We start from the raw sequence: 57,671 nt of genomic DNA, 5'->3' as shown, positions 1-57,671 counted from the left end.
CGGGGCGCGCAGAACATCCTGCTCGTCGGGTCGGACTCACGGGCCGGGGCGGGCAACCGCACGTACGGGCGGGACACCGGGACCGAGCGGTCCGACACCACCATCCTGTTGCATCTGTCGGCCGGGCGCCGCAGCGCCACCGCCGTCTCGATCCCCCGCGACCTGATGGTGGACGTCCCGAGCTGCCGGCGCCCGGACGGCAGCCGCACCGACCCGGTGTTCGCGATGTTCAACCACGCCTTCGAGACGGGCGGTTCGGCCTGCACGATCCGTACCGTCGAGCGGATGACGGACATCCGGATCGACCATCACGCGGTCGTCGACTTCAGCGGGTTCAAGAAGCTGGTCGACGCCGTCGGCGGCGTACGGATCTGCCTGGCCGAGCCGATCGTCGACAAGGAGGCCAAGCTCCGGCTGCCCGCGGGCACCGTGACGCTCGACGGCGAGCAGGCCCTCGGCTACGTCCGCGCCCGCAAGTCCCTCGGCGACGGCAGCGACACCGACCGGATGGAGCGCCAGCAGCGATTCCTCGCGGCGCTGGTGCAGAAGCTGCGCGGCAGTGACGTACTGCTGAATCCCGTGAAGCTGTACCCCGTGCTGGACGCGGCCACCTCGTCGCTCACCACGGACCCGGGGCTGGCAAGTCTGCGCGGTTTGTACGACCTTGTCCGTGGGCTGCGCGACATTCCCACGGAACGCGTGCAGTTCCTGACAGTGCCGCGGGAGTCCTATGCCCGCAATGCCAATCGCGACCAGTTGAGGGAACCCGAAGCCGAGCGGCTCTTCGAGCGGTTGCGCACCGACGCCCCGGTGCGGGTCTCGGGGAAGGCCGTGCTGGATTTCCGCGAAAGCTCCTCGGAGGGGAGCGGGGGTGCGGATTCGCAGTCGGACGGTTACGGGGAGTACGCCGATTCCCTCCTGGCCCCGGTTTCCCCGGCGCCCACGTTCAGCGGGAAGACCGCCGCCGAGGACGGCTGCCGGTAAAGCGGGCACCAAGTCGGCGAACTTTCGTTCCAGGAAATGGGCGGATTGCCCAGTTGTAGGGACGTGGAATTGGTCACCGCCGTCGCTCGGCGCTGAACTGGCCGGATAGTGTGAGCGCTTCGGTGCACCCGACCCCCGGCCACGCAGTCCATTTCCGGGGTCGCGCACTGTGTACGTGGTTTGTACGAGACCGAGCGCCTCAAGGGGGAAGGCGCCGCGTGGCCCCGACGGAGGATTCAGACAACCGTGGACGCGCAAGGCCGTGGGCGGGCGGAGAACATCGACCCCGCAGACCAGTGGGTACTCAATCCGAACACCGGCGAATACGAACTGCGACTGAGTCCTTCCGCACCGCAGTCGACGGTTCCCGGCCCGCGCAGAGCAGGCTCCCGCGGCACCGGCGGATCCCCCCGCGCCCGTACGCCGGTCCCCGGCCGTCAGCAGCAGAACGCCCCGGGCCATGAGATCCCGGGCCCGCGCAGGCGCCGCGGCGCACCCGCCGAACCCCCGTCGGCACGACGTGGCCGCCGACCCGCGAAGAAGGCGAACGGGAAGAAGGCCGTGCTGTGGACCGGCGGCACCATGGCCTTCATCCTCCTCGCGGTGGCGGGCGCCGGATACATCTACATCGAGCACCTCAACGACAACATCACCTCCGTCGCCGACGACGGCGCCAGCACCGGTGGCTTCCAGAAGGACAAGGCCATCAACATCCTGCTGATCGGCACCGACAAGCGCACCGGCGCGGGCAACGAGTCCTACGGCGACGCGGGCAGCCCCGGCCACGCGGACACCACCATCCTGCTGCACGTGTCCAAGGACCGCTCCAACGCGACCGCGCTCAGCATCCCCCGCGACCTGATCGTGGACGTCCCGGACTGCCCGACCACGCAGGCGGACGGCTCCACCAAGGTGATCCCGGGCTCGACGAACGTCCGCTTCAACACCAGCCTCGGCCAGAGCGGACGGACCCCCTCCTGCACCATGCGCACGGTCACCGAGCTGACCGGGATCACGCCGGACAACTTCATGGTCGCCGACTTCAACGCGGTCAAGACGCTGACCACGGCGGTCGGCGGCGTCGAGGTGTGTCTGGCCAAGGACATCAACGACCGGGACTCCAAGCTGAACCTGCCGGCCGGCACGCACACCATCGAGGGCGAGCAGGCGCTGGCGTACGTCCGCACCCGGCACTCCGTGGGCACCGGCGGCGACCTGAGCCGGATCAACCTCCAGCAGCAGTTCCTCAGCGCGCTGATGCGCAAGCTGAAGTCCAACGACACGCTCACCAACCCGTCGAAGATGCTGAAGCTGGCCGAGGCGGGCACCAAGGCGCTGACCGTCGACTCCCAGCTGGACAGCATCGGCAAGCTCAAGGACCTCGGTCTGGAGCTGGGCAAGCTCAACACCAAGAACCTGACGTTCACCACCGTGCCGGTCGTCGACAACCCGGCCGAGACGGTGAAGGCGACCGTCGTGGTCGACCAGACGAAGGCACCCGAGGTCTTCGAGGCCATCAAGAACGACGTCTCCTTCACCGAGGTCAAACAGCAGAAGGCGCAGGAGAAGGCCTCGGTGGCCGCCCGGCTCAAGGGCAGCAAGGCCGACCCCTCCGAGGTGCGGGTGCGGATCCTCAACGGCGGCGCCCCGGCGGGCAGCGCCCAGGAGACCCTCAACTGGCTGCAGAACGACGAGGGCGTGACGAAGTCCGAGAACGCGGGCAACGCGGACGAGGAACTGAGCAAGACCACCCTGGAGTACGCGCCCGAGCAGGCGGACCAGGCACGCAGGCTGGCCGCCATCATGGGCCTGGCCGGGTCCGCGATGAAGCCCGGCGAGAGCGTGGAGAACTCCCAGGGCCTGCCCACGATGACGCTGACGCTGGGCAAGGACTTCAAGGGTGCGGGCGTCTCCCTCACCGCTCCGACGAAGGCGCCGGACGTCGAGAAGTCCACGGCAGACAAGGTCGAGTGCGCCCAATAGTGAATTGGGGGGTAACCCAACGGGTCCGTCGCGCGTCTGACTTGGCGCGGGGCGGACCCGTGTGGGCAGGCGCAGGGGTGGGAGGGCAGGCAAGTGGCGCAGACGGGTGTGCGCAAAGAGGTGCCCGTGGTGGAGGACGAGGGCACGGGGTTCCCCACCACGCGGGACGAGGGATCCACGGACGCGGCGGACGGCCGCGGGCGGCACGGCGGCGGGCGGCACGGCGGCGGCGGGCGGCGCGGGGGGCGCCGCGGCACCGCGCGGAGCCCGCGCAGACGGCGTGCGCTGCGCTGGTCGGCGACGGTGCTGTCGGTGGTCATACTCGGCACCGCCGGCGCGGGCTACCTCTACTACCAGAACCTCAACGACAACCTGGAGACCGGCCGGCGCAGCGGCGGTGACTCCAAGGCCGAGAAGCCTCAGCCGAACGCGGCCGGGCAGACGCCGCTGAACATCCTGCTGATCGGCTCCGACAGCCGGAACACGGCGGAGAACCTGGAACTCGGCGGCTCCAGGAGCAGCGTCGGCAGCAAGCCGCTCGCGGACGTGCAGATGCTGGTCCACCTCTCGGCGGACCGCAAGAGCGCCTCCGTGGTGAGCATCCCGCGTGACACCCGGGTGGACATACCCGCGTGCACGGACCCGGAGACCGGCGAGACCTACCCGGCGACCAACCGGATCATCAACGAGTCCCTCGCCCGGGGCGGCGCCGGCTGCACGCTGACCACCTGGGAGAACCTCACCGGGGTCTACATCGACCACTGGATGACGATCGACTTCGCGGGTGTGGTCAGCATCGCCGACGCGGTCGGCGGCGTCGAGGTCTGTGTGCGGCAGAACGTGTGGGACCGCCCGCTGCCCGGCGTGCCCGGCGGCTCCGGGCTGAAGCTGAAGGCCGGCAAGCAGAAGGTGCAGGGCAAGCAGGCGTTGCAGTGGCTGCGCACCCGGCACGCCTTCTACAGCGACGTGGGCCGGGCCAAGGCCCAGCACATGTACATGAACTCGATGATCCGCACCCTGAAGCAGCAGAACGTCTTCACGGACACCGGCCGGCTGATGAACCTCGCCGAGACGGCCACGAAGGCGCTGAAGGTCTCGGAGGAGATCGGCAGGGTGGAGCAGCTGTACGACCTCGCCATGCAGTTGAAGACGGTGCCGACGAACCGCATCACCATGACGACCCTGCCGACGGTCACCGACCCGCAGAACGCCAACCATCTGGTGCCGGCCGGGGCGGACGCCGAGAAGATCTGGGCGATGATCCGGGACGACGTGGCCTTCGACAAGAACGGCAAGGCGTCGTCGGAGAAGACCGGGAGCACTCAGGAGAGCTTGCAGAAGGAGTCCGGCGACCCCGCAGCCGACGACGCCGAGATCGGGGTCCTGGTGCAGAACGCCACCCGGTCCGACTCCGAGGGCGCGGTCGACGGTCGGGCGGGTGCGCTCGCCGCGGCGCTCGTGGAGAAGGGCTTCACGCGGGCCGCGGCGGACACGACCGGCGGGCTGTCCGTGGAGAAGACGGTCGTCCGCTACCCGAGCGCCGAACTGGAGGGCGACGCCCAGCGGGTCGCCAAGTCCCTCGGGATACCGCTGAGTTCGGTGCAGAAGTCGACCGATGTCAGCGGGGTCACGCTGGTCGTGGGCGCCGACTGGCGCAGCGGGACGACGTACCCGAAGCAGACGGCCCCGGAGGCCGGGGACGTGCCGGAGTCGGCGGGCGCGATCAACGGGTCGGACCGCGGCCAGTGCATGGACGTGTACGCGCCCTACCGCTGGTAGAGCGCGCCGGGGGCGTGCCCGGTGGCACGCCCCCGAGGGACGCTCACGCGGAGGCGGAGTCCCGCACGGCCGGCCGCCGGGACGCGATGACCCGCCTCGCCAGCGACCTGGGGCTGGTCAGGAAGCCGTACCCCCACGACATGTGCATCGTGGCGAGGGCGACGGGGATCTGCAGCCGGGCCTTCAGGGGCAGGCCCTTGCCCGCCGGTACGGAGCCGAGGGCGATCGCCGCCAGGTAGCCGCCGGGGATCACGAACCCCCACGGCGTCAGCGCGGCGCCCACGACCAGACCGGCCGCGATCGCGCACACGGCGGTCGGCGGGGCGAGGTAGCGCAGGTTGATGGAACCGGCGTGGTAGCGGGCGACGACGTGCCGCCAACGGCCGTAGTCCTTGTACTGCTTGGCCAGCGCCCTCACGCTGGGCCGCGGCCGGTACGACACCTTCAGCTCCGGCGAGAACCAGATCAGCCCGCCCGCCTCGCGGATCCGGAAGTTCAGCTCCCAGTCCTGGGCGCGGATGAACTCCTCGTTGTACCCGCCCTGTTGTTCGAGAGCCGCGCGGCGGAAGACGCCGAGGTAGACGGTCTCCGCGGGCCCCGCCTGGCCGCCGGTGTGGAACGCGGCGTTCCCGACGCCGATCTTCGACGTCATCGCGGCGGCGACGGCGTGCTCCCAGTCGTTCTCGCCCTCGGCGTGCATGATGCCGCCGACGTTCTGCGCGCCGGTCTCCTCCAGGAGCCGTACGGCGGTCGCGATGTAGTTCGGGGACAGCATGCCGTGGCCGTCGACGCGGACCACGATCGGGTGCCGGGAGGCCTTGATCGCGGCGTTCAGCGCGGCGGGCGTCCGGCCGGTCGGGTTGGGGACCGTGTGCACCCGGGGGTCCTCGGCGACCAGCTCGGCCGCGATCTCGTCCGTGCGGTCCGTGGACGGGCCGAGGGCGATCACGACCTCCATCTCGCCGGCGTACTCCTGGGCGAGGATCGCGTGGACGGCGCCGCGCAGATGCCGCTCCTCGTTGAGGACGGGCATGATCACGGACACGGCGGGGAGCTGCACGTCGGGATTGGCGTTCATAGGGGGCTCACGTTACCGCGAACGGGGGACAGCGAGACGCCCCGCCCGTGGCGGTGCACCGGGCCACAGATCGTATGGGCCTACGGTGCTCATGATCCCACGTACGACCGCAGCGCCCGCTCCAGCGGAGGTTTTCCCATGCCCGCCTCGCCGCCTCGGTCCCCTGCCCGGCCGCAGCGCCGCCCGCAACCCCGCCCCGCGGTGCGTCCGCCCGTACGGCGGAAGAAGCCGCGTTGGGCCATGCGGGCGATCACCACGCTGTCCGTGGTGATCCTCGCCTCGGCCGGGATCGGGCACGCGGTGGTCAGCAGCCTGGACGCGGGCATCACCCGGGTCGACCCGTTCCGGGACATGAAGAACCGGCCGCGGGCCGGGCACGGCATGAACGTGCTGCTGGTCGGCACCGACGGCCGGGACAAGATCTCCCAGGCCGAGCGGCGCAAGTACCGCCTCGGCGGGGCGCCCTGCCACTGCACCGACACGATCATGATCGTGCACATCTCGGAGGACCGGAAGCGGGCCAGCGTGGTGAGCCTGCCGCGCGACTCCTACGCCGAGCTGCCCGCGCACATCGACCACACCACCGGCAAGCGGCACGCGGCGCATCCGGTCAGGCTGAACGCGGCGTACTCGGAGGGCGGGCCCCAGCTCACCGTGCGCACGGTCGAGCGCATGACGCGCGTGAAGATCGACCACTATCTGGAGATCGACTTCACCAGCTTCATGCGGACGGTGGACGTGCTCGGCGGCGTGAAGATCTGCACCGCGCGCCCGCTGAAGGACTCCCACACCGGCCTGAACCTCCCCGCCGGCACACACCGGCTCTCGGGCGGCCAGGCCCTGCAGTACGTCCGCGCCCGCTACGTCGACGGGGCGTCCGACCTCGGCCGGATGCAGCGCCAGCAGCACTTCCTGGCCGCGCTGATCGACCAGTCGACGTCGTCCGGGGTGCTGCTGAACCCGATGAAGTTCCGGGACGTGATGCGGGCGGTGCTGGGCTCCGTCCGCGCGGACAAGAGCTTCGGCACGGAGGAACTGCTGGACCTCGGCCGGGCGATGCGCAGCTTCTCCCCGTCCTCCTCGGAGTTCGCGACGGTCCCCATCGGCCGGATGGGATACCCCGTGAAGGGCATCGGTTCGACCCTGAAGTGGGACCCCGTGAGGTCCGGCCGCCTCTTCCGGGCCCTGCGCGACGACAAGCCACTGGCCGCGGGCCGCCCCAAGGACACGTCGGTACGCGTGGAGGTGGCACCCCAGCAGATCCGCGTCCAGGTGGAGAACGGCACGAAGACCCCCGGCCTCGGCCGCCGCGCGGACGCCGCCCTGGCGGCCACGGGCTTCAGCACCACCCGCCGGCCGACGAACGCCGCGACCCAGTCCGTCCGCCGGACGATCATCGCCTACGACCCCCGTTGGGACCGCTCCGCGAGGTCCCTCGCGGCGGCCCTGCCCGGCAGCGAGCTGCGACCGGTCAAGGGACAGGGCGCGACGCTCAAGGTGATCGTCGGGACGGACTACCGGCAGGTACGGAAGGTGAAGGCGACGGATGTGCGGGAGGGGGAGTTCGGGGTGGTGCGGGGGGACGAGGTGAAGTGCTCGTAGCGCCACGCCAGTCGACGACCCCGTCCGCGCTCGCAAGCAAGCGTCGGCTCTCGAAGCGCTCCACGCCCGTTGGGGGTCCTTGCACTATGAGCGTCCGATCAGGTCGCGTGGTCTGGTGCCGTGCATCGCAAGGCGCCGGAGCGCCCTGGTAGCGCCGCTACCTGGGCGTTTCGGCAACGCGGCGAGGTGCGGTGCCAGGCCGCGCGACCCGGGCGGGCAGAGTGCAAGGACCCCTTAGTAAGCGTCGGCTCTCGACGCCCTCCGCCCTCATGGGGCTTTGTCAGTCCTCGAACCCCTCCGCCGCCCGCTTCTCCCGCAGCTCCATGATCGCCCGGCGGCGTGCCAGCCGGTGGGTGCGGCGGATCTGGGCCTCCTGGTAGCGGCGCTTGTCGCGCTCCGTCTCCGGTATGACCGGTGGGACCCGGCGGGGCTTGCCGTCGGCGTCGACCGCGGCGAAGACGAGGTAGGCGGAGCCGACCTGGGTGGGCGGGGTGGACTCGTTCCAGCGTTCGGCCAGGACCCGGACGCCGACCTCCATCGAGGTCCGGCCGGTCCAGTTGACCTGGGCCTTGACGTGGACCAGGTCACCGACGCGGACCGGCTCCAGGAACGCCATCTCGTCCATGGACGCGGTGACGGCGGGGCCGCCGCTGTGCCGGCCGGCGACCGCGCCCGCCGCGTCGTCGACCAGCTTCATGATCACGCCGCCGTGCACGGTGCCCAGCAGGTTCGTGTCGCTGTGGGTCATGATGTGGCTGAGAGTGGTCCGGGAGGCGGAGGTGGGCTTACCCGGGATGTCCGGAGTGTCCGGGGTCTCCGGCTCCGGGGCGCTGGCCTGGTCTGTCATGGCCTCCACCTTATGCCGAGGTGAAGGCCGTGGATTTTGTGTCAGCTTCGCAACAGCCGCGCTGTGATTTTCCGCCGAACCTTGTAAGGCACACATCCACGCCCTGCACACTGGGGCGCATGAATGACTGGCCCCAGGGATGGTCCGACGACAACCGCGGCACCCGGTACGGACGCGGCAGCGCAGGCGCGCAGCCCGAAGGCGCCCGCGTGATGCGCCAGGTGCGGCGCGGCCCGACGGCACCGCCCGGCGGCGGCCAGGCGACACCGCCGTACGTCCCGCAGCAGCCGTCGTACGTCGACGGACGGGGATACGACGGTTACGACAGCGGTTATAACACCGGCCAGGTGTACGGCACCCCGGGCGGCCGGGGCCCCGGCGGACCCGGCGGACCCGGCGACGGCTACGGCGGGCCTGCGCCGCGGCCCGCGCCGAACTGGCGGCGCCGTATCAAGGTGACGTCGATCACGGTGGTGACCGTGCTGGTCGTCACGCTCGTCGGCACGTACTTCTGGGCCGACTCCAAGCTCAACCGCGAGGTCGACCTGTCGAAGGTGATCGACCGGCCGGAAGCGGGCGAGGGCACGAACTACCTCATCGTCGGCTCCGACAGCCGTGAGGGCATGACCGACGAGCAGAAGAAGGAACTGCACACCGGGTCCGCCGAGGGCAAGCGCACGGACTCGATGATGATCCTGCACACCGGCAGCAACGGCTCGACCCTGATCTCGCTGCCGCGCGACTCGGACGTGGAGATACCGACGTTCGTCGGCTCCGAGTCCGGCAAGACGTACCAGGGCACGGGCCGGCATGTGAAGCTCAACGCGGCCTACGCCGAGGACGGGCCCGAACTGCTGGTCCGCACCGTCGAGTTCAACACCGGACTGCACATCGACCACTACGTCGAGATCGGTTTCGCCGGTTTCGCGAACATCGTGGACGCGGTCGGCGGTGTCGAGATGGACATCCCGCAGAACATCAAGGACTCCAAGTCCGGCGCGGACCTGAAGAAGGGCAAGCAGGTCCTCAACGGCGAGCAGGCCCTCGCCTTCGTCCGCACCCGGTACGCGCTGGCCGGCTCCGACCTGGACCGCACGAAGAACCAGCAGAAGTTCCTCTCCGCGCTCGCCAACCAGGTGGCCACGCCGAGCACGGTCCTCAACCCGTTCAAGCTGTACCCGACCATGGGCGCCGGCCTGGACTCCCTCGTCGTCGACAAGGACATGGGCCTGTTCGACCTCGCCGACATGTTCTGGGCGATGAAGGGCGTCAGCGGCGGCGACGGCACGTCGATGAACATGCCCCTCGCGGGCAACGCCCCCAACGGCAACCTCCAGTGGGACACGGCCAAGGTGAAGACGCTGGTCGAGCAGCTGAAGAACGACGAGAAGGTCACGGTCTCGGGTGGCTGACCCAAGTTTGAACAGCGCGGGACAGCCGCACCCCCCAAGGGGCGCGGGGAACTGCGCGACCAGCCACGACTACCCGCACCCGGCGCAGCGGACCGACCAACCGGGAGCGGGCCCCGGCGCCGCTGGTCCTGGTCGGCAGCGCCCGCGTCGGGCTGGTCAAGCCGGATCCGCGGATCTACCGCATCGCCGCCGACCTGGCGGGCGTACCGCTCGACCGGTGCCTGTTCGTGGACGGCACCCTGGAGAACGTTCAGGCGGCGGCCGCGCTCGGCATGGCCACCGTCCACTTCCGTGCACCGGCCGACCTGGAACGGGCCCTGGCGCCGCTGCTCTGAACGACGCCGGGGCCCGTCGGCGGGGCTCAGGCCACCGCGCGGCACATCTCGGCGCAGCGGCGACAGGCCTCGGCGCAGCGCATCATCTGCTCGTCGTCCGGCATGGACATACACGCCTCGGCGCACATGTCACACGCCTTGGCGCACATCGCGCACATCTCGGCCGACATCGGCGAGCGGCGCATCATCATGTCCGCGCACATGCGGGTCATCTCGGAACAGTCCATCAGCGCCCGCATGATCTGCATCTGGGCCTGCCCGCCCATCTGCATGCAGGAGCTCATGGTCTCCTCGCACACGGAGTGGCAGGACATGCAGGCCTGGACGCAGTCCTGCATCGCCTTGCTCATCGCGGTCATGGTTCCGGGCTGGGTCATGGCTCCTCCTGGGGTGGGAAAGGGGTCCGTGGTCGGGCCCCGTGCCCTTCCGTCGTACGCCTCTCCGCCACCACGCGCCATCGGGCGGACGTGAACAATTCCTCGCGAATGCCGCATCGGCAAAGCCCGTGAAGCGTCCACTAGGCGACAAAAGCCCCCGGATTCGCTCCGGGGGCTGATGTGCCGATCCGCCGAATGGCCACGGACCCGGGACTACGGCAGGTTCCGCGCCATCACGATGCGCTGGACCTGGTTCGTGCCTTCATAAATCTGCGTGATCTTGGCGTCCCGCATCATCCGCTCCACCGGATAGTCACGCGTATAGCCGTAACCGCCGAGGAGCTGGACCGCGTCCGTCGTCACCTCCATCGCCACGTCCGACGCGAAGCACTTGGCCGCGGCGCCCTGGTAGGTGAGGTCGGTGTCGCCGCGTTCGGAGGCGGCGGCGGCCTGGTAGGTCAGGGCGCGGGCGGCCGAGATCTTCATGGCCATGTCGGCGAGCATGAACTGGATGCCCTGGAAGTCGGCGATCGGCTTGCCGAACTGCTTGCGCTCCTGGACGTAGCCCTTGGCGTAGTCCAGGGCGCCCTGGGCGATGCCGAGGGCCTGGGCGGCGATGGTGATGCGGGTGTGGTCCAGGGTCTTCATCGCCGTGGCGAAGCCGGTGCCCTCCTCGCCGATCACGCGGTCGGCGGGGATACGGACGTTGTCGAGGTAGACCTCGCGGGTCGGGGAGCCCTTGATGCCGAGCTTCTTCTCGGGGGCGCCGAAGGAGACGCCCTCGTCCGACTTCTCGACGACGAAGGCGGAGATGCCCTTCGAGCGCTGGGACGGGTCCGTTACGGCCATCACCGTGTAGTACTCGGAGACGCCCGCGTTGGTGATCCAGCGCTTCACGCCGTTGAGGACGTAGTGGTCGCCGTCGCGGACCGCGCGCGTCTTCATGCCGACCGCGTCGGAGCCCGCCTCGGGCTCGGAGAGGCAGTACGAGAACATCGCGTCGCCCTTGGCGAGCGGTGTCATGTACTTCTTCTTCAGCTCTTCGGAGCCGGAGAGGAGCACCGGCAGCGAGCCCAGCTTGTTCACCGCCGGGATGAGGGAGGACGAGGCGCAGACGCGCGCCACCTCCTCGATGACGATCACCGTGGCCAGCGCGTCCGCGCCCGCTCCGCCGTACGACTCGGGTACGTGCACCGCGTGCAGGTCGTTGGCCACCAGCGCGTCCAGCGCCTCCTGCGGGAAGCGGGCCTCCTCGTCCACCGCGGCGGCATACGGCGCGATCTTCGCCTCGGCCAGCGCGCGAACGGTGTCGCGGAGCAGTTCGTGCTCCTCGGACGGGCGGTACAGGTCGAAGTCAGCCGATCCGGCCAAGGTCTCTCACGCTCCAAGGAAGACGCTGTGATGCTGCTGGCGCTAATTACCGTTAAGTAACCCAAATTTTAGGGGTCCGCCCACGGCACGGGTACGTGAGCTTGACGACAGCGGGAAAGTTGCCCGCCAGGGCCGACGGCTATGCTCGGCCCCGCACTACAGACGCTACCCAGTGGGAGTCCCCATGGCCCTCAAGATCACCGTGATCGGTACCGGTTACCTCGGCGCCACCCACGCCGCGGCCATGGCCGAACTCGGCTTCGAGGTCCTGGGGCTCGACGTCGTCCCGGAGAAGATCGAGATGCTCCGGCGGGGCGAGGTCCCCATGTACGAGCCGGGGCTTGAGGAGCTGCTGCGCAAGCATGTCGCCGGGATCGAGGGGTCCAGCGGGCGGCTGCGGTTCACCACGGACTACGCCGAGGTGGCGGCGTTCGGCGATGTGCACTTCGTCTGTGTGAACACCCCGCAGAGGCACGGCGAGTACGCCTGCGACATGAACTACGTCGACTCCGCCTTCGCCTCCCTCGCCCCGCATCTGACCGGCCCGGCCCTGGTCGTCGGCAAGTCGACGGTGCCCGTCGGCTCCGCCGACCGCCTCGCCGCCTACCTCGCCGAGCACGCGCCCGCCGGCGCGGACGCCGAACTGGCGTGGAACCCGGAGTTCCTGCGCGAGGGCTTCGCCGTGCAGGACACCCTGCACCCCGACCGGATCGTGGTCGGCGTGCGCAGCGACCGGGCCGAGAAGCTGCTGCGCGAGGTGTACGCGACGCCGGTCGCCGAGGGCTCCCCGTTCGTGGTGACCGACTTCCCGACCGCCGAGCTGGTGAAGACCTCGGCGAACTCCTTCCTCGCCACCAAGATCTCCTTCATCAACGCGATGGCGGAGGTGTGCGAGGCCGCGGGCGGCGATGTGGTGAAGCTGGCGGAGGCGATCGGGTACGACGACCGGATCGGCAAGAAGTTCCTGCGGGCCGGGATCGGCTTCGGCGGCGGCTGTCTGCCGAAGGACATCCGGGCGTTCATGGCGCGCGCCGGTGAGCTGGGGGCCGACCAGGCGCTGACCTTCCTGCGCGAGATCGACTCGATCAACATGCGCCGGCGCGGGCAGATGGTGGAGATGGCGCGGGAGGCGCTCGGCGGCGGGTCCTTCCTGGGCAAGCGGGTGGCCGTGCTCGGCGCCGCGTTCAAGCCCGACTCCGACGACGTCCGTGACTCGCCCGCGCTGAACGTCGCCGGGCAGATCCACCTCCAGGGCGGCCAGGTGACGGTGTACGACCCGAAGGGCATGGCCAACGCCCGGCGGATCTTCCCGACGCTGGGGTACGCCGACTCCGCGCGAGCGGCGGCGCGGGGGGCCGACGTCGTACTGCACCTGACGGAGTGGCGGGAGTTCCGCGAGCTGGATCCGGCCGCGCTGGGCGAGGTCGTGCAGTCCCGCGTCCTGCTGGACGGCCGCAACGCCCTCGACCCGGAGCTGTGGCGGCGGGCCGGGTGGACGTATCGCGCGATGGGCCGTCCCACCGCATAACTGTCACGGCACAGCTGTCACGGCGACGCCGGTTCGGCCGAGGCTCAGTCGGCCGAACCGGCGTCTTCCCGCATTCTGCACCACGAGCCCGCCCCTCTGGCGCCGTTCGCCCGGTACCGCCGCGTCTCCCGTCCGGACCGGCCTCACGTTCGAGGACCTGGACGCGGCCGAGGCGGGCGTGCCGGTGCGGGGCGCCCGGGCGTCGGCCGCCGAGGACCGCTCACGCAGTCGGCGTGTGTACGCGGGCCCGGCGGGGCACCCGTTCCGCCTGTGCGCCTGCTGAGCCGGGAGGTATCGCCATGGCACCCGTGGCACGTTTCCGTTCCGTCGTCCTCGACTGCCCCGACCCCCGTGCGCTCGCCCGCTTCTACGCCGAGATCGTGGGCGGCACCCCGGACGACACGGACGTCGACTGGGTCGTCCTGCAGGTCCCCGGCGGCCCGCGCCTGTCCTTCCAGCGCGTGGACGGCTACACGCCGCCGGAGTGGCCGCGCGCCGACCGCAACGCGCAGCAGTTCCACATCGACCTCGACGCCGGGTCCACCTGGGAGCAGGTGGACATGGCGGAGAAGCGGGTGCTGGGGCTGGGTGCGCGGGTGCTGGACGCGGAGGACTACGAGCGCAAGGACTTCCGGGTGTACGCGGACCCGGCGGGCCACCCGTTCTGCCTCTGCCGGATCGAGCACGACTGACACCGAAGACCTCCCTTCCGCCCGCTCAGCCGTCCAGCTCCGCGATCCGTGCCGTGGACGGCTCGCGTCGCTCCTGGGCCGCCCGGGCGGTGGAGTCCGCCGTGCGCAGCACGCGCTGCACGTTTCCCCAGGTCAGCATCGCCAGGTCGGTCTCCGGCCAGCCCCGTCGCAGCAGCTCGGCGACGAGGTGCGGGTAGCAGGAGGCGTCGGTCAGCTCCTGCGGATGGGCGCAGCCGGCGTCGTACGTGCCGGACAGGCCCACGCAGCCGGGCCCGGCGACGGTGCGGACGTGGTCGAGGTGGTCGGCGACGTCCCGGACCGTCGGCCCGGTCTGCTCCGCCGTCAGCGGTACCAGGCACAGCCCCTTCGCCGCGCCCAGCCCGGCCAGCAGGTCGTCGGGGAGGTTGGCGGGGTGGGGGCGCAGGGCGCGGGCGCCGGAGCGGGTGCACAGGACGGGCGCCTTGGAGGCGGCGAGGACGCGTTCCACGGTCGGTTGGGAGGCGCCGGAGAGGTCGGCGAGCACTCCGAGGCGGTTCATCTCGCGCACGACCTCCTCGCCGAACCGGGTCAGCCCGGCCTCGCTGGCCCAGGAGGTGCCGACGAGGGTGAGGATGCGCAGGCCGAGGGTGTGCAGGACCCGCAGCAGGCTCATGGAGTCGTCGAGCGCGGCGGCGGTGGCCGGGCCGAGGAGCACGGCGGTACGGCCGCAGTTGCGGGCGTCGACGACCTGCCCGGCGGTGCGGGCCAGGCGCAGGCCCTCGGGGTGGTTGCCGATCACCGTGCGGACCAGGTCGAGCTGCTCCAGGGTCGCGGCGACGGCCCGGTCGGCGGCCAGCCCCTCGGGCAGGTGCAGCGAGCAGAACAGCGCGCCGACATGGCCCTGCCGCAGCCGCGGGACGTCCGTGTCGACGGCGATCTCCCCCAGCTCCAGGTCGTACCAGGGCAGATGTCGCAGCGCCCACGGCAGCCCGCTGTAGCCGTCGGCGACGGGGTGGGCGGCGAGCAGGGCGCGCGCCCGGTCCAGCAGGTCGGCGTCCGGATCGTCCGGGAGGGCGTACGGACCGGCCGGGAAGGAGGCATCCAGGGACAGGGCGTCGAGCTCGCCGACCTCCGTGGGGCTGTGCAGGTCGTTGTGGAGATCGGCCATGGCGGGCTCCGTACGTGCGCGGGCGATCGCTGTACGGTCACCGTCGCACGGGCCACCGAGGGGCTCCTGGTGAGCGGGGCGTTCGGGGTAGGGCCGGGGCCTGCCCCGCCCTCGCCGGTCACCCGTCGAGGGACTCGATGGTGGCGTTGGACGGTGCGCGCGTGGCCTGAAGGTCGCGGGCCACGTCCTCCGCCGCGCCCAGCACGCGCACCGCGTTCTGCCAGGTCAGCTTGGCGAGGTCGGACCTGGACCAGCCGCGGTCGATCAGTTCCGCGATCAGGTTCGGGTAGCCGGACACGTCGTTCAGGCCCTCGGGGGTGAACGCGGTGCCGTCGTAGTCGCCGCCGATGCCGAGGTGGTCGTTGCCGGCCACCTCGCGCATGTGGTCGAGGTGGTCGGCGACGGTCGCCACCGTCGCGACCGGGCGCGGGTTGCGCTCCTCGAAGGCCCGGTGCACCTTCATCGCCTCGGCGGTGGTGTCGAGGTGGTGGAAGCCGTGCGCGCGCATGTTGTCGTCGGCCTCGGCCGTCCAGTCGACGGCGGCCTGGAGCACGAACTTCGGTACGAACGTCACCATGGCGACGCCCCCGTTGGCGGGCAGGCGTTCCAGGACGTCGTCGGGGATGTTGCGCGGGTGGTCGCAGATCGCGCGGGCGGAGGAGTGCGAGAAGATCACCGGCGCGGAGGTGGTGTCCAGCGCGTCCCGCATCGTCGTCGCCGCCACGTGCGAGAGGTCGACCAGCATGCCCTCGCGGTTCATCTCCCGCACCACCTCACGGCCGAACGCCGACAGGCCGCCGACGTTCGGTTCGTCCGTCGCCGAGTCCGCCCACGCGATGTTGTCGTTGTGGGTGAGGGTCATGTAGCGGACGCCGAGCGCGTACAACGCCCGTAGTGTGGCGAGGGAGTTGGCGATGGAGTGGCCGCCTTCGGCGCCCATGAGGGAGGCGATACGGCCCTCCGCGCGCGCCGCCTCCATGTCGGCGGCCGTCCGGGCGGGCGCCAGGTCGTCGGGGTACCGGGCGAGCAACTGCCGTACGCAGTCGATCTGTTCCAGCGTCGCGGGCACCGCGTCGGGCAGGTCCGAGCGGACGTACACCGACCAGTACTGCGCACCGACCCCGCCCGCGCGCAGCCGCGGCAGGTCGGTGTGCAGGTGGGCGGCCTGGGAAGCGGCGATGTCCCGGGCGTCGAGGTCGTAGCGGACCTGCTCGCGCAGCGCCCAGGGCAGGTCGTTGTGGCCGTCGACCACCGGGAACTCGCGCAGGAGTTCCCGGGCCGCCTCCCGTGAGGTCACCGCGGTCACTTCCCGAAGCCGAAGCCGTTGCCCGCGCCCTCGGCCTTGGCGCGCAGGCGCTTGCCCTTCTCGGTGGCCTGGTCGTTCAGGTCCTGCTGGAAGTCCCGCATCCGGCCGAGGAGTTCCTCGTCGTGGGCGGCGAGGATACGGGCCGCGAGCAGTCCGGCGTTGCGGGCACCCGCGACCGAGACCGTGGCGACCGGCACACCGGCCGGCATCTGCACGATGGACAGCAGCGAGTCCATGCCGTCGAGATACTTCAGCGGCACCGGGACGCCGATCACCGGCAGCGGGGTCACGGACGCGAGCATGCCGGGGAGGTGGGCCGCTCCGCCCGCGCCCGCGATGATCACCTTCAGTCCCCGGTCCGCGGCCTGCTCGCCGTACGTGATCATCTCGCGCGGCATCCGGTGCGCGGAGACGACGTCGACCTCGTAGCCGATCTCGAACTCGTCGAGCGCCTTGGCGGCGGCCTCCATGACGGGCCAGTCGGAGTCCGACCCCATGACGATGCCAACAACGGGGCTCATTCGGTGATCGTGCCTCTCAGGTAGCCGGCAGCGTGACGGGCGCGCTCCAGCACGTCGTCGAGGTCGTCGCCGTAGGTGTTGACGTGGCCGACCTTGCGGCCGGGCTTCACGTCCTTGCCGTACATGTGGATCTTCAGCTGGGGGTCGCGGGCCATGCAGTGCAGGTACGCGGAGTACATGTCGGGGTAGTCGCCGCCGAGGACGTTGACCATGACCGTCCACTTGGCGCGCGGGCGCGGGTCGCCGAGCGGGAGGTCGAGGACGGCCCGGACGTGGTTGGCGAACTGGGAGGTGATCGCGCCGTCCTGGGTCCAGTGGCCCGAGTTGTGCGGGCGCATCGCCAGCTCGTTGACCAGGATGCGGCCGTCGCGGGTCTGGAACAGCTCGACGGCGAGGTGGCCGACGACGCCGAGTTCCTTGGCGATGTTCAGCGCCATCTCCTCGGCCTGGAGGGCGAGGGTCTCGTCCAGGCCGGGGGCGGGCGCGACGACCGTGTCGCAGACGCCGTTCACCTGGCGGGACTCGACCACCGGGTACGCGACCGCCTGGCCGTGCGGGGAGCGGACGACGTTCGCCGCCAGCTCCCGTACGAAGTCGACCTTCTCCTCGGCGAGCACGGGCACTCCGGCGCGGAACGGCTCGGCGGCCTCCTCGACCGACGTCACCACCCACACGCCCTTGCCGTCGTAGCCACCGCGGACGGTCTTGAGGACGACGGGGAAGCCTCCCTCGCCCTCGGCCGCGAACGCGGCGACGTCCTGCGGGTCGCTCACGATGCGGTGGCGCGGGCAGGGCACGCCGATCGCGTCGAGCCTCGCGCGCATCACGCCCTTGTCCTGGGCGTGCACCAGCGCGTCGGGCCCCGGGCGCACGGGGATGCCGTCCGCCTCCAGGGCGCGTAGGTGCTCGGTGGGTACGTGCTCGTGATCGAAGGTGATCACGTCACAGCCGCGTGCGAAGGCGCGCAGCGTGTCCAGGTCGCGATAGTCGCCGATCACGACATCGCTGACCACCTGCGCCGCGGAATCCTGCGGGGTGTCACTGAGAAGCTTGAACCTGATGCCCAACGGGATGCCCGCCTCGTGCGTCATACGCGCGAGCTGACCCCCGCCGACCATGCCGACTACCGGGAACGTCACGCTCCCAGGGTATCGGCCGCGCCAGGTCGGCCGGTTTCCGCCTCTTGTGGCAGCCATGACGGCAGCCGTGACCTCATACACGGGCGATCACAGAAGCGGGGTGGTTAGCATGGCCGGGTTGACGAAACCGACCGACGGGGGCCTCCACCACCATGAAACCGGGTTCCTCGGGTCTACGACGGCTCGTCGATGAGGTCGCCAAGTTCGGTGCCGTGGGGGGAGCCGGGCTGCTGGTCAACCTCGGCGTGTTCAACCTGGTACGGCATGTCACCGATCTCCAGGTCGTGCGGGCCAGCGTCATCGCGACCGTCGTCGCGATCGTCTTCAACTACATGGGCTTCCGGTACTTCACGTACCGCGACCGCGACAAGAGCGGCCGTACGAAGGAGCTGACGCTGTTCCTGCTGTTCAGCGCGGCCGGTCTGGTGATCGAGAACGGTGTGCTGTACGCGGCGACGTACGGCTTCGGCTGGGACAGCCCGCTGCAGAGCAACATCTTCAAGTTCCTCGGCATCGGTGTCGCGACGCTGTTCCGGTTCTGGTCCTACCGGACCTGGGTGTTCAGGGCGCTGCCCGGCCGGGGGGCGGCGGTCGGCGCGGAAGCGTTCCCGGACCCCTCGGAGCCGGTACGGCCGCCGCAGCGGGCCCGGGTGTGACACCGGGGCCGTAGGGCCTGTCAGGTCCGATGTCAGGTCCGTGTCCCTACCGGACCGTCCGTTCCTCCTCCGACGACTTCTTCACCGGCGTACGGGACAGGAACAGCGCGAAGACCGGCGGCTTGGCCTGGAGCATCTCCAGGCGGCCCCCGTCGGCCTCCGCCAGGTCGCGGGCGACGGCCAGGCCGATGCCCGTGGAGTTGCGGCCGCTGATCGCGCGCTCGAAGATGCGCGCGCCGAGGTCGGCCGGGACGCCGGGGCCCTCGTCGGTGACCTCGATGACCGCCTGGTTGCCGGTGACGCGGGTGCGCAGGGCGACCGTGCCGCCGCCGTGCATCAGGGAGTTCTCGATCAGCGCCGCCAGCACCTGCGCGACCGCGCCCGGCGTGCCCACCGCCTTCAGATGCCGTTTGCCGGAGCTGACGATCGCGCGGCCGGCCTGGCGGTAGGCCGGGCGCCACTCGGCGAGCTGCTGCTGGATGACCTCGTCGAGGTCGAAGGTGACCGCGGAGCCGGTGCGCGGGTCGCGGCTGTTGGTCAGCAGACGTTCGACGACGTCCGTGAGGCGTTCCACCTGGGCGAGCGCGATGGTCGCCTCCTCCTTCACGGTCGCCGGGTCGTCGGTGAGGGTGATCTCCTCCAGCCGCATGGACAGCGCGGTGAGCGGGGTGCGCAGCTGGTGGGAGGCGTCGGCGGCGAGGCGGCGCTCGGCGGTGAGCATGCGGGCGATGCGTTCGGCGGAGCCGTCCAGGACGTCGGCGACGCGGTCCAGCTCGGGGACGCCGTACCGCTTGTGGCGGGGCCGGGGGTCGCCGGAGCCGAGGCGTTCGGCGGTCTCCGCGAGGTCGGTGAGCGGTGAGGCGAGACGGTTGGCCTGCCGCAGGGCGAGCAGCACCGCGGCGACGACCGCCATCAGCGCCACCACGCCGATGATCAGCAGCGTGCGGCCGACCTCCCGGGTCACCGCGGAGCGCGGCTCCTGGACGGTGACCGTCTCGCCCTGCTCCCCCCGCCGGGTCGACTCGATGACGTCGCCGGACGGCTTCTGGCCGATCTCGATCGGCGGCCGGCCGGGGATGTGGACCACGGCGTACCGGTCGTCGCCGACCTGGTCGACGAGGATCTCGGGGGTGATCTCCTCGTCGCCGAGGATCCGGCTGTCGACGATGCCGGCCAGCCGTACCGCCTCGGACTTCACCCGCTCCTGGGCGCTGCTGCTGATCGTCCGGGTCTCCACCACGACCAGGGAGACGCCGAAGACGGCGATCACCACGAGCACCACGGCGAGCGTGGACTGGATCAGTCGGCGGCGCATGTCCTCTTACCCGTGTATTACCCGCGTCTCACCCGGCGGCGGCCCGGTGCGACTAGTTCTTCTCGAAGCGGAAGCCCACGCCGCGCACGGTCGCGATGTACCGGGGGTTGGCCGCGTCGTCGCCGAGCTTCTTGCGCAGCCAGGAGATGTGCATGTCGAGGGTCTTGGTGGACGACCACCAGGTGGTGTCCCAGACCTCGCGCATCAACTGGTCGCGGGTGACGACCCGCCCGGCGTCCCGTACCAGGACCCGCAGCAGGTCGAACTCCTTGGCGGTGAGCTGCAGCTCCTCCTCGCCCATCCAGGCGCGGTGCGACTCCACGTCGATCCGCACCCCGTGCGTGGCGGGCGGCTGCTGGGGCTCGGCGGCACCGCGCCGCAGCAGGGCCCGGACCCGGGCGAGCAGCTCGGCGAGCCGGAAGGGCTTGGTGACGTAGTCGTCGGCGCCGGCGTCCAGACCGACGACGGTGTCCACCTCGTCGGCGCGCGCGGTCAGGATCAGGATGGGCACGGTGTGGCCTTCGGCGCGCAGTCGGCGGGCCACCTCCAGGCCGTCCATACCGGGCAGCCCGAGGTCCAGCACGACCAGGTCGACGCCGCCCTGGATGCCCGCGTCGAGCGCGGTGGGGCCGTCCTCGCGCACCTCGACCTCGTAGCCCTCCCGGCGCAGTGCGCGCGCCAGCGGCTCCGAGATGGAGGCGTCGTCCTCGGCGAGCAGTACACGGGTCATGAGGTGATGGTAGTCCGCCCGTGGCCAGAGCCGGAGGGCTATGGCCAGGCCGGGATTCTTACCCTGCGGCGCATTGGTACGAACCTGGATCTGTGGCATGCGATCCTGCAGACGACCTTCGAAAGGGCGGCAGCGGTTCCCGCGACACCTGTGATCCCGGTCTCAAGTGCTTCCATTTCGGGCTGTGTCCTGCCGTATGGTGATTGGACGCCTGTAGCAACCAAGGGGACCTTTGGCGGTTGTCCTGAGCCGAAGGTCGCTTTTGTGCGCGGGTCGGCTCCGGCCGGCCTTGAGAGGAATGACCTGTGGCCGGGCCGCGCGCCGTGAAGCACGCGAGGCGTGGATCCCGGTGGGCGTCGTCCACCGCTCCGTGATCCGGAGCGGACTCCCCGTGGGCGTGGGGGGTGGGCGACCGATCCGCCGGTGCCGGCCGTCCCCCACCGGGCGCGCATCGCTTCTTGGGATCGCGTCCCGACCCAGCAAGGATCGACCATGGCGTCCAGCCTGACGAAGGACTCGGCCTCTCCGGGCACCCCCGGTTCCGGGAAGACCTTCTTCGGCCACCCCCGCGGACTGGCCACTCTCTTCATGACCGAGATGTGGGAGCGTTTCTCCTACTACGGCATGAGGGCACTGCTCCCCCTCTACCTGGTCGCCCCCGCCGGGCTCGGCCTGGACGCCGGTACGGCGATCGCCATCTACTCCGTCTACGTCTCGACGGTGTACCTGCTCGCCATGCCGGGCGGCTGGTTCGGTGACCGCGTCTGGGGTCCCCGGAAGACGGTCGCCGTCGCGGGCGCGATCATCATGACCGGCCACCTCGTGCTGGCGCTGCCCAGCGCGGGCACGTTCTACTTCGGTCTGCTGCTGGTGGCCATCGGCTCCGGCCTGCTGAAGTCCAACATCTCGACGATGGTCGGCCACCTCTACGACGGGCCGAACGACCCGCGGCGCGACGGCGGCTTCACGGTCTTCTACATGGGCATCAACCTGGGTGCCTTCGCCGCGCCGCTGGCCATCGGCACCGTCGGCCAGCAGGTGAACTGGCACCTCGGCTTCGCGCTCGCCGCGCTCGGCATGGCGCTGGGCCTCGCCCAGTTCCTGCTCGGCAGCCGCCACCTGTCCGACCGCTCCAGCGTCGTCCCGAAGCCGCTGAGCAGGGAGGAGCGCAACACCACGCTGCGCAAGGCGATGATCTGGCTGCTGATCGCGGTGGTCTTCTACGCCATCGTCGTCGGCACCGGAAGCTACACCCTGAACTGGGTGATGGTTCCGCTGATGATCATCGGTCTGGTCGTTCCGATCACCGTCCTGGCGCGTATCAAGCGCGACAAGGAGCTGACAGGCGCCGAGCAGTCACGGGTGTCCGGCTACATCTGGTTCTTCATCGCCGCGGCTCTGTTCTGGATGATCTACGACCAGGGCGGCTCGACCCTGTCGATCTTCGCGAAGGACCACGTCGACACGCAGGTCTTCGGCTGGGAGTTCCCGGTCTCCTGGTTCCAGTCGGTCAACCCGGTCATGGTGATGGCGTTGGCCCCGGTCTTCGCCACGGTGTGGCTGGCTCTGGCCCGCAGCCGCAAGGAGCCGAGCACGATCGCCAAGTTCGCGGGCGGTCTGGTCCTCGTCGGCATCTCGTTCTTCGTCTTCCTGCTGCCCCTGGTGGCGTCCGACGGCGGCAAGGTCTCGCCGTGGTGGATCGTGCTGATCTACTTCTGCCAGACGACCGGTGAGCTGATGCTGTCCCCGGTGGGTCTGTCGGTGACCACGAAGATGGCCCCGGCGAAGTACGCCTCGCAGATGATGGGTGTCTGGTTCCTCGCGGTCACCGCGGGCGACGCCGTCACCGGTCTGCTCTCCACCTACGGCGTCGACCTGAACAAGACCGGCGTCGTGGCCGCGGAGGCCGGCCTCGCGGTCCTCGCCGGCGTGGCGGTCTTCCTGTACCGCAAGCGCGTCAAGGAACTCATGGGCGACGTTCACTAGCGTTGGCTTGAGCCCGACGGGCCGCTGGGATCCAGGTGGGTTCCGGCGGCCCCGTCGCGTTCTGTGATCGCCCCGAGGTGGGTTACCTGGCCCTCCTTCCAGGAAGGAACGTGAAGACCGCTGCGCCGAGCAGGACCGCCGTGCCTGCCACCAGGCCCAGGGCCTGCAGGGTGCCCTGGTCGTCGGCGCCGGTTTCGGCGAGGCCGCCGTCCGGGGTCGTACCGCCGGAGGAGGACGAGCCGCCGGACGCCGAGCCGCCCGAGGCGCCGCCCGGCTGTCCGGTGGTGTCCAGGGTGAGGGAGACCTCGGTCTTCGCCGGTGTGCACGTCGTGGTCGTGCCGAGGGCCTCGATCGTCAGCACACCCGGCGACAGGGTCGACTCACCGCTCGCGCCCGGCTTGTAGGTGCCGGTCAGGTCGGGGATCTCGATCGGGTCGCCCGCCTTGATGGGCTCCGCGTTGGTGGGACCCTCGACGTGGACCGTGCCGGTGTCGGCACCGCCCAGCACCACCTCCATCGACGGCTTGACCGAGTCCTTCGGGATCTCGGCGGGGCTGTCCATCACCGACTTCTTGAACTGCACGGTGAGATCGAAACTCCCGCCGTTGTTCCGGGCGTTGATCTGCACCGGCGAGGTGGCGTTCTTGTCCCCGATGGGCGTCTTGCACTCGTAGGGGACCTGGACCTCCTTGCCGGTGAAGTCGGTCTGCCCGGTCCCGGTCGCGGTCGGTGTCGGGCTGGGGGTGCCTGGAGGTGTGGCCGTCGGTGTCGGGGTCGCAGACCCGCTCTGCGTGGGATCGGGCGTCGGACTCCCCGTACCCGAACCCCCGTCCTCCGGCGTGACGTTGATGGTCGCCGCCGACTTCACCGCCTCCTGCGGAGCGCACTGCGTGTCCGTCGACATGGCGTTGATGGTGTACGCGTCGGGCGTGAGCGTCACCGCGCCGGGTGTCGTCAGTTTCAGCGTGCCCTTCATGTCGGACAGCACCATGGCGGCGCCCTTGGGAATCGGCGGGTTCTCCCGCGGCCCCTGCATCGCGATGTCCGCGACCTGGGCGCCGGCCGCCTTCAGCGTGCCGCTCGGCTGCACCGAGTTCGCGGGCAGATCGACGATGTCGGGGTTCTTCGAGGCCGCCTGCACGAACGTCCAGACCACCTCCACCTCGTCGCCCACCTTCGCGGTCGCCGGTGCGCTGATGTCCACCGTGGTGGTGCCCTGCACCGGCGGCAGCCCGGAGATGGCGGGCGGTACGCACTCGGTCCGGTACGACACCTCGGCGGCCTGCGCGGGCACCGCGGCCAGGCCGAGCAGCATCCCGGCGCCGCCCACCAGCATCACGAGGCCGGCCGGTGTGACTCTCCTTCGCGTTCTCACGTGGGTCCCTTTCTGAGCGGAGTCGTACGACTCGGCGGGCTGTCGTCGTGCGGTGCGGAGAGCCGACCGGCCGTGCCCGGATCGGCGTCCGGGGTGAACCACGGCAGGGTCGAGTTCGAGGGGGCGGGCTCCGGCTGACGGGGGCTCACCCAGCGGACGGGCAGGCGCCGGTGGCGGACGCCGCCCGGCCGCGGCGGCCGTACCCGGTCCACCACGGCCATCCCGGCGCGGAACACCGCCGCCGGCACCACCAGGCACACCAGGACCCAGAACAGCGTCACGCCCCAGGGCCGCCCCACGGCCCACGGCTGCTCGGCGAGGACCTTCCCGCCGTACTTCAGGGAGACGCTGTAGTCACCGTGCGCCCCCGCCGCCAGCTCGACGGGCAGCCGGATCTGCGCCCTGCGGCCCGGTTCGACCGTGCCGCGCCACTGCCGTTCCTCCCACTCGGGCGCGAACACGCCGTGCGAGGTGCCGATCTGGAAGACCGGGTTCCTGATCGCCGAGGTGCCGACGTTGCCGACGGTGAAGACGAGGGTGCGGGCGGGCGGTGCCCCGAACCAGGTCAGCAGGCCACTGGAGCCGTCCAGCCGGGTGTCGTCGAGCACCGACAGGCGTCCGCCGGCCGGCTCGGCGGGCAGCGGTTCGACGGCGTGCCCGGCCACCTGGAAGACGGCGTCGGCCTGCGCCTTCGGGCCGGTGACGGTGGCGACGTGCACGACACACGGGCACGGCACGGGCGGCTCGGCGACCGGCAGTTCCCTGCGGAACCGGCCCTCGGCGTCGGTGGTGACGGCCCGGCCGTCCGCGTTGGCACAGGAGTTGGTGCCACCGATCACGCCCCGGGACGGCACGGACTGCCCGCAGATCAGGATCATCAGCAGCGCCCGCTCCCGCCACCCGCTCCCGGTCACGGTGATCGAACCGCCGGTACCCGCCTGCGCCTTGGACAGCTTCACACTCGGCCCGTCGGCGGCGACGGCGGCGGCCGGGGGCACGAGCAGCAGCAGCGCCGCGAACGCCGCGGCCACACACCGCGTCCTCACGTCGCCGCTCCCGTCAACTCGGCCTGTTCCCGCGCGCGTTCGGGCGCGGGTCCGGGGGTCGTGGGGCGCCTTCGTCGTCGTACGGCCGCCAGGGCCGCCGCCGTGACGACGGCCAGGGTGCCGCCCGCCGCCACCCCGCCCCACGGCACGAACCGCGCCGACGCCCGCGCGGTGTCCCGCGCCCCGCCCGCCGCGGTCACCGTCAGCCGTACCTCGGCCGCGTCCAGCGCGGGCCGGTCGGGCCAGGGCTCGGTGAGGTGCAGGCGGCGGCCCGGGGCGAGTTCGACGGGGAGGGTGCGCGGGGCGCGGTCGAGGAGGGTGCCGAAGACACCGTCGACGTGCACGGAGAGAGTGGGGACGAGGTCGGTGGTGCCGCGGTTGACGAGGTCGTACGTGATGTGGTCACCGCGTACGGCGACCTTCTCGACGGTGAGTGCGGACAGCTCGGGACCGCCGATCCTGAGCCGCAGGGGCACGGTCTGGGACCTGCCGTCGCCGTCCCGTACGACGATCGTTCCCGGGCGGTCGCCGGGCGCGGCCCGCTCCGGCACGGTCACGGTGAACGGGATGTCGGCGCGGGTGCGGGCGGGGACGCGTATCCCGGCGTCGGCGAAGGTGACGGGGACGCCGGTGCCGGTCAGGCGGAGGGTGAGCGGGTGCCGTGTGCGGTTCGTCACGGAGACCGTGTCCCTAAGGGCCGTGCCGGGCGCGCCCTCGGCGTAGAAGGCGGGGCGGCCGCCCCCGGTGGGCGCGACGGACCAGCCCTCGCCCGCCGCCGTCGCCACCGGCGCGGCGCACAGCAGGGCGAGGAGCGAGAGGCATACGGCACGGGCGGCACGGGTGGGATACGACATCGGCGGCTCCAGCGGTCGTACTCCGGGGTGGTCGGCGGCGTACCGCCTGCGTGCGGCGGCTCAGCGGCGTACCCGCACCGCCTGGTTGCGTCGCGTCAGCCACAGTGCGCCCGCCGCGCCCGCCAGCAGGATCGTTCCGCCGAGGGTGCCGAGGGCGATCGCGGAGTCCTCGGGGCCGGTCTGCGGGAGCTCCGCCCCGGAGTCGCCGCCGCCCTGGGGCGCTCCCCCGCCGGCCGACGCGGTGACGTCCAGCGTGAGGGACGGCCCTGGGTCGTTGCTCGGGGTGCAGGTCGTCGTCGTACCGAGGGCCTTGATGGTCAGCACACCCGCCGTGAAGGTGACCTTGCCGGTCTTCTTCGGGGTGTAGGTGCCCGACAGGTCGTTGATCTTGATGGGCGTGTCGGCGGGGATGGCGGCCTGGTTGGCGGGGCCGGTCACGGTCATCGTGCCGCTGTCGGCGCCGCCCAGCTGGATCGTGGCGCTCGGGTTCATCGCGCCCTTGCCGAGTTCGACCGGGCTGGAGGAGACGCCCTTCTGCCAGGACATCGTGATCTTGTAGCCGGAGCCGCTCTTGACGCCCTTGATGTCGATCGGCGAGACGGCGCTCTTGTCACCGATCGGCGTCCTGCACTGGTAGTTGACGTCGACGACCTCGGCGTGGGCCGTGGGGGCGGCCATCAGTACAGCCGCGCCGGCCAGGGCGGCGGCCGACGTGAGCGCGACGGTTCGCTTCTGGTACGACACGGTCCCCTCATTCCTGACGGCACATCAGATGGGCCGTCAAGGTACGCCCGGGGAGATGAGAGGGGAAGACGCGGGGCGTGCTGGAAAAGTGCGGATGAGCAACGCCGGGAAAGGGGCGCGGGGAACTGCGCGAGAAACCACGAACTGCCCGCACCCACCCAACAACAGCACCCCGTACGGCGCTACGCGGGCGCCCCCAACTCCGCCCACACCTTCTTACCGGCGACACCAGGGGTTCGTACAACCCCCCAATCCAGACAGAGCCGCTGCACGATGAACATCCCGTGCCCCCCGGGCCGCCCCGCCCGATGCGGCGTCCGCGGCGCCGGCTGCCCCGTCCCCCGGTCGGAGACCTCGATCCGGATCACCTTGTTGTCGCAGGTGATGAACATCTCGTCCGGCCCCTCCGCATGGAGGCACGCGTTGGTGACCAACTCGGACACGACGAGCAGCACATCCTCGGCGGCGGCCCGCTGATCCGCGGTCGCGGCCGGCAGCCAGCCCCACGCGTACAGCGCCTGGCGGGCGAAGTCGCGGGCCAGCGGCACGACACCGCTCTCGCCGGCGAAGGCCAGCCTGCGGACCTGACGTGCCCCCGACGACACGGCCGCGCCCCCTTCGGACGCCCCGGTCCCTGGAACGCCCCCCTCGGACGCCCCGGAAGCGCCGCTGGGCTCCGGGCCGCGGTCGCCCGGCGAGTAGGGCCGGGTGGTGCTCATCAGCGCTTCACCTCACCGATTCACCAGTTCATGATTCAAGAGTTCAGTTACGAATAGGTCGGTGCTCAGTACTCAGTGTCCGCGCGCTCGGTCACGACGGCCGCCGACATGTTCAGGATGTCTCCTGCCCGACCGATCCGGGGGAACACCCCCTACTTCGGGACGGCCCGGCACTTCGGAGGCCCCGGCGCGCTCAGTCGGCCTCACCCTCGCCGGACAGGGCCGCCTCGACCGTGTCGTGCACGGTGAAGACCGCATCCGCCCCTGTGATCTCGAACACACGAGCCACGACGGGCCGCATTCCCGCCAGATGCACTCCGCCCCCGGCGTCCTCCGCCTTCAGGCGGGCGCCGAGCAGCACGTTGAGCCCCGTGGAGTCGCAGAACTCCAGCCGTGAGCAGTCCACAACCAGGCGGCTGAAGCCCTTGGCGAGGCATGCGTCGAGTGGTTCGCGCAACAGATCGGCGGTGTGGTGATCCAGCTCACCTGCCGGAGTCACGACGGCACTAGAGCCCTCTTCCCGCACCTCCACCAGAAGCCGGCCCGACTGTGCGCTGCCGACCGTCCCGTGGTCCATGCCGTCTCTCTCTCCCGAGGTCGTGGCTGCTGTCTGTCGCCCTCGAACACTACGCCTTCCCCACACTCTTCGACAGCCGAACATCCGCCCAGAAACGGACATATGCCCACAGAGCGCACTTGCGATCGACTTGCGAAAGCGGGTAGGGCTAGTAGAGACACGTAACCAACACGGCCGGCTTTGGAGGCGCCGCACACCGCAGTGCACGTACTGGCTTCGGCAGCCTTATGCCGAGAACGATGGAGGACATCATGTCACCCCGGCTCGACGCATCGCATACCCGGACGGCGACGTCGACACCCCCTTCGGAACATCTGGATCCCATCGCGCAGGACAGCGAGACGTTCGCGGCCCAGGAGGACGCCTTCGGCGTCCAGGACGACGTACTGGCCGGACTTCCGGAGATCCCCCCGTACGACGAGGTCGGTCCCGTCGATGCACGGGCCCTGTCCAAGACCCTCTTCGAGCGACTGGAAGCGCTTGAGGAAGGCACGCACGAATACTCCTACGTGCGCAACACGCTCGTCGAACTCAACCTGGCCCTGGTCAAGTTCGCCGCCTCCCGGTTCCGCTCCCGCAGCGAGCCGATGGAGGACATCATCCAGGTCGGCACCATCGGCCTCATCAAGGCGATCGACCGTTTCGAGCTCAGCCGTGGCGTCGAGTTCCCCACCTTCGCCATGCCAACCATCATCGGCGAGATCAAGCGTTTCTTCCGCGACACCTCGTGGTCCGTGCGCGTCCCGCGCCGACTGCAGGAGCTCCGGCTCGACCTGGCCAAGGCCGGCGACGAGCTGGCCCAGCAGCTCGACCGCGCGCCCACGGTGGCGGAACTGGCGGAGCGGCTCGGGCTGTCCCACGACGAGGTCGTCGAGGGCATGGCCGCGTCCAACGCCTACACCGCCTCCTCGCTGGACGCGCAGCCCGAGGAGGACGACAGCGAGGGCGCCCTCGCGGACCGGATCGGCTACGAGGACCACGGGCTCGAAGGCATCGAGTACGTCGAGTCCCTCAAGCCCCTGATCGCCGAACTCCCGCACCGGGACCGGAAGATCCTCTCCCTGCGTTTCGTCGCCAACATGACCCAGTCGGAGATCGGCGAGGAGCTGGGCATCTCGCAGATGCATGTGTCGCGGCTGCTGTCGCGGACGCTGGGGCGGTTGCGCAAGGGGTTGACGGTCGAGGAGTGACACCGGCCCACGCGGGCTTTCCGGGCTGACGTCGAGAAGTGACACCGGCCCCCACGGCTTTCCGCCCGGCGCCCTGTGGGCGCCGGGCGAGCCATGCGCGCGCCGAGCCATTTCCGCGCCGAGCCGCGTCCGCCCGCGGCCGCGCCCCGCTTTACCCTCGGTAACCTCTTTCCCCGCAAGCCCCTCTCCACCACTATGGTCACCCTCCAAACTGGCCGGTACGTCAGGGACTTGGCCGGTCCCAGCGGACACGCGAGGAGGCGGGCGGATGGCTCGGCCGGAGGGGACCGACAACGACGCGGTGGACGGCGTGCACTCCGGCACGTCCGACGCACGGCTGACCGAACTGCTGCGCGCCGACACCGCCGTCGCCTACCCGGCGCTCCAGGAACTGCGCGCCCGCCACCGCGCGTCGGTGCTCGCCTACGCCCGGCTGTGCACGACCGGCGACTCGGCGGCCCGCCAGCTGGCGGCGCAGGCGTTCACACGGGCGGCCCGGGAGACGGCACGCGGCACCGATCCGGCCGTCCCGTGGCGGCACCAACTCCTGCTGCTGGCCGGGCGGGTGGCCGCGAGCTGGGCGGAGGACGACCGTTCCGCGGCGCTCGACGCGGGCCTGCTCCTGGTCCTCAGCACGGCCGGCCCCGACGGACCCGTGCCGCCCATGCTCGCCGCGTACCGGACGCTCCCGGCCCGCACCTGTGGCCTGATCTGGTACGGCGTCCTGGAGCAGGAAAGCGCCGAGCGGACCGCCGTACTGCTGGGCATCACCCGCGAGGACGTGACCTACGGAATCGAGCCGGCGCTGGGCGCGCTCGGCCGGTCCCTGCTGCGCGCCCGGCTGGCCGCCTCCGACGACCCCGGCTGCCAGGACTTTTGGCGATTGATCGAGGAGTCGCTACGACCGGACTCGCCCCGGCACAGCCCCGACCTGGTCGCGCACATGGCGCACTGCCCGCACTGCACCACCGCGTACGAGGAGCAGACCGCCCTGCGCGACACCCCGCGCACCGCGCTGGCCGAGGGCCTGATGCCGTGGGCCGGTGCGGCGTACGCGGCGCGGATCACCGGCGGACCGGGCGTGGGCGGCCATGCGGCGCGGGGGCGGGCAGTCGGCGGAGCGGGCGCGGACGGGGGTGTCGCGTGGGAGCGGGGCGGCGGAGCAGGTGCGGACGGCCGTATCGGGTGGGAGCGGGGCGGCGGACCGGGCCCGGAAGGCCGTAGCGCGCGGGAGCGGGGCGGCGGAACAGGCGCGGACGGCCGTAGCGCGCGGGAGCGGGTACGGCCGCCGTCCCGGCGGGTCGCGCTGGCCTCGGCGGGACTGGGTGTGGCGCTCACTCCGCTGCTGTTCTTCCTGCTGTCCCCGGGCGACTCGCCCACCGAGAACGCCTCGAGCCGGATCAGCGCCACGCCACCGCCCGCGGTGACGGTGACCGCGACGGTACCGGCGTCCCCGGCATCCCCGTCACCATCGCCCTCCGGGATCTCCGAGTCCCCCTCCCCGACGGCGAGCCCGTCCCCGTCGCGCACCACCCGCCCGCCGAAGCCGTCCCCGCCGCCGCCTCCGGCCACGTACCCGCCGGGCAGCGCCTACGCGCAGGTCGTGAACGTCGCCTCGGGGCTGTGCCTGGACATCCGGGACGGGGTCCTGGACAAGGGCGTGGACGTGATCACGGCGCCCTGTTCGCGGGCCGCCACGCAGCGCTGGCGGGTCGACGCCGGGCGGGGCGTGCTCCAGTCGGCCGCCGACCCGGACTACTGCCTGGACAGCCGCGGCTCGACAGACCGGGGCGTGGGCATCTGGACCTGCTCGTCGGTGGCGGGGAGGAACGCGCAGAACCTGAAGTTCGTGGTCGACGACGCCGGGCTGATCCGGCCCGCCATCGCCGTGGAGACCGCGGTGACGCCGGACGGCGGGGACGGGCTGGTGTTCCGGTCACTGGACGACTCGAACGGGGACCCGGACCAGCGGTGGCGGGCGGGGGCCGCCTGACCGGCGGTCAGGCGACGCGCAGGCCGCGCCGCCACGCCTCGGTCACCAGCGGCACGCCCGGCCGGTAGGCGAGATGGACGTGGCTGGGGGCGTCGAGGAGGGCAAGGTCGGCGTGGGCGCCGGGGCTCAGGCGGCCGATGTCGTCGCGGCGCAGGGCGCGGGCGCCGCCCGCCGTGGCGGACCAGAGGGCCTCGTCGGGGGTCATGCGCATGTCCCGTACCGCCAGGGCGATGCAGAACGGCACGGACGACGTGAAGGACGAGCCCGGGTTGCAGTCCGTCGACAGGGCCACGGTCACGCCCGCGTCGAGGAGGCGGCGGGCGTCCGGCCACTCGGCGCGGGTGGAGAACTCGGCGCCGGGCAGGAGCGTGGCGACGGTGGCGCTGTTGGCCAGCGCGTCGATGTCCTCGTCCGTGAGGTGGGTGCAGTGGTCGGCGGAGGCCGCGTCCAGCTCGACGGCGAGCTGGACTCCGGGGCCGTACGACAGCTGGTTGGCGTGGATGCGGGGATGCAGGCCCTTCGCCCTGCCCGCGGTGAGGATCGCGCGCGCCTGGTCGCCGTCGAAGGCGCCCTTCTCGCAGAAGACGTCGATCCAACGGGCGTACGGCGCGCAGGCGTCGAGCATCTCGCCGGTGACGAGGGCGACGTACCCCGCCGGGTCCTCGGCGTAGTCGGGGGAGACGATGTGGGCGCCGAGGTAGGTGACCTCGTCGGTGTGGGCGGCGGCGATGCGCAGGGCGCGGGCCTCGTCCTCGACGGTGAGGCCGTAGCCGGACTTGGTCTCGAAGGTCGTGGTGCCCTGGCGGAGGGCTTCGGCGAGGTAACGGGTGAGGTTGGCTTCGAGTTGGGCGTCCGTCGCGGCGCGGGTGGCGGCGACCGTGGTCCGGATGCCGCCCGCGCTGTAGGCCCGGCCGGACATCCGGGCGTTGAACTCCTCGGTGCGGTCGCCCCCGAAGACGAGGTGGGAGTGGGAGTCCACGAAGCCGGGGATCACCGCACGGCCGCCGGCGTCGACCCGATTGTCAGTGGCGGGTGCTTTGCTTGATTCACCGGTCCACGCGACGCGGTCGCCGTCGATGACGACGGCCGCGTCCCGGATCAGGCCCAGGGGGGATCCGTCACCGAGGGAGGGGTCGTTGGTGACCAGCGTGGCGATGTTGGTGATGACGGTGCTCGTGCCGGGGGTCGTGCGGGTGGTGCTGCTCATGGCGTCCTCGTGGGGGCTCGGGTCGGCGGTCGTCAGGCGCGCAGGGCGTCGACGGCTTGCGCGAGTGCCTGCGGCACATCGGGTACGAGGGTGTGCGCCCCGTCGCGTACGACATGCCGCCCGCCGACGACCGTATGGCGTACGTCCGCTGCCGTCGCGGCGAATACGGCCGTCTCGGCGCCGAGCCTGGGCAGTGGCCCCGCTGTTCTGACCGAGTCGAGCGCGATCGTCGTGAGGTCGGCGAGCGCGCCTGGCTCCAGCGTGCCCGCGTCCGCCCAGCCGAGCGCGGCGTGCCCGTCCGCCGTGGCGGCCCGCAGCAGCGCGGCGGCCGTCCAGTGGCCGCGGGTGCGGCTGCGCAGCCGCTCGTTCAGCTCCATCGCGCGGGCCTCTTCGAGCAGGTCGATGACGGCGTGGCTGTCGGAGCCGAGGGAGAGGGGGGAGCCTTCGTTCTGGAGGGCGACGGCGGGTCCGATGCCGTCGGCGAGGTCCCGCTCGGTCGTCGGGCACATGCAGGTGCCGGTTCCGCTGCCGCCGATGAGAGAGATGTCCTCGGCGGTGAGGTGGGTGTTGTGGACGCCGGTGGTGCGCGGTCCGAGCACGCCGTGCAGGGCGAGGAGCTGCGTCGGGGTGCAGCCGTGGACTTCCCGGCAGGCGTCGTTCTCGGCGGTCTGCTCGGACAGGTGCACATGCAGCGGGGCCCGCCGCTCCTCGGCCCACCGCGCCACGGTCGCCAACTGGTCGGCGGGCACGGCCCGTACGGAGTGGATGGCCGCCCCGATCCGTGCGTGATCCCGTTCCTTGAGAACTGAACAGCGTTCGGCCCATTTCTCGGCGGTCCGGTCGGAGAAGCGGAGCTGGTGGGCGCCCGGCGGCTGTCCGAAGCCGGAGGAGAGATAGCAGGTGTCGAGGAGGGTGATGCGGATCCCGGCTTCGGCGGCGGCCGCGATGAGGGCCTCGCCCATGGCGTTGGGGTCGGCGTAGGGGGTGCCGCCGGGGGCGTGGTGGACGTAGTGGAACTCGCCGACGGCGGTGATGCCGGCGAGGGCCATCTCGGCGTAGACCGCTCTGGCCAGGGCGTGGTACGTGTCCGGGGTGAGCCGGTCGGCGGTGGCGTACATGACCTCGCGCCAGGTCCAGAAGGTGCCGGAGCCGACCTGCACGGTGCCGCGCAGGGCCCGGTGGAAGGCGTGGCTGTGGGCGTTGGCGAGGCCGGGCAGGGTGAGGCCCCGGAGGGTCTCGGCGCCCGGCGGCGGGGCATCGGTTTTCTGGTGAACGGCGGTGATCCGGCCGTCCTTGGTGTCGACGGCGACTCCCGGCTCGACGTGGGTGCCGAGCCAGGCGTGCTCCAGCCAGTACGTCCGTGTCACGCGCAGGCCAGCCCTTCCAGTACGTCGGCGAGTGCGGTCACTCCGGCCACGCAGTCGTCCTCGGCCGCGAACTCGGCCGGGGAGTGCGAGACGCCGGTGGGATTGCGCACGAACAGCATGGCGGTCGGGACCGTCCCGGACAGGATCCCGGCGTCGTGTCCGGCGCCGGTGCCCAGGACGGGGACCTTGAGGTCGGTGTCCTTGCCCAGGATGCGGGCCAGTTCGTCACGCAGGGCGTGGTCGAACTCGACGACCGGCGTGAACGACTCCCGCACGACGTCGAGGTCGACGCCGTGCGCCTCGGCGTATTCGCGGGCCGCCTGCTGGATCCCGGTGACGACGGTGTCGAGGGTCCGCTGGTCGGCGGCACGGGAGTCGAGCCAGCCGCGCACCAGGGAGGGGATGGCGTTGACGCCGTTGGGCTCGACGGCGATCTTGCCGAAGGTGGCGACGGCGCCGGCGAGCCGGGCCTCGCGGCGGGCGGCGAGGACGGTCTCGGCGTACGGCAGCATGGGGTCGCGCCGGTCGGCGAGCCGGGTGGTGCCGGCGTGGTTGGCCTCGCCCCGGAAGTCGAACCGCCACCGTCCGTGCGGCCAGATGGCGCTGGCGATGCCCACCTGGTCGCCGGACAGGTCCAGGGCGCGGCCCTGTTCGACATGCAGCTCGACGAAGGCCCCGATGCGGGCGAGCCGCTCGGGGTCGGGCCCGATGGCGTCGGGGTCGTACCCGGCGGCCGCCATGGCCTGCGGCAGCGTGGTCCCGTCGCCGTCGGTCAGCCGGTGCGCCTGCTCGACGGTGAGCCGCCCGGCGGCGAGCCGGGAGCCGACGCAGGCGAGCCCGAAGCGGGCGCCCTCCTCGTCGCCGAAGTTGACGATGCCGAGGGGCTTGGTGAAGCGCACGTCGCGGCCGCGCAGTTCGTCGAGCGCAGCGAAGGAGGACACGACCCCGAGGGGGCCGTCGAAGGCCCCGCCATCGGGCACGGAGTCGAGGTGGGACCCCGTGACGACGGCGTCCCCCTGGGCGGGATCCCCGAGCCAGGCCCACTGGTTGCCGTTGCGGTCGACCTCGTGGGCGAGCCCGCGCGTCTCGGCCTGCGCCCGGAACCAGTCCCGGCACTCGGCGTCGGCGCCGGTCCAGGCGTAGCGGCGGTAGCCGCGGGTGTCGGGATGCCGGCCGATGGGGAGCAGCTCGCGCCACATCTCGTGGAAGGAAGCGCCACCCGGGCCCGGCCCCGGCGAGGACGCCGCACCCGGCGGCGAAGCCGCGGCCCCTGCCGGACGGTTGCCGCCGTCGTGCCGGGTCACGCCTGCTCACCCTCACGCATCGGCACCCGCACACCCCGCTCCGACGCCACCGACTCCGCGATGTCGTAGCCCGCGTCCACGTGCCGGATGACGCCCATCCCGGGGTCGTTCGTCAGCACCCGCCGGATCTTCTCCCCGGCCAGGGCCGTGCCGTCGGCCACCGTCACCTGACCGGCGTGGATGGACCGTCCCATGCCGACGCCGCCGCCGTGGTGGATGGACACCCAGGAGGCGCCCGAGGCCACGTTCACCATGGCGTTCAGCAGGGGCCAGTCGGCGATCGCGTCGGAGCCGTCGAGCATGGCCTCGGTCTCCCGGTAGGGGGAGGCCACGGAGCCGCAGTCGAGGTGGTCGCGCCCGATGACGATCGGCGCGGCCAGCTCCCCGCTCGCGACCATGTCGTTGAACCGCTCACCGGCCTTGTCGCGCTCGCCGTACCCGAGCCAGCAGATCCGGGCGGGCAGGCCCTGGAAGTGCACCCGCTCCCCGGCCATGCGGATCCATCGGGCGAGGGACTCGTTCTCGGGGAACAGGTCGAGGATGGCCCGGTCCGTCTTGGCGATGTCGGCGGGGTCGCCGGACAGGGCCGCCCAGCGGAAGGGGCCCTTGCCCTCGCAGAACAGTGGGCGGATGTAGGCGGGGACGAAGCCGGGGAAGGCGAACGCCCGGTCGTAGCCCGCGAGTTGTGCCTCACCGCGGATGGAGTTGCCGTAGTCGAAGACCTCGGCACCGGCGTCCATGAAGCCCACCATCGCCTCGACATGCCGGGCCATCGACTCACGCGCCCGCGTGGTGAAGCCCGCCGGGTCCTTCGCCGCGTACGAGGCCATCTCGTCGAAGTCGACGCCGAGCGGCAGGTACGCCAGCGGGTCGTGCGCCGAGGTCTGGTCGGTGACGATGTCGATGGGGGCGCCCATGGCGAGGAGCTGCGGGACGAGTTCGGCGGCGTTGCCGAGGACGCCGATGGACAGCGGGCGGCGCGCGTCGCGGGCCTCAACCGCCAGCTGGAGGGCGTGGTCGAGGGAGTCGGCCTTGATGTCGAGGTAGCGGTGCTCGATGCGCCGCTCGATCGCCCTCGGGTCGCAGTCGATGCAGATCGCCACGCCGTCGTTCATGGTGACGGCGAGCGGCTGGGCGCCGCCCATCCCGCCGAGCCCGGCCGTCAGGGTGATCGTCCCGGCCAGCGAACCGCCGAACTTCTTCGCGGCGACGGCGGCGAAGGTCTCGTAGGTGCCCTGGAGGATGCCCTGGGTGCCGATGTAGATCCAGGAACCGGCGGTCATCTGCCCGTACATGGTCAGGCCGAGGGCCTCCAGGCGGCGGAACTCCTCCCAGTTGGCCCAGTCGCCGACGAGGTTGGAGTTGGCGATGAGGACCCGCGGCGCCCACTCGTGGGTCTGCATCACGCCGACCGGGCGGCCGGACTGGACGAGCATCGTCTCGTCCTGCTTCAGCCCCTTCAGGGTCCGCACCATCGCGTCGAAGGACCGCCAGTCCCGCGCCGCCTTGCCCGTGCCGCCGTAGACGACGAGCTTGTCGGGGTGCTCGGCGACCTCGGGGTCGAGGTTGTTCTGCAGCATCCGCAGGGCAGCCTCCTGCTGCCAGCCCAGGGCGCTCGGTTCCGTGCCGCGCGGCGCTCGGACGGGGCGGGGTCCTGACATGGTCTGCCTCCTGGTTGCTGCTCTCGCGGAGCTCCCTGCGGAATGTTGCTGCGGTTATTCACATCCTGGCGAGATGAATAGAGCTAGTCAATAGCGGGGTCCCCCGACACGGCACCGCGGGGGGTGTTTGGCTGGATGTATGGACTCAGGCATCGGTGTCAGGCATCGACAGGACGGGGGACGACGTGCACGACGTTCATGAAGGCCGGGCGGGCGGCGGCGAGCGGTCGGTGCGGCGGGACGAGGCGGTGCGGGCCGCCGTGGAGCAGGGGCTGCTGGGGCCGGACACCCCCATCGCCGGCCTGCTCGACGTCACCGGCATCCGGGAGTCGGCGGCGGAGCTGCGCGCGGCGTTCGACGCGGTGGTGGCACCCGGCACGCCCGTGCTGCACGCCTTCGCGGTGAAGGCCAACCCGCTGGTCCCGGTGCTGCGGCTGCTGCGCGACGAGGGCATCGGCGCGGAGGTGGCCAGCCCCGGCGAGCTGGCGCTGGCCCGGGCGGCCGGGGTGGCGCCGGAGCGGACGGTGCTGGACTCGCCCGCGAAGACACCGGCGGAGCTGCGGGAGGCGCTGGCGCTGGGGATCGCCGTCAACGCGGACAACCCGCAGGAGCTGGCCCGCATCGACGCCCTCATGCTCCCCCACAGCCCGAGAGGCGTGGGAGGTACCCCCATGGCACCGAGCCGCTCCGCCCTCGGGATCCGGGTGAATCCACAGATCGGCGGCGGCTCCATCGAGGCGCTGTCCACCGCCACGGCGACCTCGAAGTTCGGGGTGGCGCTGCGCGACGAGGGCGCGCGCGAGTGGGTGGTGCGGGCGTACGCCGAGCGCCCGTGGCTGACGCGGCTGCACGCGCACACCGGGTCGCAGGGCATCCCGCTGTCGCGGATGATCGAGGGCGTGGCGGCGACGTACGCGCTGGCGGAGGAGATCAACCGGCGGATCGGGCGGCCGCAGGTCGACACGGTCGACATCGGCGGCGGACTGCCGGTGAACTTCGCCTCGGAGGCGACGACACCGACGTACGCGCAGTACGCGCGGATGCTGAGGGAGGCGGTGCCGGGGCTGTTCGACGGGCGGTACGGGCTGGTGACCGAGTTCGGGCGGTCGCTGCTGGCCAAGCACGGGACGGTGGTGGCGCGGGTGGAGTACGCCAAGAGCGCGGGCGGGCGACCGGTGGCGGTGACGCACGCGGGCGTGCAGGTGGCGACGCGGACGGTGTACGCGCCGGGGTCGTGGCCGCTGCGGATCGCCGCGTACGACGGCAAGGGGCGGCCGAAGGAGGGGCCCGCTGTGGTGCAGGACGTGGCGGGACCGGCGTGCTTCGCGGGCGACCTGCTGGCCGAGGGGCGCGAACTGCCGCTGCTGGAGCAGGGGGACTACGCGGCGGCGCTGGACACGGGCGCGTACTACTTCGCCCACCACTACGCGTACAACTCCCTCGCGCGGCCCGGGATCTACGGCTTCGCCCCGGACGGCGCGGGAGGCATGACCTTCGCGACCGTACGCACCGCGCAGACGCTCGACGAGATCGTGGCCGAATCGGGCGGGGCGCACGCGGCCGCGCTCACCGCCCTTCCCGAGGGCTGATCAACTCGCTCGCAAACGACGTCAGTTGACTGACCCTAGTCACTCGGCGCATGTTCCGCTGGAAAATGCCAGAACGCTCACCCGTCGCACACACGTTGCGTAGTCTCTGGGTCACTCAGCCGAACCCCGGCAGGAGGGGAGTCCAGGGTGCCCGGAATCGACGAGTGCTTACTGGAGGCCATGCGGCTGCCCGGAGCCCGGGGAGCCGCGCTGGTCGACTGGACGAGCGGACTGGCTCTGGGCACCGTCGGCGAACCGCCGGGCGGCGATCACGAGGCGGCGGCCGCCGAGGCCGCGGAACTGGCCCGGCTGGCCGCCGAGCAGCGGGCGTTCGCACCGGGGGACGCCGAGGCGGAGGACGCCGATCCGCCGGTCGAGGACCTGATCCTCAGCAACCGGGACAGCTACCACGTCCTGCGGTTCGTGCGGACCTCGTTCGACAGCAGCGTCTTCCTGCACCTGTGGCTGGCCCGGGCGGACGGCAATCTCGCGCTGGCCCGGATCCGGCTGGGCGAGATGGCCGGACGGCTGGTGCTGGGATGAGCGTGGTCGGCACCACCCCGCCGCCCAGACTGCCGGTACGGGACAAGGCGGCCCGGTACCGGACCGGCGGCGTCTCCCCGATGCTCACCCGCCTCGCCGCCGAGCGCGCCACCGGCGTCCTGGTCCGCGCGACCGGCACCCTGTATCTCGCCGAGGGCCGGGTGGTGCACGCCGAGAGTCCCCTCGCGCCCGGCCTCGACATACTGCTCACGGCGCACGGCACCCTCGACGCCCGGGCCTGGCAGGACGCCGTCGACCGGGCAGGCGAGCCGGACAGCGCCGGCCGTCTTTTCCTCGACGGCGGGCGGATCGCCCCGGGCGCACTGGAGTTGTGCCACCTCAGCGCGCTGTACGACGCGGCGTACTTCGCGCTCGCGCCCAGCAGCATCCCGGGCCGCTTCCGGTACGGCACCACGCACTGGCTCGGTTCCGTGCACCCGGTCCCGGTCGGCGCCGTCGAACACGAGACGCTCCGCCGCCGGGCCCTGCTGCACCGCATCTGGCCGGACCCGGCGACCGACAGCGCGCCCCTGGAACGCCTCGGCACCGCCGCCGCCCCGACGGTCCCACCCCGGCAGAGCGCGGTCCTGGCCCGCGTGGACGGCCTGCGCACGGCGACGGACATCGCCCGCGACCTGGGCAGACCGGCCTTCCACACCCTGGTGGCCATACGCCGCCTGGCGGCAGCGGGCCTGGTGGCCCCCCGCCCGGCACACCGGGGTACGGGCGTCTCCTGGCCCGAACACATGGACCCGGGCACGGGCACCTCCTGGCCCGAGCACACGGGCCCGGGCACGGGCACCTCCCGGCCCGAACACACAGCCCCGGCCACAGGCCACTCCCAGCCCCAACACACGAACCCGGGCCACGGTGCCCCCACCGCCGCCGGACACCCCGCGCCCACCACGCCCGGACACCCCGCCCCCACCGCTCCCGAACGCCCCTCCTCCGTCGACGCCCTCGACCGACGCACCGCCGCCTCCACACCCCCGCCCGGCATCACGCCCGTCGGTCCCCGCATCGCCCAACACCCCGACATCGCACTGCTGAAAAGGGTCAGGGATGCGCTGGAGGCCCTTTGAGCGGCAGCGACCGCGGCAGCCCGCACCGCGCCAACCGATGCCACCGCAACCCACATCGCCACCACCCACGCCAGCACTCCCCAGGCCACCGCACCCCACGCCACCACAACCCAGGCCACCAGAACCCACGCGACCACCCCCCACCCCGCGACACCCGCCTCGACCACCCGCCGAAAGGAGAGCCCTGATGGCGGTGGAACCGCCGATCCTCGACGAGCTCCACCGGCTGAGAGCCCGCGTCCCCCAGCTGACCGGCGCCCTCGCCGCCGGCGTGGACGGCCTGGTCATCGCCCACGACACCCCCGGCGTCGAGCCGGAGGGCCTCGCCGCGCTCACCGCCGCCGCACTCGGCGTCGCGGTACGGGTCACGGACGCGACCGGCCGGGGCGACCTGCGCGAACTGCTGGTCCGCGGCGCCCGCGGCTATGTGGCGACGTACGCCGCGGGCCGCACCGCCGTCCTGACGCTACTCGCCGAGGACCGCGTCAACGTCGGCCGACTGCACCTGGAGGGCCGCCGCGCCGGCGCCCGCATCGGCGAGCTGGTCGACAACCTGCCCCCGGTCCCACCCACCGTCCCCCCGCAGCCCGCGGCGGCCCCCACCCGCCAGAGGCAGCCCGTCCGCCGAACCCCCCGCACCCCCACGAACACACCCACCACCACGGAAAGCTGAGAGGAACCCCGCCACCATGGCCAACACCGAGACCGCCCTCAAGGAAGCCCTCGCCTCCATCGAGGGCGCCACCGGAGTCGCCCTCGTCGACTACACCAGCGGCATGGCCCTGGGCACGATGGGCGGCAGCAAGAGCTTCGACCTCAACGTCGCCGCCGCCGGCAACACCGACGTGGTCCGCGCCAAGATGCGCACGATGGAGCACCTCGGGCTCAAGGGCCAGATCGAGGACATCCTGATCACGCTGACGGACCAGTACCACCTGATCCGCCTGCTCAGCGGCCGCGGCGGCAACGGACTCTTCCTCTACCTCGTCCTGGACGCCAAGCGCGCCAACCTCGCGATGGCCCGCCACCAGCTGCGCCGGATCGAGGAAGTGCTCGAGGTCTGACCGGCGGTCAGACCAGCGCGGCGGTGCGGCGACGGGAACCGCCCGGCGCCGCGTCGCCCGCCGCGATGCCCGTGCTGCGGAAGGCCTTCACGGCCTTGCCGACCGGACGGCCCGCGCCCCCGCTCAGCCAGTCGACGCGCACCCACAGCAGCGCTTCCTCGGCCCGCTCGCGCCGCCCGAGCCACGCCGCCTTCAGCCACAGGCCCGCACCGCACCCGGCGAGCAGCAGCCCGCCCGCCGCGGGCACGGCGTAGGAGCTGCCGAGCGCGGCGAGGAAGGCGAGCAGCAGCCACCAGCGGTGCCCGCGCCGCCAGTTCCGTACGGTCACCGCGCGGTCCTGGAGCACGTCCTGCTTGGCGGCGCGGGCGGCGCCGCGGGCAAGGGCGGCGTACCGTCTGCGGCGCGCGTACGTCACGACGGCCGCCGCCAGGATGAACAGCGCGGCCCCGGCCATGACGCCGATCCGGCGTCCCGTCAGTCCCGGCACCAGCACGCCGATGCCGGCCGCGAACACGCCCAGCCACCACAGTGGTGCGGCCCCGGCCCGTACGACGCAGGCCACCCGAGCCAGCCCCTGTCCTCCGCGCGCCACGTTCAGCCTCCCGTCTCACGTGTCCAACGTTGCCTCAGTCCTAAGACTCAGGTCATAGAACACGCACGCTAGCGAGGCAAGGTGAGACGAGTCTGAGAAGGCACGGGCCGCCCGCTCACTCCACGAACAGTCCCCGCGCCGCCGCCCGCGCGTCGAACTCCTCCAGCCGCGCCTGCGCGTCCGGCAGGTCGTCGCACATCGCCTCCAGCAGCACCCGCCCCAGCAGCATCGGCGCGCACGCCGTGTCGAAGGCGAGCCCGGTGCCGACGGCGGCGGGCAGCAGCAGGTCGGACACCTTGGCGACCGGCGCGAAGGCCGAGTCGGCGACGGTCACCACCGTCAGCCCGGCCTCCTTCGCGTAGGCCAGGGTGTCCACGACCTCCCGGGGATGCCGGGGCAGCGCGAAGCACAGCAGCGCCGAGGCGCCCGCCCGGACGGCCCCGTCGATCCGGTCGTGGATCATCGTGCCGCCCTCGTTGAGCAGCCGTACGTCCGGATGGACCTTGGCGGCGAAGTACGCGAAGCCGTACGCCTGGGAGGCGGCCGCCCTGAGGCCCAGCACCGGCAGCGGGCGGGAGGCGGCCAGCAGCCGTCCGGCCTCCTGCACGGGCCGTGGATCGGCGAGCAGTTCGGCGAGGTGCTTGAGGTTCTCGATCTCGGCCTCGACGGCCTGCTGGTACTCGTTGTACGACGCCGTGTCCGCCGGCTGCTCGGCGGGCGCGACCTCGCGCAGGTGCCTGCGCAGGGCGGGGTAGCCGTCGAAGCCGAGGGCGACCGCGAAGCGGGTGACGGACGGCTGGCTGACCCCGGCCAGTTCGGCCAGCTCGACGCTGGACAGGAAGGGCACGTCGGCGGCCCGCCGCACCATGCTGTGCGCGATGCGCCGCTGGGTCGGTGTGAGCCGGTGCCCCTCGAAGAGCGCCTGCAGCCGGGCGGCAGGGCTGTCCGGCACACCCGTGTTGGTGTCCGCGCTCATGACGTGCTCCCCCTCCAGATGTCCGTGAAGCCATCGAGCAGCTCGGCCGCCACCGTCACGTCGTGCGTGAGCGGCCGGTCGGCCGGGTCCGCGTCCAGCACCGACTCGGCGAGCTCCAGCGCCCGGCCCGCCGGCAGGTCCGGTGCGGGGCGGAGGTCGCGCCGGCGCAACGCCCGTACGGCGGCGACGAGTTCGCAGCCGACGACGAGACGGTACGCGCCGCACGCGCGCAGTGTCTGACGTGCGGCGAGCGAGGCGAAGCCGGCCTGTTCCTCGACGCCTCGGGAGAGTACAGCGTGGCCGAGCGACGCGGGCGCGGAGAAGGCGCGCAGATCACCGAGGGCGGCCCCGGCGGCGTACTCCAGGATCATCACCCCGGAGGACGCGGGCTCGTGGTCGGCGAGGAAGGGGCGCAGGCGGGTGAAGGCGGGCTCGTTCAACGTCGACAGCCGGGACGTCGACAGCCTGGCCACCTGCGTTGTGGCGAGCCTGAAGTGGTCCAGGGCGAGGGCGAGTTGGGCCTGGTAGAAGCCGCCGTGATGGTAGGCGGCCATGTCCTCGGGGGAGATCAGCGGGTTCTCGGCGGCCGCGTTGATCTCGACGGTGAGGACGTCCTCCAGGGCGTCGGCGGCGTCGTGCGCGGGGCCGTGGATCTGAGGCAGGCAGCGGAAGCCGTACGGGTCCTGGATCCGGCCGAGCGGCGGGTGCGGCCGGTCGGCGGCGCCGATCAGCCGCCGCATCCGGCGGGCGACATCGGCCGTGCCCCGGTGCGGGCGGGCGGCGTGCACGGGGGCGGCGTACGCCTCGTGCGAGCCGTCGACGGCCAGCAGCGACAGCGCGGCGACGACCTGGGTGGCGGCGAGCAGGCCGCGCAGTTCGTGCAGGGCGAGCGCGGACTGGGCCAGGGTGAGGGCGTTGCTGCTGATCAGCGCCGGCGCGTCGTTGTTGTCCAGCGGCTGCGCCTCGGGCGCGCCCGCTCCCCGCCAGGGATGCTCCCCCGCCAGCGCCAGCCCCACCTGGGCGAGTGCGGCGATGTCCCCGGTGCCGACCGACCCGAACTCGTTCACCACCGGGTACGCCCCGCTCTCCAGCGCCTCGCACAGCGCGGTCACGACGGACGGCCTGAGCCCGGCGCCGCCCGCCAGCAGCTGGTTGGCGCGTACGGCGAGCATCGCCCGCACCTGCCGCGCGGGCAGCTCCTCGCCGATGGCCCCGGCGTGACTGCGCAGCAGCCGCAGCCCGTGCGCGGCGGCGTCCTCGGTGGGCACGGGCTCGTTCCGGTTGGCGCCGACGCCGGTGGAGCGGCCGTACACGCGTCCGGTCGCGGCGATCATGCGGGCGGAGTCCCAGGACTCCTCGGCGCGTTTCATGGCCTCGGTCCCCGGCACCGGCCGCGCGTGGCCGTCGGCCAGGCGGACGACGTCCGCGACGCCCATTCCGCGCCCGTCCAGGACCACGGGGCCCGTCGCGGCACCCTCCGGGGTGTCCACGATCCGAGACGACATAACGCGCGAACCCTCCTCAATCAGAACACCGGATCTTGCCCACCGGTCATCCGTAACCACGGATCAACGCCCGAGCATTGCCAACCTATTCAGACACCAAGAACTCTGCATGACGTTATACAGGCCGGGCAAGGGACATCTCATGATCCGGTTCGATTTGAGAGCGGAGGCTTGAAATGAGAGTGTGAACCTCAAAGTGATAGTGCACTTGATAGCGTGAACCCTGATAGTGACGTAGATCACTTTCGGAGAGTGAATGGGTGCTGCCCCGCCGATTAGCGCTGGTCACGGCTCCGCGAGCGGGTGAGACATTCGGGTCATGGGTGGACCGGATGGCGCGAGTGAACCGGTGTCCGCCGGCGGAGGTCGCCAACCTGATGGGACTTCGCCCGCGGGGGTCTCGGGGGAGGTCCGGACTCCCGTGTTCGGGGTGCGGTCCGATGAGGCGGCCCGGCAGACCGTCTACGCGGCGACGGGTGTACCTGGCGGCCTGGCGGACGGGATGCACCTGTCCGTTTTCGAGGGCGGGCCGTTGAGCGTGGCGGCGGTGCTCTCGGCGGGCAAGGCGCACCTGCCATCGGAGGGACGGGAGTGGGTGACGGTGTACGGCAGCCGTGCGTGCCCGTGCTGTCTGCTCGTGTCGGGTGGGGTGTGGCAACTGTGGTGGAAGCTGTCGTGCGCGGCAGTGTGCCCCGAACACCAGGTGATGCTGATGGACCGCTGTCCGTCGTGCGGTTGGGTTCTGCGGTGGGGTGGGAACCGGCCTCGGGTGGTGCCGGCGCAGTGGGTCAGAGCACCGACTTGTTGCGCGAACTCCGTGAGCGGGAAGCCATGTTCACAGATGAAGGACGGCGCCACAGCCCCGGCACGTCGAGATCAGGTAGCGCCCATGCTCCACGCATGCGAAGGACCAGGCCAGCGGCCACTTCAGGAGCCATCGGGCACGGTTCTCCCGCAGGCATGCCGGGCAGGCGTTCGAGCACTGGCGCAGCACCATCCGCTGCCGGTATCTCCACCTGGCGAGGAGGTCTTGTCCTTCCGGCTCGTGTTGCGGCAGCGGGTCCGGTGCCCTTCCCGCGTAGTGAGCGAGCGTCATGCCTCGCACCTGTTCCTCCGTCACCCCGGTGGTGTGCCGTACCGCTCGAACGAAGGCGTCGCTGACGTGGTAACCGAATATGTCCGACACTGAACTGGAGTCAGCCATACCCGCCATCCGCAGTGCGACGGTCCGGGAGACCTGGTTGAGTCGCGCGAGCGCGTCCGCCCAGCTCAACAGCGACTCCCCGGGATAGGGATCGGGCACAGAGCGAGTCGACGCAAGGGGCCTGGCACGTCCGTGGTCTCCTTCCAGCAGTTCCTCCCCAGCGCGTCAAGAACTCGACGGCAACTACCGCACGGTGCTTTCTCCCCCGAAACACCGCCATGACGCTCGCCATCCCGCGTGCAATAGGCGCCAGGGGGTACGTTCACAGCGCGCCAGCGGACCTGGGCGGACTCGACCAGCTTGAACACGATGGCAGCCTGGTGGGCCGACTGCCGGCTCTCTTGGTCACCCGCACGGCAGACAGGTGACCCGCACGGAAGAGCCGTGCGGGTCACCTGTCGAGCGAGGGAATGTGATCAGGCCCAGGGGCTGACCGCCCTGAAGGAACTGTCGGCGCGGAAGGTCGCGTTGTCCTGGTAGGGGTCGACGCGCAGCTCGTAGTTGTAGTGGCGGAGGTAGCGGCCGGGGTAGTTGTACGACTCCAGGCTGACCGAGCCAGTGGCCGAACCCGGCCGGGCGCAGTAGGTGGCGTCCTTGTTGAAGAGTGTCGTGCCGTTGCTCGCGTCGAAGCGGACCCGGAAGTCCATGTGGCGCAGGTAGCGGCCGGACGAGTCACGGAACGAGTAGCACTTGGAGTCGGTCAGGCCGGGGACGACGGTGAAGGTGGCGCTCTGCTCGACCGCCGTGGTGCTGGAGGACGTCACCGGGTCGAGGTAGCCGCGGCTGTCCGACCGCACGACGGCGTAGCGGCCGCTGAAGTTGGCCGACTCGAGCGAGCGGGTGGTGTTTGTCGGCAGGGTGGTGCCGCCGGAGACCGGGTCGATGCTGCTCAGGGTGGGGACGACCTTCTTGATCAGGCCGCTGGAGTCGAACTCCATCCTGTCGATGGTGGTTTCGCGGTGGGTGCCGTCACCGCCGGGGATGGCGAAACGGTGGTACGCGACGTACCAGTCGTCGGTGTTCGGCACCTGCACCACGGAGTGGTGGCCGGGCCCCTTGATGCCCAGGTCGAGGCGCTTCTCCAGGATCACGCCTCGCTTGGTCCAGGGACCGGTGGGCGAGGCCCCGGTGGCGTAGGCGACGCGGTAGTTCTCGTCCCGGGTGTCGTTCTCCGACCACATGAAGTAGTAGGTGCCCTTGCGCTTGACGACGAAGGCACCCTCTCTGTAGCCGCTGGGGGTGATGTCGGTGACCTTGGAGGCGTCGAAGGACACCATGTCGTCGTTCAGCGGGACGACGTACGCCCTGCCGTTGCCCCAGTAGAAGTACGACTGGCCGTCGTCGTCGGTGAAGACCGCCGGGTCGATCATCTGGCCCGTGTAGTCACCGGCCTTCAGCAGCGGCTTGCCCAAGGCGTCCTTGAACGGGCCGGTGGGCGAGTCGGAGACCGCGACACCGATGTTCGCGTCGGCGCAGAAGTAGAAGTAGTACTTGCCGTTCTTCGCCTCGATCGCCGGGGCCCAGGCTCTGCTGTCGGCCCAGCTGACGTCTGGTCCGAGGTCGAGGATGACGCCGTGGTCCTGCCAGTGGACCAGGTCCTTGGAGGAGTACGCCTTGAACTGCGTACCGCTCCAGCCCGCGAAGCCGTCGGTGGTCGGGTAGATGTAGTAGGTGTCGCCGAACCTGACGATGTTCGGGTCGGCGTTGAGCCCCGGCAGGACCGGACTCCTCATGACCAGCGCCTCGACCGTCCAGGTGCGCTTCGCACCGTCCGAGCCGGTCACCTCGTACGTCACGGGCGCGGTGAAGTCGCGCAGGGTGCCGGAGGTCGGGCTGATGGACGCGCCGTTGGCGAGGGTGAACTGCGGGGCGAGCGCGGTGAGGTCGGTGCCCTCGGTCAGCGGGAGGGTGATCCTGCTGTTGGCGTCGTCGATGACGGCGTCGATCTTCAGCGCGGGGTGGGTGGCCTTGGCGATGCCCGTGGTGTTCCCGCTGAGTTCGAGAACCTCGCCGGGCGCCAGCGCGCGGTTGTAGACCCGGAAGTCGCGCATCTTGCCCTTGAAGAGCTTGTCACCGGTGTAGAGCGACTTGCCTATGTAGTTGGCCGTGGTGGTGCCGGACCCGATGGAACCGGGGGTGATGGTGACCGACGTGTTGCGGGCCACCTCCACGCCGTCCTGGTAGAGGACGCCCGTGTTGCCGGTCTGGGTGTAGGTGACATGCTTCCAGACCGAGCGCTGCAGCGTGGCGGACGCCTGAGTGTTCTGCTCGGTGGTGTAGCTCCCGGAGGCGATGGCGGTCCGGAACGAGTTGCCGGTGGTGAACAGGTACCCGTTGCCGGTGCCGTTGGCGGTGTTGCCGAAGCCGTAGAGGAAGTACGGCGTGGCCTGGGCGGCGTCGATCTGCACGTCCAACGAGACGGTGATCGCGTTCATGCCGCTCATGATGTTGTCCGGCACCTTGATGTAGGTGTCGGAGCCGTTGAACGTGAGCCCTTCCCCGGCGCCCGACCAGCCCGCGGTGCCGTTGACGGTTCCGTCCCGGCCGTTGCCCGAGGCGTCCGCCGCCACGGTGCCCGAGGTGGCGTCGAGTTTGTACCAGAGAGCCAGGCCGTCGGTGATCTCCGCCGCCTGGGCGGGAGCCGCCGGGCCGACGACGCCCACCAGAAGCGAGACGGCGGCGGCCACTGCGGCCAGAGCGCTCTGCCCGAATCTTCGGCGGCGCTGAGGTCTCACGCTGTGCATGGGTTCACATCCCCTGAAGAAGACATGGGTGAGGCAGGGTGCGCGAGGCCTCGACCGACGTGCTGATGTCCGCCCGTCTGACATCGCGTTGGCGAGTGTGAATTGGGACACGATCAACGTCAATAGTTTTCGAACAGCGTCCGACAGGTCGGACACTTTTCTCCAGGCTCGGCAACTCTTCGCCGCCCGCGGACTCCTGATACGTCCGACCGACCGCCAGGCAACCGCGGAGCTGCGACGTCCCTGACAAGGCCTCCCACGTGCACCTGCCCCCGCTGGAGGGCGGGGGCAGGTGGGGGCGCGGTGAGGGCGCCGGTATCCCTGTCGGCGCGGGTCAGCTCGTCACGCGGAAGGTTGCGTCGCCGCGCCCCGTCGCGTTGGTGATCGGGTCGAGCCGCAGTTGGTAGGCGTAGTGGCGGATGTACCGGTCCGGGTAGTTGTACGACTGGAACGACGACCACGCCGCGTCGGCCAGCCCGGCGACCTGGCGGAAGGTGGCGTCCGCGGCGAAGGCGGTGGTGCCGTCGTTGTAGGCCAGCTGGAAGTCGAAGCCGGAGTGCCGCAGGAAGTAGCCGGGGAAGTTCACCGACTCGAAGGAGACGGTGCCGGAGCCCGCCAGGCCGGTCCTCAGCCGGAACTGGGCGTCCGGACCGGTGATGTTCGGGTCGATGCGCACGTCGAAGTTGGTGTGCCGGACGTACCGGTCCTGGAAGTTGTACGACTGGAGCCGGTTGATCGCGGTGTTGGGCCAGCGTGCGAGCACGCGGCTCTCCTCGGCGGCCGTCAGGTTCAGGATCCAGCCGTGGCGCTTCTTCGTGCCGCCCATGTTGTAGCTTCCCGACGTCTGCTTCTGGTAAGCGGCGGGATTGGAGGGGTCGGTCGTCGTGACCGGCATGTATCCGCCTCCGGTGGCGTACTGGTCGAGGTAGAGGCCCCACTCGTTGCGACCGTTGAACTTCATCCACATCGGGCCTTCGACCTGTGAGCCGGTGAGGCCGATGCCGGAGAGGTTGCCGAGGTTGGTCCACGTCCCGAGGATCGAGTTGCTGCCTTCGAGCGTGATCTGACCGTCGCCGGAGGCGCGCACGTAGCGGTAGTTGCCGACGCCTGTCGGCACCTCGATGATCTGGGTGTCGATGATTTCCTGGCTGCCGGGGCGCTCGATGTAGGTCTGCGGGGTGGTGATGGAGCGGAAGTCGCTGGTGTGGGCGTAGTAGATGCGGTGCTTCGTCGCGCCGTTGAGGGGCTTGTTCGTCGCCCAGTACAGGACGTAGTCGTTGCTGGCCGGGTCCCAGATCGCCTCCGGCGCCCACGCGTTGCGCCCGTCAGGGATCGCGCCGGCGACGTTGAGCAGCCACGGCTGCGACCAGGTGACCAGGTCCGTCGACTCCCACACCACGAGACTGCGGCTGCCGTCGTTGATGGCGTCGCCCCACGACTGCCCGCAGTCGATGCACAGGTCGGTCGCGATGATCCAGTACTTGTCACCGCCCGGGGCGCGGACCAGGGCGGGGTCGCGCACCCCCTTCGTGCCGACCGTGGAGCGCAGGACCATGCCTCCACCGTTGAGGTCGTTCCAGTTCAGGCCGTCCGTGCTGTGCGAGAGGTACATCTGCTGGTTGGTCGACCCCTCCCCGGTGAAGTGCACCATCAGGTAGCCCGGGTCGGCGGCGGCGGCCCGCTCGGGGATGATCAGGCCTTGGCATGTGAAGAGCAGGCAGGCGGCGGACAGTATCGCCACCAGCCGGGCGAGAAACGCGGACATGTGTATTCCCTGTCTTTCTACGGGTGCCTCAATCAGGAGGGAGTGGGATCGGGGTTGTAGTGCCGCCTGTTTGGTCGTCAGTTACGTGACCAGTGGAAGCTGGCGGCTGTGCCGCAGGTTCGTTGTTCGAGCAGGGCGAGGTTCTCGGTCGTGGCGCCGACGACGTTGACGCACTTGCCGCTGTGGCGGGCCCTGAGCTGGTGGTACCCGTCGGTGGCGACCCACTGGAACTGCTGGTTCCTGCCGGAGTGGCAGGGGTACTGGATGATGCCGGCACCGTCGGCGGTGGACACGCCGCTCACATCCAGGCACTTGCCGCTGTTGAGGCTCTCGATCTGGAAGTAGCCGTCGCCCACGTCAACGAAGCGCCACTGCTGCCAGGCCTTGCCGTTCCAGGTGTACTGCCCGACCTTTACCCCGTTGTCGGTGTTGGGTGCCTGGACGTCCATGACCTTTCCGCTGTTGCGGTTGGTCAGCCGGTAGTACGTCACCGAAGGCTCGCCGGACGGAACGGTCAGCGCGGTGCCGGTCGCCACCGGGACGCCGAGGTTCGGGGATCCGTCCGCGTTCCAGGTGATCTTCTGGATCCGGGTGGTGCGGGTGGTGCCGCAGCTCTGGGAGGACGAGGAGTTGGCGTGGTAGACGATCCAGTCCTCGGTGCCGTCCGGGGACCGGAAGAAGCCGTTGTGGCCCGGGCCGTACACGCTGTTCGCGTCATTGCGCTGGAAGGCCGGCTCCGGGCTCTTCACCCAGGAACTCGCGTTCAGCGGGTCGCCGCCGGTGTGGGTAAGCAGGCCCAGCTTGTAGTCGGGCCCCTGGCAGGCGCTCGCCGAATAGGTGATGAACGTCTTCCCGTCGTGCTGCAACGCGACCGGGCCCTCGTTCATCGGGGTGTCCTGCTTCTCCCAGGAGTAGGTCGGGGTGGAGATCTGCGCACGGGACCCGGTCACGGTCCACGGATTGCTCAACTCGACGATGTAGATGCTCGGGTCGGATCCGGCCCACTGCGGCGTCGGCACCCCCGACCAGGTGAAGTACAGCCGGCCGTCGATGGTGACCACGCTGCCGTCGATGCCCCACCAGTCGTTCGCGCCGAAGATCATGCCCTTGTACGTGTACGGGCCGAGCGGGTCGGTGCCGGCGCTCTCCAGCACGTGCACGCGCTGGTCCTCGATGTCACCCGTACCGGCGGAGTAGTAGATGTACCAGCGTTTGCCGTTGGGGCCGTCGAGCAGGTGCATCTCCGGAGCCCAGATGTAGCGGTCACGGCCGGTCGCGTGGGCGCTGAACACCGGTACCGGTGCGGCTGCCTTCAACGCCTCGATGGTGGGCGCCTTCCGCATCGTCAGCTGCCCGCTGTACGGCGTCGTCATCAGATAGTAGCTGCCGTTGTAGTAGGTCATGTACGGGTCCGCGCCGGAGCTGTTGAGCGGGTTCGTGAACGTCGTCGTGGCCGCCTGCGCGGCGGGCGCGGCCACCACCGTCCCGACCGTCACACCGCCGATGACGACGGTGAGCGCCGTCGCGGTGGCACACAGCCGGCGGACGAGAGCAGAGCTACTGCCTGAAATGCCCATGACGGATGCGGCTCCTTGACGCGGAAGAGGACAACGGGACAGGGCGGGCCATGGCGTCACGGTGGAGCTTGTCAACGGCTCGCGACGCCTGGGCGGGAAGGTCGGGTCATGCGGCTCACGTCGTGTCATGGCCCTTCGGCGGCACGGGAGGCACCCGAGGACCAACTACCCATTTTGTTCGGTATTTTGAACAGTGTCCGAGAATTCGGCCAGACGTTAGAAGGATCGCAAGAAGGTGTCAAGAGGGTAGGAGAAAAGACGGCTGGTGCCTGGCCGGGCTCACGGCCGTCAGGCGGTCAGTCGGCATCACCCATGCTCACGAAGGTTCCACAGGCGTCGTCTCCAGCAGCTCGGCGGCCACCCGGCGGCCAGGCTCTTCCGTCTGTTCCGCGATGCGCCGGCAGGTCTCCTCCGCCGATCGGGCGGGCCAGTCAGGTGGCAGATACCGGACGGGCAGCCGGGGATCCGTGCGGATGGCGCCCAGCCACTGGGCGACCAGGCGCAGGTGGGTGGCCAGCGGGTCGACGGACGGATCGCCGACGTGGGTGATCCATCGGTTTTCGAAAGCGGTGTAGCGGGCGGCGATGGTCTCCAGATCCCAGGTGTCGCGGATCATCACGTCGACGTCGGTGGCGGCGTCGGCGCGCACGTGGAAGATCTTGACATGGGCTGCGATGCCGAGCTCGGCGACGATCTCGGAGACCTCGACACCACCCGGCGCGATCCACAGCCCGCTGTAGAGAGGACCGAATCCGGACCAGGTGAGCCGCGAGCGCAGGTCGTGGCGCTGACGCTGCCAGCTTCGGGCAGCGGGAAGCCCAGCAGGGTCCAGGTTCCGTCCCAGTCGTCGTTGACCGCGCTGGTCCCCCAGACGCGTTTCCGGCCGTCGTGGAGGATCTGGGCCGCGTGCGGGGTCAGGCCGAAGTACATGCGGCGCCCTTGCCGCTGACGCTGCAGCAGGCCGCGGCCCACCATGCGGGTAAGGGTGGAGCGGACGGCCTGCTCCCCGACTCCCACGCGACCGAGGACGTCGATGATGCTGCCCGAGTACACGCACGGCGGGCCCTCTTCGAGGACGTGGTCACCGAAGAAGGCGAGCAACAACGACTGGGGGCGCCAGTTGCGGTCCGCCAGGCGAGTCCGGGGCAATGCCGTTGTGCCCGTCGCCCACGTCGGAGTTCACCTCGGAGAGCGTCACGTCGGCAAGGGTACGGTCGCCCGCCGCGGGCACGGCGGGCGGCGTGGCGTGGCGTGGCGTCAGGGCCGGTACCGGTCGGCGGGGTGGGACAGGTCATAGGGGCGCGGGTACGGCGCGGGCTGGTAGGACACATAACGCGCCCGCCCGCACGGATCGGCCTCCGTAGCACGGGTGTTGAACGTGGCAGGGTCGGTGCCCTGCCAGTGGCCCGTGGCGATGCGGGTCTCAGGGTGTGCAGAGCGGCGCCCCCCTTCGCCTGTGCTGAACGTGCAGTGGCCCGCGTTCTCGACGAAGGCCTGGCGTAGCAAGGGCGCGGAGCCTGCCGCGGTGACCGCTGCGGCCGAGCGCACGTCTTCAGGGAACCGTACGCGCCGACGTCGGCCACACGCCGCCGGCGGATGCGCGAGTGACGCTGATGAACGCCGCCGGGGACGCGGTGGCCGACGCGATCACCGGGGCGGACGGCGGTTACGACTTCACCGGCCTGGACGCCTGCGAGTACACGGTCATCGCCGCCGGCTATCCGCCCGGCGAGCGTGCACTTGACGGTCGGCGGGGGGCACCACCTGGAGGTCAGGACCTCGAACTGGTCCACTGCGAAACCTGACCGACGCGCCCTCACAGACGTACCGGCCCGGGGTTGCTTGAGCGGAGCGGCCCTGCCGGTAGGGGCTCCTTCCGCAGGGACAGGACGGCGCCCCGCGCGAGGCCAGGACCACGTACTCCCCCCTCGGGTCCCGGGTCTCGCCGCGACAGACAGGCATCGGGCCACGAACGCCTCGACGCGCTCGACCTCCGACTGCCAGCGAGTGGATTATTCCTTTCCGTCAAAGCGAGCATCGCACTGACCAGGTTTTCCATGTTTCGTCAAGGCACTGAAATTGCTGAAGCATCACCTGTCGCACGGGCGCCACCGAAGCCCCGTGGCGGAACAGAATGAATCGGCGCGATCACACACGACACCAGCCGTAATGCCGAGATCTCCCTCTTGGGTACCTCGACCAAATTTCGCACCAAGGAAAGGATGATGCAGATGACCGCTTTCGTGGAATACCGGTGGATATTCCCATGCAGGACGGCAGCACGGACGCCTACCTGGCGCATCCGGACGGCACCCGCCCGTTCCCCGCCGTCCTGCTCTACATGGACGCCTTCGGGCTGCGCCCGCGCCTGAAGAAGATGGCCGACCGCCTGGCCTCGGCCGGGTACACCGTCCTGGTACCCAACGTCTTCTACCGCCACGGACGGGCGCCGGTGATCGACCTGCCCGACTTCGTCGGTCCCTGACGCCGGAGTCGGCAATGCGGGACGCCGACGCCTACCTGCGCTGGCTGGCCGAATGCCCGATGGTCGGGGGCGGGCCGGTCGGCGTCACCGGCTACTGCATGGGCGCCGGGCTGGCGTTGCGCACGGCCGGGACGTACCCGGACCGAGTGGCCGCCGCGGCCGGTTTCCACGGCGCGAACCTCGCCTCCACTTCCACGGCGCGAACCTCGCCTCCACCGCGCCGGACAGCCCGCACCTGCTCGCCGACCGCATCACCGCGGAGCTGTACTTCGGCCACGCCGACCAGGACCGCGCACTGCCGCCCGAGCAGATGGAGCGCCTGAACAAGGCCCTGGCCGAGGCGGGCGTACGCCACCGCTGCGAGGTGCACGCGGGGCGCATCACGGCTTCACGCGGGCCGATGCCGCGCCTACGACCAGGAAGCCACGGAACGCCACTGGGCGGCACTGCTGGACCTTCTCTCGCGCACGATCTGACCTGCTGAACCAAAAGAAGTGCTGTACGTCACAAAACCGGTCCGCCCCTCACCGGCGGAATGCAGGTGTAGAATTCTGTAGCGCACGAATTCTGCAGCACACGAAATTGCATCCCGGTTGGTAATCCGGGGCGCAGGCCACTGGCGATTACGTCTGGCCGCGTCAATCGTCCTCTCCCTGGGAGAGGCCCGGTGTGCTCCCGAGTACGAGACTATTTGCACTGGGAGTACTTTTGTCTGGGATGCGTATCGTCATCGTCGGCGGCGGCCTCGCCGGGGTGACGCTGGCCCACTACCTGAACCGACACGGCCTGAACGTGGCCGTCTACGAGCGCGACACGAGCATTGGCGCCCGCGAGGCCGGCTACCGGATCCACATCAACTCCACCGGCACCTCCGCCCTCTACGCCGCCCTGGAGCCGCGGCTGTGGGAGCTGTTCCTCGCCACCTCCGGCATGCCCAACGACGACATGCTGCTGTTCGACCAGCAGCTCAACCTCCGCCCGGGCCGCGACAAGTCCGCCACCGAAGGCATCGGGGTGCCCACCGACATCCCCGAGCACCTGGTGGTGTGCCGCTCGACACTGCGCCGGATCCTCTACCTCGGCCTGGAGAAGGCCGTCCACTTCGGCGCCAAGGTCGCCGGATACCACTCCAACCCGGATGCGACCGTCTCCGTGCTCCTCGACACCGGGGAGACCGTCGAGGCCGACGTGCTGATCGCCGCGGACGGCATCAACTCCGCCGTGCGAGCCCAGAGGCTGCCGCAGGTGAAGGTCGCCGACCTGGCCGCGCGGCACATCGCCGCGAAGGTCCCGATCACCGAGGAGACCAAGGCCAAGCTGCCGGCGCAGCTGTTCAACACCTTCTCGCTGGCCTACGACTCCGACTACACCGGACTCACCCTGGGCCCGCTGGAGCGCAGCAATCCCGACTCGGCACTGGTCAAGGAACAGGACCAGGACTTCCAGGACGAAGCCACCAAGAACTACGCGCTGAGCATCTTCAACTCCCGCGTCGAACTCATGATGCCCGACGCCGAGCTGTTCGCCGCCACACCCGAGCAGCTGAAGACGTACGCGCTGGAACGCGTGGCCTCCTGGCATCCCGCCCTGGTGGAGACCGTGCGGCTGTGGGACACCGCCACGGTGCAGCCACTGACCCTGCGCAGCTGTGTGCCGGTGACCGCCTGGGATCCCTCGAACGTGACCGTCATGGGCGACTCCATCCACGCCATGAGCCCGGCGTTGGGCATCGGCGCCAACACCGCGCTGCGCGACGCGCACGTCCTCGGAGGGGAACTGCTCGCCGTCGCGCGGGGCGACAAGGCACTCCTGGACGGCATCAGCGCCTACGAAGAAGCCATGCGCAGCTACGGCTACCAGGCTCTCCGGATGTCCGCGGCCGTTGGCGAGAAGGTGATCGGTCACCTCCCGCTGCCCGAGTAAGCGCACACGTCAGCGTCCACGAACCCGGGTGTCCCGGTTCCGGCCGGAACCGGGACCGGGACACCAGCCGTGGAAGGTGCCGATCTCCACCACCGTCTCCGGTCGGGTCTCGCGCAGCAAGAGGTAGGTGATCTCCGCTTCGATGTCGTCGAGTTGGGCCTTCAGCGAGGTCGGCGACGCGAGCAGTCTCCGCTGCTTCTCGCGGGCCCGGTCGAGGTCGTCGGCGTAGGCACGGTAGAGCAGGATGATGTGGTTGACGTCAATGGTCTGCCGTATGAGCGCCCGTGCGAACCGGTCTGGTTGATCAGGGCGCGGTGACGCTAGGGCGTGGGGACGAGTCGGCATGTCATACCCAGGTGCAACTCCGGTGTCACACCTGGGTATGGGGTGACGGAGCCCCGGGGGCCGGGGTGTACCGATGCCCGGATCGCGATGATGCGCCGGGATTGTCCGCCAGTGATGACCGCAGTCAGCCGCGCCGGGCATGGCTCAGCCGACGTTCCCGGAGCGACCAGCCCCGACTCGTAGGCCATGACGACGAGTTGGGCCCGGTCGCGGGCGCCGAGCTTGGCGAGCAGGCGGGTCATGTGGGTCTTGACGGTCTGTTCCGCCACCACCAGCGTCGCGGGCTATCTCCCTATTCGACAGGCCCCGCGACCAGCAGCAGGACCTCCGACTCCCGTGGCGTGAGGCCGTTGAGCCGCAGGCGGGTGTTCGGGCGTGGGACGGGGCGGCGCCGAGCCACGTCCTCGATGAGGCGACGGGTGATGGACGGGGCGAGCAGCGCATCACCTGCCGCGATCACCCGCACCGCCTGCACGAGTTCGGCGACCGGGGCGTCCTTGAGCAGGAAGCCGCTGGCCCCCGCGTGCAGGGCCTCGTAGACGTAGTCGTCGATGTCGAAAGTGGTCAGCATCAGCACCTTGGAGCGGTGCGCGACGCCGGGCGGCGGATCGAGCAGCCGCCGAGCCGCCTCCAGCCCGTCCATCTCGGGCATGCGTACGTCCATCAGCACCACGTCAGGGTGCGTGTTGCGGCTGGCCTCGACGCCGAGTCGGCCGTTGGGCGCCTCCCCCACCACGTCGATGTCGCTCTGCGCGGACAGCAGCGCGGCGAACCCCGAGCGCACCATGTCCTGGTCGTCCACGACGACCACCCGGATAGTCATGCCCATCTCTCCTGTCCTGGTCACCTGACGAACCCGTGCGGCCCTGCCACATGGCGGCGGAGGCGTGGCTGCGGCGGTTTCGCCGTACCACCGCGGTCGGGGCGGAGACCGGGCTCCAACTCTCCCCTCTCGGCAGGGACCACTGCCTCGGCCGAACAGGCATGAACAACCAGCCCGCACACGCGGGATCCCGGCCGAACGGCCGATTGAGGGGCACAGAGCTGACAGGCAGAGTCCGGCGGGTCCTCAACCGACGCCCGCGTCCAACGGCTCACGGCCCACGGCCTCATCTCGACAGCCGGCTCGTCGGCGTCGCCACGGCGCGCGGAGCCCCCAACTGATTCTGCCGCACAAAATCCAACGAGAAACGACAAAACCGTTGACCTGCGGTTTGTCGCAGCCCTACCTTCTGACCGGTTAACCGATCTCAGTCCGGTATTTCGGACAAGAACGGCGGTAGCCGCAAAGGCGTGTGCCCCAGAGCCCTCTCTCACGACGCCCCGGGTCCACCGTCCCGCCAAGATCACGTTCTTTCCCCCGTCCCTCCCCCTGGAGAGCCGCGTGTCCCACACCGCTGCACGAAGATGGGCCAGACGAGTCACCGCCCGGGTCCTCGCGGTCGGGCTCGT

The 57,671-nt window shown here is 70.8% G+C and carries 46 protein-coding genes and 4 pseudogenes (1 of these 50 running past the window's edge); 20 read left to right on the top strand and 30 right to left on the bottom strand.

Features of this window, described 5'->3' with window-relative positions:
- The 3 genes from KWI83_RS31925 to KWI83_RS31915 all read left to right on the top strand — a co-directional run.
- Positions 1 to 984 carry the 3' portion of an LCP family protein gene (locus tag KWI83_RS31925; protein WP_218517868.1) on the top strand. It extends 264 nt beyond the left edge of the window, so only the last 984 of its 1,248 coding nucleotides appear in the window; its start codon lies beyond the left edge, outside the window; the stop codon is at positions 982 to 984.
- A 246-nt stretch (positions 985 to 1,230) separates the two neighbouring features.
- Positions 1,231 to 2,967 (top strand): LCP family protein, encoded by a 1,737-nt coding sequence (locus tag KWI83_RS31920; protein WP_218517867.1) that lies wholly within the window; start codon positions 1,231 to 1,233, stop codon positions 2,965 to 2,967.
- A gap of 93 nt (positions 2,968 to 3,060) precedes the next feature.
- Positions 3,061 to 4,746 (top strand): LCP family protein, encoded by a 1,686-nt coding sequence (locus KWI83_RS31915; RefSeq protein ID WP_218517866.1) that lies wholly within the window; start codon positions 3,061 to 3,063, stop codon positions 4,744 to 4,746.
- A gap of 43 nt (positions 4,747 to 4,789) precedes the next feature.
- On the opposite strand, the gene KWI83_RS31910 is transcribed toward KWI83_RS31915, so the two are convergent.
- Positions 4,790 to 5,824 (bottom strand): glycosyltransferase family 2 protein, encoded by a 1,035-nt coding sequence (locus KWI83_RS31910; protein WP_218517865.1) that lies wholly within the window; start codon positions 5,822 to 5,824, stop codon positions 4,790 to 4,792.
- Between the two features lie 138 nt (positions 5,825 to 5,962).
- Between KWI83_RS31910 and KWI83_RS31905 the strand changes: the two genes are divergently transcribed.
- A complete protein-coding gene (locus KWI83_RS31905) occupies positions 5,963 to 7,426 on the top strand; it encodes an LCP family protein (protein ID WP_218517864.1) in 1,464 nt (487 codons plus the stop codon).
- A 280-nt stretch (positions 7,427 to 7,706) separates the two neighbouring features.
- On the opposite strand, the gene KWI83_RS31900 is transcribed toward KWI83_RS31905, so the two are convergent.
- Positions 7,707 to 8,273, bottom strand: coding sequence for an acyl-CoA thioesterase (locus KWI83_RS31900; RefSeq protein WP_218517863.1), 567 nt, complete (start codon positions 8,271 to 8,273; stop codon positions 7,707 to 7,709).
- 119 nt (positions 8,274 to 8,392) lie between these two features.
- Between KWI83_RS31900 and KWI83_RS31895 the strand changes: the two genes are divergently transcribed.
- Together KWI83_RS31895 and KWI83_RS31890 are read left to right on the top strand one after the other, a co-directional pair.
- A complete protein-coding gene (locus KWI83_RS31895; RefSeq protein WP_218517862.1) occupies positions 8,393 to 9,685 on the top strand; it encodes an LCP family protein in 1,293 nt (430 codons plus the stop codon).
- A 128-nt stretch (positions 9,686 to 9,813) separates the two neighbouring features.
- Positions 9,814 to 10,020: pseudogene (locus KWI83_RS31890) on the top strand (HAD-IA family hydrolase); the annotation flags it as partial.
- Positions 10,021 to 10,046: 26 nt separating this feature from the next.
- Here KWI83_RS31890 and KWI83_RS31885 read toward each other — a convergent pair.
- Positions 10,047 to 10,397: a four-helix bundle copper-binding protein gene (locus KWI83_RS31885; protein WP_218517861.1), complete on the bottom strand. Its 351-nt coding sequence runs from the start codon at positions 10,395 to 10,397 to the stop codon at positions 10,047 to 10,049.
- 213 nt (positions 10,398 to 10,610) lie between these two features.
- The gene (locus KWI83_RS31880) at positions 10,611 to 11,768 is read right to left on the bottom strand and encodes an acyl-CoA dehydrogenase (protein ID WP_218517860.1); all 1,158 of its coding nucleotides are present in this window, start codon (positions 11,766 to 11,768) and stop codon (positions 10,611 to 10,613) included.
- A gap of 184 nt (positions 11,769 to 11,952) precedes the next feature.
- Between KWI83_RS31880 and KWI83_RS31875 the strand changes: the two genes are divergently transcribed.
- Together KWI83_RS31875 and KWI83_RS39830 are read left to right on the top strand one after the other, a co-directional pair.
- Entirely contained in the window at positions 11,953 to 13,296 is a 1,344-nt protein-coding gene (locus tag KWI83_RS31875; protein WP_218517859.1) for a UDP-glucose/GDP-mannose dehydrogenase family protein, read from the top strand.
- A 299-nt stretch (positions 13,297 to 13,595) separates the two neighbouring features.
- Positions 13,596 to 13,988, top strand: a complete 393-nt coding sequence (locus KWI83_RS39830; protein ID WP_218517858.1) for a VOC family protein — start codon at positions 13,596 to 13,598, stop codon at positions 13,986 to 13,988.
- 25 nt (positions 13,989 to 14,013) lie between these two features.
- Here the strand turns inward: KWI83_RS39830 and KWI83_RS31860 are convergent, their stop codons facing one another.
- The 4 genes from KWI83_RS31860 to KWI83_RS31845 form a co-directional block, all read right to left on the bottom strand.
- On the bottom strand, positions 14,014 to 15,135 hold the full coding sequence (locus tag KWI83_RS31860; RefSeq protein WP_218517857.1) for a dipeptidase: 1,122 nt from the start codon (positions 15,133 to 15,135) through the stop codon (positions 14,014 to 14,016).
- 118 nt (positions 15,136 to 15,253) lie between these two features.
- Complete coding sequence (locus tag KWI83_RS31855) at positions 15,254 to 16,432, bottom strand: dipeptidase (RefSeq protein ID WP_218517887.1); 1,179 nt, start codon at positions 16,430 to 16,432, stop codon at positions 15,254 to 15,256.
- A 5-nt stretch (positions 16,433 to 16,437) separates the two neighbouring features.
- Complete coding sequence (purE, locus tag KWI83_RS31850) at positions 16,438 to 16,962, bottom strand: 5-(carboxyamino)imidazole ribonucleotide mutase (RefSeq protein ID WP_218517856.1); 525 nt, start codon at positions 16,960 to 16,962, stop codon at positions 16,438 to 16,440.
- Positions 16,959 to 18,101, bottom strand: coding sequence for a 5-(carboxyamino)imidazole ribonucleotide synthase (locus KWI83_RS31845; RefSeq protein WP_218517855.1), 1,143 nt, complete (start codon positions 18,099 to 18,101; stop codon positions 16,959 to 16,961). The genes purE and KWI83_RS31845 overlap by 4 nt, the downstream gene beginning before the upstream one ends.
- A 152-nt stretch (positions 18,102 to 18,253) precedes the next feature.
- Here KWI83_RS31845 and KWI83_RS31840 point away from each other — a divergent pair, with 152 nt between their 5' ends.
- Positions 18,254 to 18,757, top strand: a complete 504-nt coding sequence (locus KWI83_RS31840; RefSeq protein WP_218517854.1) for a GtrA family protein — start codon at positions 18,254 to 18,256, stop codon at positions 18,755 to 18,757.
- Between the two features lie 46 nt (positions 18,758 to 18,803).
- Here KWI83_RS31840 and KWI83_RS31835 read toward each other — a convergent pair whose 3' ends face one another.
- The gene (locus KWI83_RS31835; protein WP_218517853.1) at positions 18,804 to 20,072 is read right to left on the bottom strand and encodes an ATP-binding protein; all 1,269 of its coding nucleotides are present in this window, start codon (positions 20,070 to 20,072) and stop codon (positions 18,804 to 18,806) included.
- 52 nt (positions 20,073 to 20,124) lie between these two features.
- Positions 20,125 to 20,802 (bottom strand): response regulator transcription factor, encoded by a 678-nt coding sequence (locus KWI83_RS31830; protein ID WP_218517852.1) that lies wholly within the window; start codon positions 20,800 to 20,802, stop codon positions 20,125 to 20,127.
- A gap of 492 nt (positions 20,803 to 21,294) precedes the next feature.
- Here KWI83_RS31830 and KWI83_RS31825 point away from each other — a divergent pair, with 492 nt between their 5' ends.
- Positions 21,295 to 22,788, top strand: coding sequence for a peptide MFS transporter (locus KWI83_RS31825; protein WP_218517851.1), 1,494 nt, complete (start codon positions 21,295 to 21,297; stop codon positions 22,786 to 22,788).
- Between the two features lie 82 nt (positions 22,789 to 22,870).
- Here the strand turns inward: KWI83_RS31825 and KWI83_RS31820 are convergent, their stop codons facing one another.
- From KWI83_RS31820 to KWI83_RS31795, 6 genes are all read right to left on the bottom strand, one after another.
- The gene (locus tag KWI83_RS31820) at positions 22,871 to 24,124 is read right to left on the bottom strand and encodes a hypothetical protein (protein WP_374106416.1); all 1,254 of its coding nucleotides are present in this window, start codon (positions 24,122 to 24,124) and stop codon (positions 22,871 to 22,873) included.
- Positions 24,125 to 24,159: 35 nt separating this feature from the next.
- Positions 24,160 to 25,194, bottom strand: coding sequence for a hypothetical protein (locus KWI83_RS31815; protein WP_308122293.1), 1,035 nt, complete (start codon positions 25,192 to 25,194; stop codon positions 24,160 to 24,162).
- An 11-nt stretch (positions 25,195 to 25,205) separates the two neighbouring features.
- Positions 25,206 to 26,063, bottom strand: coding sequence for a hypothetical protein (locus tag KWI83_RS31810; RefSeq protein WP_218517849.1), 858 nt, complete (start codon positions 26,061 to 26,063; stop codon positions 25,206 to 25,208).
- 60 nt (positions 26,064 to 26,123) lie between these two features.
- Complete coding sequence (locus tag KWI83_RS31805; protein WP_218517848.1) at positions 26,124 to 26,807, bottom strand: LPXTG cell wall anchor domain-containing protein; 684 nt, start codon at positions 26,805 to 26,807, stop codon at positions 26,124 to 26,126.
- Between the two features lie 182 nt (positions 26,808 to 26,989).
- Positions 26,990 to 27,526, bottom strand: a complete 537-nt coding sequence (locus KWI83_RS31800; protein ID WP_218517847.1) for an ATP-binding protein — start codon at positions 27,524 to 27,526, stop codon at positions 26,990 to 26,992.
- Between the two features lie 193 nt (positions 27,527 to 27,719).
- On the bottom strand, positions 27,720 to 28,103 hold the full coding sequence (locus KWI83_RS31795) for an STAS domain-containing protein (RefSeq protein WP_218517846.1): 384 nt from the start codon (positions 28,101 to 28,103) through the stop codon (positions 27,720 to 27,722).
- 251 nt (positions 28,104 to 28,354) lie between these two features.
- Here KWI83_RS31795 and KWI83_RS31790 point away from each other — a divergent pair, with 251 nt between their 5' ends.
- A complete protein-coding gene (locus KWI83_RS31790) occupies positions 28,355 to 29,293 on the top strand; it encodes an RNA polymerase sigma factor SigF (RefSeq protein WP_374106415.1) in 939 nt (312 codons plus the stop codon).
- Between the two features lie 268 nt (positions 29,294 to 29,561).
- Positions 29,562 to 31,286, top strand: coding sequence for an RICIN domain-containing protein (locus KWI83_RS31785; protein WP_218517844.1), 1,725 nt, complete (start codon positions 29,562 to 29,564; stop codon positions 31,284 to 31,286).
- 7 nt (positions 31,287 to 31,293) lie between these two features.
- Here the strand turns inward: KWI83_RS31785 and hutI are convergent, their stop codons facing one another.
- From hutI to hutU, 4 genes are all read right to left on the bottom strand, one after another.
- Positions 31,294 to 32,493, bottom strand: a complete 1,200-nt coding sequence (hutI, locus tag KWI83_RS31780) for an imidazolonepropionase (RefSeq protein ID WP_218517843.1) — start codon at positions 32,491 to 32,493, stop codon at positions 31,294 to 31,296.
- A 32-nt stretch (positions 32,494 to 32,525) separates the two neighbouring features.
- On the bottom strand, positions 32,526 to 33,866 hold the full coding sequence (locus tag KWI83_RS31775) for a formimidoylglutamate deiminase (protein ID WP_218517885.1): 1,341 nt from the start codon (positions 33,864 to 33,866) through the stop codon (positions 32,526 to 32,528).
- Positions 33,857 to 35,059 carry an allantoate amidohydrolase gene (locus tag KWI83_RS31770; RefSeq protein WP_218517884.1) on the bottom strand — a complete coding sequence of 401 codons (1,203 nt, stop codon included), beginning with the start codon at positions 35,057 to 35,059 and terminating at the stop codon, positions 33,857 to 33,859. The genes KWI83_RS31775 and KWI83_RS31770 overlap by 10 nt, the downstream gene beginning before the upstream one ends.
- Before the next feature lie 101 nt (positions 35,060 to 35,160).
- Complete coding sequence (gene hutU / locus KWI83_RS31765) at positions 35,161 to 36,825, bottom strand: urocanate hydratase (RefSeq protein WP_218517842.1); 1,665 nt, start codon at positions 36,823 to 36,825, stop codon at positions 35,161 to 35,163.
- Positions 36,826 to 37,010: 185 nt separating this feature from the next.
- Between hutU and KWI83_RS31760 the strand changes: the two genes are divergently transcribed.
- The 5 genes from KWI83_RS31760 to KWI83_RS31740 all read left to right on the top strand — a co-directional run bounded on the left by KWI83_RS31760 (position 37,011) and on the right by KWI83_RS31740 (position 41,103).
- A complete protein-coding gene (locus KWI83_RS31760; RefSeq protein ID WP_218517841.1) occupies positions 37,011 to 38,414 on the top strand; it encodes a diaminopimelate decarboxylase in 1,404 nt (467 codons plus the stop codon).
- Between the two features lie 147 nt (positions 38,415 to 38,561).
- Complete coding sequence (locus KWI83_RS31755; RefSeq protein ID WP_141311409.1) at positions 38,562 to 38,957, top strand: hypothetical protein; 396 nt, start codon at positions 38,562 to 38,564, stop codon at positions 38,955 to 38,957.
- On the top strand, positions 38,954 to 40,039 hold the full coding sequence (locus KWI83_RS31750; protein WP_218517840.1) for a hypothetical protein: 1,086 nt from the start codon (positions 38,954 to 38,956) through the stop codon (positions 40,037 to 40,039). Before KWI83_RS31755 ends, KWI83_RS31750 begins: the two co-directional genes overlap by 4 nt.
- Positions 40,040 to 40,226: 187 nt before the next feature.
- Positions 40,227 to 40,712: a roadblock/LC7 domain-containing protein gene (locus KWI83_RS31745; RefSeq protein ID WP_218517839.1), complete on the top strand. Its 486-nt coding sequence runs from the start codon at positions 40,227 to 40,229 to the stop codon at positions 40,710 to 40,712.
- Positions 40,713 to 40,728: 16 nt separating this feature from the next.
- Entirely contained in the window at positions 40,729 to 41,103 is a 375-nt protein-coding gene (locus tag KWI83_RS31740; protein ID WP_218517838.1) for a hypothetical protein, read from the top strand.
- A gap of 7 nt (positions 41,104 to 41,110) precedes the next feature.
- On the opposite strand, the gene KWI83_RS31735 is transcribed toward KWI83_RS31740, so the two are convergent.
- From KWI83_RS31735 to KWI83_RS31695, 8 genes and pseudogenes are all read right to left on the bottom strand, one after another.
- On the bottom strand, positions 41,111 to 41,695 hold the full coding sequence (locus KWI83_RS31735; RefSeq protein ID WP_218517837.1) for a hypothetical protein: 585 nt from the start codon (positions 41,693 to 41,695) through the stop codon (positions 41,111 to 41,113).
- A 115-nt stretch (positions 41,696 to 41,810) separates the two neighbouring features.
- Positions 41,811 to 42,671, bottom strand: a complete 861-nt coding sequence (locus tag KWI83_RS31730; protein WP_218517836.1) for a MurR/RpiR family transcriptional regulator — start codon at positions 42,669 to 42,671, stop codon at positions 41,811 to 41,813.
- Complete coding sequence (locus tag KWI83_RS31725; protein ID WP_218517835.1) at positions 42,668 to 44,176, bottom strand: aromatic amino acid ammonia-lyase; 1,509 nt, start codon at positions 44,174 to 44,176, stop codon at positions 42,668 to 42,670. The genes KWI83_RS31730 and KWI83_RS31725 overlap by 4 nt, the downstream gene beginning before the upstream one ends.
- Positions 44,177 to 45,011: 835 nt before the next feature.
- Positions 45,012 to 45,479 (bottom strand): TniQ family protein, encoded by a 468-nt coding sequence (locus KWI83_RS40470; RefSeq protein WP_218517834.1) that lies wholly within the window; start codon positions 45,477 to 45,479, stop codon positions 45,012 to 45,014.
- 317 nt (positions 45,480 to 45,796) lie between these two features.
- A complete protein-coding gene (locus KWI83_RS31710) occupies positions 45,797 to 48,115 on the bottom strand; it encodes a family 43 glycosylhydrolase (RefSeq protein ID WP_374106414.1) in 2,319 nt (772 codons plus the stop codon).
- A 343-nt stretch (positions 48,116 to 48,458) separates the two neighbouring features.
- The gene (locus KWI83_RS31705) at positions 48,459 to 49,889 is read right to left on the bottom strand and encodes a glycoside hydrolase family 43 protein (RefSeq protein WP_218517833.1); all 1,431 of its coding nucleotides are present in this window, start codon (positions 49,887 to 49,889) and stop codon (positions 48,459 to 48,461) included.
- Between the two features lie 77 nt (positions 49,890 to 49,966).
- Positions 49,967 to 51,466 carry a family 43 glycosylhydrolase gene (locus KWI83_RS31700; RefSeq protein ID WP_218517832.1) on the bottom strand — a complete coding sequence of 500 codons (1,500 nt, stop codon included), beginning with the start codon at positions 51,464 to 51,466 and terminating at the stop codon, positions 49,967 to 49,969.
- Positions 51,467 to 51,782: 316 nt separating this feature from the next.
- Positions 51,783 to 52,616 (bottom strand): annotated as a pseudogene (locus tag KWI83_RS31695) (PaaX family transcriptional regulator C-terminal domain-containing protein).
- Between the two features lie 382 nt (positions 52,617 to 52,998).
- On the opposite strand from KWI83_RS31695, the gene KWI83_RS31690 reads away from it, so the two are divergent.
- The 3 genes and pseudogenes from KWI83_RS31690 to KWI83_RS31680 all read left to right on the top strand — a co-directional run bounded on the left by KWI83_RS31690 (position 52,999) and on the right by KWI83_RS31680 (position 55,874).
- Positions 52,999 to 53,271: a carboxypeptidase-like regulatory domain-containing protein gene (locus KWI83_RS31690; RefSeq protein WP_218517882.1), complete on the top strand. Its 273-nt coding sequence runs from the start codon at positions 52,999 to 53,001 to the stop codon at positions 53,269 to 53,271.
- Between the two features lie 461 nt (positions 53,272 to 53,732).
- Positions 53,733 to 54,427 (top strand): annotated as a pseudogene (locus KWI83_RS31685) (dienelactone hydrolase family protein).
- A gap of 241 nt (positions 54,428 to 54,668) precedes the next feature.
- The gene (locus KWI83_RS31680; protein ID WP_218517831.1) at positions 54,669 to 55,874 is read left to right on the top strand and encodes an NAD(P)/FAD-dependent oxidoreductase; all 1,206 of its coding nucleotides are present in this window, start codon (positions 54,669 to 54,671) and stop codon (positions 55,872 to 55,874) included.
- Between the two features lie 9 nt (positions 55,875 to 55,883).
- Here KWI83_RS31680 and KWI83_RS39260 read toward each other — a convergent pair whose 3' ends face one another.
- A complete protein-coding gene (locus KWI83_RS39260) occupies positions 55,884 to 56,219 on the bottom strand; it encodes a hypothetical protein (RefSeq protein ID WP_256363076.1) in 336 nt (111 codons plus the stop codon).
- A 155-nt stretch (positions 56,220 to 56,374) separates the two neighbouring features.
- Positions 56,375 to 57,042: pseudogene (locus tag KWI83_RS31670) on the bottom strand (response regulator); the annotation flags it as partial.
- Between the last annotated feature and the right edge of the window lie 629 nt (positions 57,043 to 57,671).

The organism is Streptomyces sp. TRM70350 (genome assembly GCF_019219825.1).
Classification (GTDB): domain Bacteria; phylum Actinomycetota; class Actinomycetes; order Streptomycetales; family Streptomycetaceae; genus Streptomyces.
The sequence above is the reverse complement of the archived record's forward strand: the minus strand, read 5'-3'. Positions and strand labels throughout refer to the sequence as shown.

Excerpts from the sequence above, each read along its gene's own strand:
- KWI83_RS31910 (WP_218517865.1), bottom strand. The coding sequence starts at position 5,824 with ATGAACGCCAATCCCGACGTGCAGCTCCCCGCCGTGTCCGTGATCATG.
- KWI83_RS31705 (WP_218517833.1), bottom strand. The coding sequence starts at position 49,889 with ATGTCCGCGTTTCTCGCCCGGCTGGTGGCGATACTGTCCGCCGCCTGC.
- KWI83_RS31725 (WP_218517835.1), bottom strand. The coding sequence starts at position 44,176 with ATGTCGTCTCGGATCGTGGACACCCCGGAGGGTGCCGCGACGGGCCCC.
- KWI83_RS31730 (WP_218517836.1), bottom strand. The coding sequence starts at position 42,671 with ATGAGCGCGGACACCAACACGGGTGTGCCGGACAGCCCTGCCGCCCGG.
- KWI83_RS39260 (WP_256363076.1), bottom strand. The coding sequence starts at position 56,219 with ATGCCGACTCGTCCCCACGCCCTAGCGTCACCGCGCCCTGATCAACCA.
- KWI83_RS31680 (WP_218517831.1), top strand. The coding sequence starts at position 54,669 with ATGCGTATCGTCATCGTCGGCGGCGGCCTCGCCGGGGTGACGCTGGCC.
- hutU (WP_218517842.1), bottom strand. The coding sequence starts at position 36,825 with ATGTCAGGACCCCGCCCCGTCCGAGCGCCGCGCGGCACGGAACCGAGC.
- KWI83_RS31875 (WP_218517859.1), top strand. The coding sequence starts at position 11,953 with ATGGCCCTCAAGATCACCGTGATCGGTACCGGTTACCTCGGCGCCACC.
- KWI83_RS31885 (WP_218517861.1), bottom strand. The coding sequence starts at position 10,397 with ATGACCCAGCCCGGAACCATGACCGCGATGAGCAAGGCGATGCAGGAC.
- KWI83_RS31840 (WP_218517854.1), top strand. The coding sequence starts at position 18,254 with ATGAAACCGGGTTCCTCGGGTCTACGACGGCTCGTCGATGAGGTCGCC.
- KWI83_RS39830 (WP_218517858.1), top strand. The coding sequence starts at position 13,596 with ATGGCACCCGTGGCACGTTTCCGTTCCGTCGTCCTCGACTGCCCCGAC.
- KWI83_RS31785 (WP_218517844.1), top strand. The coding sequence starts at position 29,562 with ATGGCTCGGCCGGAGGGGACCGACAACGACGCGGTGGACGGCGTGCAC.
- KWI83_RS31900 (WP_218517863.1), bottom strand. The coding sequence starts at position 8,273 with ATGACAGACCAGGCCAGCGCCCCGGAGCCGGAGACCCCGGACACTCCG.
- purE (WP_218517856.1), bottom strand. The coding sequence starts at position 16,962 with ATGAGCCCCGTTGTTGGCATCGTCATGGGGTCGGACTCCGACTGGCCC.
- KWI83_RS31820 (WP_374106416.1), bottom strand. The coding sequence starts at position 24,124 with ATGCTGGTGGGCGGCGCCGGGATGCTGCTCGGCCTGGCCGCGGTGCCC.
- hutI (WP_218517843.1), bottom strand. The coding sequence starts at position 32,493 with ATGAGCAGCACCACCCGCACGACCCCCGGCACGAGCACCGTCATCACC.
- KWI83_RS31895 (WP_218517862.1), top strand. The coding sequence starts at position 8,393 with ATGAATGACTGGCCCCAGGGATGGTCCGACGACAACCGCGGCACCCGG.
- KWI83_RS31740 (WP_218517838.1), top strand. The coding sequence starts at position 40,729 with ATGGCCAACACCGAGACCGCCCTCAAGGAAGCCCTCGCCTCCATCGAG.
- KWI83_RS31700 (WP_218517832.1), bottom strand. The coding sequence starts at position 51,466 with ATGGGCATTTCAGGCAGTAGCTCTGCTCTCGTCCGCCGGCTGTGTGCC.
- KWI83_RS31905 (WP_218517864.1), top strand. The coding sequence starts at position 5,963 with ATGCCCGCCTCGCCGCCTCGGTCCCCTGCCCGGCCGCAGCGCCGCCCG.
- KWI83_RS31770 (WP_218517884.1), bottom strand. The coding sequence starts at position 35,059 with ATGTGGCGCGAGCTGCTCCCCATCGGCCGGCATCCCGACACCCGCGGC.
- KWI83_RS31790 (WP_374106415.1), top strand. The coding sequence starts at position 28,355 with ATGTCACCCCGGCTCGACGCATCGCATACCCGGACGGCGACGTCGACA.
- KWI83_RS31860 (WP_218517857.1), bottom strand. The coding sequence starts at position 15,135 with ATGGCCGATCTCCACAACGACCTGCACAGCCCCACGGAGGTCGGCGAG.
- KWI83_RS31810 (WP_218517849.1), bottom strand. The coding sequence starts at position 26,063 with ATGTCGTATCCCACCCGTGCCGCCCGTGCCGTATGCCTCTCGCTCCTC.
- KWI83_RS31835 (WP_218517853.1), bottom strand. The coding sequence starts at position 20,072 with ATGCGCCGCCGACTGATCCAGTCCACGCTCGCCGTGGTGCTCGTGGTG.
- KWI83_RS31750 (WP_218517840.1), top strand. The coding sequence starts at position 38,954 with ATGAGCGTGGTCGGCACCACCCCGCCGCCCAGACTGCCGGTACGGGAC.
- KWI83_RS31795 (WP_218517846.1), bottom strand. The coding sequence starts at position 28,103 with ATGGACCACGGGACGGTCGGCAGCGCACAGTCGGGCCGGCTTCTGGTG.
- KWI83_RS31745 (WP_218517839.1), top strand. The coding sequence starts at position 40,227 with ATGGCGGTGGAACCGCCGATCCTCGACGAGCTCCACCGGCTGAGAGCC.
- KWI83_RS31830 (WP_218517852.1), bottom strand. The coding sequence starts at position 20,802 with ATGACCCGTGTACTGCTCGCCGAGGACGACGCCTCCATCTCGGAGCCG.
- KWI83_RS31800 (WP_218517847.1), bottom strand. The coding sequence starts at position 27,526 with ATGAGCACCACCCGGCCCTACTCGCCGGGCGACCGCGGCCCGGAGCCC.
- KWI83_RS31825 (WP_218517851.1), top strand. The coding sequence starts at position 21,295 with ATGGCGTCCAGCCTGACGAAGGACTCGGCCTCTCCGGGCACCCCCGGT.